At 67.3% G+C, this 56903-nt stretch carries 49 protein-coding genes and 4 tRNA genes; 20 read left to right on the forward strand and 33 right to left on the reverse strand.

Annotated elements, in window-relative coordinates; translation table 11 throughout:
- Positions 1-68 precede the first annotated feature (68 nt).
- The 7 genes from pgi to pcnB form a co-directional block, all read right to left on the reverse strand.
- A complete protein-coding gene (pgi, locus tag BLS66_RS11230) occupies positions 69-1583 on the reverse strand; it encodes a glucose-6-phosphate isomerase (RefSeq protein WP_049466329.1) in 1515 nt (504 codons plus the stop codon).
- Positions 1580-1960 carry an aspartate 1-decarboxylase gene (gene panD, locus BLS66_RS11235; RefSeq protein WP_005409061.1) on the reverse strand — a complete coding sequence of 127 codons (381 nt, stop codon included), beginning with the start codon at positions 1958-1960 and terminating at the stop codon, positions 1580-1582. Before panD ends, pgi begins: the two co-directional genes overlap by 4 nt.
- 87 nt (positions 1961-2047) lie before the next feature.
- Positions 2048-2545, reverse strand: a complete 498-nt coding sequence (locus tag BLS66_RS11240; RefSeq protein WP_057493833.1) for a hypothetical protein — start codon at positions 2543-2545, stop codon at positions 2048-2050.
- A gap of 68 nt (positions 2546-2613) precedes the next feature.
- A complete protein-coding gene (gene panC, locus BLS66_RS11245) occupies positions 2614-3453 on the reverse strand; it encodes a pantoate--beta-alanine ligase (protein WP_074725890.1) in 840 nt (279 codons plus the stop codon).
- Positions 3450-4265 (reverse strand): 3-methyl-2-oxobutanoate hydroxymethyltransferase, encoded by an 816-nt coding sequence (panB, locus tag BLS66_RS11250; protein WP_005416119.1) that lies wholly within the window; start codon positions 4263-4265, stop codon positions 3450-3452. The genes panC and panB overlap by 4 nt, the downstream gene beginning before the upstream one ends.
- Positions 4266-4299: 34 nt before the next feature.
- Positions 4300-4785 carry a 2-amino-4-hydroxy-6-hydroxymethyldihydropteridine diphosphokinase gene (gene folK / locus BLS66_RS11255; protein WP_057493835.1) on the reverse strand — a complete coding sequence of 162 codons (486 nt, stop codon included), beginning with the start codon at positions 4783-4785 and terminating at the stop codon, positions 4300-4302.
- A 3-nt stretch (positions 4786-4788) separates the two neighbouring features.
- Positions 4789-6168: a polynucleotide adenylyltransferase PcnB gene (gene pcnB, locus BLS66_RS11260; RefSeq protein WP_074725891.1), complete on the reverse strand. Its 1380-nt coding sequence runs from the start codon at positions 6166-6168 to the stop codon at positions 4789-4791.
- A 52-nt stretch (positions 6169-6220) separates the two neighbouring features.
- Here pcnB and BLS66_RS11265 point away from each other — a divergent pair.
- Positions 6221-6295: transfer RNA gene (locus BLS66_RS11265), tRNA-Glu, on the forward strand.
- A gap of 437 nt (positions 6296-6732) precedes the next feature.
- Here BLS66_RS11265 and BLS66_RS11275 read toward each other — a convergent pair.
- Positions 6733-8157 (reverse strand): sugar porter family MFS transporter, encoded by a 1425-nt coding sequence (locus BLS66_RS11275; RefSeq protein WP_057493836.1) that lies wholly within the window; start codon positions 8155-8157, stop codon positions 6733-6735.
- 189 nt (positions 8158-8346) lie between these two features.
- Here BLS66_RS11275 and fdxA point away from each other — a divergent pair, with 189 nt between their 5' ends.
- Positions 8347-8670 (forward strand): ferredoxin FdxA, encoded by a 324-nt coding sequence (gene fdxA, locus BLS66_RS11280; RefSeq protein ID WP_049411316.1) that lies wholly within the window; start codon positions 8347-8349, stop codon positions 8668-8670.
- Positions 8671-8845: 175 nt separating this feature from the next.
- On the opposite strand, the gene BLS66_RS11285 is transcribed toward fdxA, so the two are convergent.
- Both BLS66_RS11285 and dapA read right to left on the reverse strand, forming a co-directional pair.
- On the reverse strand, positions 8846-9361 hold the full coding sequence (locus BLS66_RS11285; protein WP_049466341.1) for a hypothetical protein: 516 nt from the start codon (positions 9359-9361) through the stop codon (positions 8846-8848).
- Positions 9362-9393: 32 nt separating this feature from the next.
- A complete protein-coding gene (gene dapA, locus BLS66_RS11290) occupies positions 9394-10287 on the reverse strand; it encodes a 4-hydroxy-tetrahydrodipicolinate synthase (RefSeq protein ID WP_053463400.1) in 894 nt (297 codons plus the stop codon).
- Positions 10288-10451: 164 nt separating this feature from the next.
- Here dapA and BLS66_RS11295 point away from each other — a divergent pair, with 164 nt between their 5' ends.
- From BLS66_RS11295 to BLS66_RS11335, 9 genes are all read left to right on the forward strand, one after another.
- Entirely contained in the window at positions 10452-11012 is a 561-nt protein-coding gene (locus tag BLS66_RS11295; RefSeq protein WP_005409051.1) for a glycine cleavage system transcriptional repressor, read from the forward strand.
- Between the two features lie 91 nt (positions 11013-11103).
- On the forward strand, positions 11104-11583 hold the full coding sequence (locus tag BLS66_RS11300) for a peroxiredoxin (protein ID WP_049466345.1): 480 nt from the start codon (positions 11104-11106) through the stop codon (positions 11581-11583).
- Between the two features lie 84 nt (positions 11584-11667).
- The gene (locus BLS66_RS11305; protein WP_049466347.1) at positions 11668-13068 is read left to right on the forward strand and encodes a PhoH family protein; all 1401 of its coding nucleotides are present in this window, start codon (positions 11668-11670) and stop codon (positions 13066-13068) included.
- Positions 13065-13571: a hypothetical protein gene (locus BLS66_RS11310; protein WP_049466349.1), complete on the forward strand. Its 507-nt coding sequence runs from the start codon at positions 13065-13067 to the stop codon at positions 13569-13571. The genes BLS66_RS11305 and BLS66_RS11310 overlap by 4 nt, the downstream gene beginning before the upstream one ends.
- A gap of 12 nt (positions 13572-13583) precedes the next feature.
- A complete protein-coding gene (locus BLS66_RS11315; RefSeq protein ID WP_064238151.1) occupies positions 13584-14252 on the forward strand; it encodes a YoaK family protein in 669 nt (222 codons plus the stop codon).
- 121 nt (positions 14253-14373) lie between these two features.
- Positions 14374-15183 carry a bifunctional hydroxymethylpyrimidine kinase/phosphomethylpyrimidine kinase gene (thiD, locus tag BLS66_RS11320; RefSeq protein ID WP_074725893.1) on the forward strand — a complete coding sequence of 270 codons (810 nt, stop codon included), beginning with the start codon at positions 14374-14376 and terminating at the stop codon, positions 15181-15183.
- Positions 15180-16106 (forward strand): alpha/beta hydrolase family protein, encoded by a 927-nt coding sequence (locus tag BLS66_RS11325; protein ID WP_074725894.1) that lies wholly within the window; start codon positions 15180-15182, stop codon positions 16104-16106. The genes thiD and BLS66_RS11325 overlap by 4 nt, the downstream gene beginning before the upstream one ends.
- Positions 16097-16173, forward strand: a tRNA-Arg gene (locus BLS66_RS11330). Before BLS66_RS11325 ends, BLS66_RS11330 begins: the two co-directional genes overlap by 10 nt.
- A gap of 58 nt (positions 16174-16231) precedes the next feature.
- Positions 16232-16308 (forward strand) — tRNA-Arg (locus BLS66_RS11335).
- A gap of 745 nt (positions 16309-17053) precedes the next feature.
- On the opposite strand, the gene BLS66_RS11340 is transcribed toward BLS66_RS11335, so the two are convergent.
- Positions 17054-17974 carry a LysR family transcriptional regulator gene (locus BLS66_RS11340; RefSeq protein ID WP_074725895.1) on the reverse strand — a complete coding sequence of 307 codons (921 nt, stop codon included), beginning with the start codon at positions 17972-17974 and terminating at the stop codon, positions 17054-17056.
- 140 nt (positions 17975-18114) lie between these two features.
- On the opposite strand from BLS66_RS11340, the gene BLS66_RS11345 reads away from it, so the two are divergent.
- Entirely contained in the window at positions 18115-18816 is a 702-nt protein-coding gene (locus BLS66_RS11345) for a pirin family protein (protein ID WP_049464791.1), read from the forward strand.
- 82 nt (positions 18817-18898) lie between these two features.
- Here the strand turns inward: BLS66_RS11345 and BLS66_RS11350 are convergent, their stop codons facing one another.
- Positions 18899-19594 carry an alpha/beta hydrolase gene (locus BLS66_RS11350; protein WP_074725896.1) on the reverse strand — a complete coding sequence of 232 codons (696 nt, stop codon included), beginning with the start codon at positions 19592-19594 and terminating at the stop codon, positions 18899-18901.
- Between the two features lie 184 nt (positions 19595-19778).
- Between BLS66_RS11350 and BLS66_RS11355 the strand changes: the two genes are divergently transcribed.
- Positions 19779-20918 (forward strand): MFS transporter, encoded by a 1140-nt coding sequence (locus tag BLS66_RS11355; protein ID WP_057493845.1) that lies wholly within the window; start codon positions 19779-19781, stop codon positions 20916-20918.
- Positions 20919-21001: 83 nt separating this feature from the next.
- On the opposite strand, the gene BLS66_RS11360 is transcribed toward BLS66_RS11355, so the two are convergent.
- Positions 21002-22120, reverse strand: coding sequence for an alpha/beta fold hydrolase (locus BLS66_RS11360; RefSeq protein ID WP_074725897.1), 1119 nt, complete (start codon positions 22118-22120; stop codon positions 21002-21004).
- 184 nt (positions 22121-22304) lie between these two features.
- On the opposite strand from BLS66_RS11360, the gene BLS66_RS11365 reads away from it, so the two are divergent.
- The 4 genes from BLS66_RS11365 to BLS66_RS11380 all read left to right on the forward strand — a co-directional run bounded on the left by BLS66_RS11365 (position 22305) and on the right by BLS66_RS11380 (position 29185).
- Positions 22305-23651 carry a c-type cytochrome gene (locus BLS66_RS11365; protein WP_074725898.1) on the forward strand — a complete coding sequence of 449 codons (1347 nt, stop codon included), beginning with the start codon at positions 22305-22307 and terminating at the stop codon, positions 23649-23651.
- Complete coding sequence (locus BLS66_RS11370) at positions 23648-24574, forward strand: c-type cytochrome (protein WP_074725899.1); 927 nt, start codon at positions 23648-23650, stop codon at positions 24572-24574. The genes BLS66_RS11365 and BLS66_RS11370 overlap by 4 nt, the downstream gene beginning before the upstream one ends.
- Positions 24575-24689: 115 nt before the next feature.
- The gene (locus BLS66_RS11375) at positions 24690-27068 is read left to right on the forward strand and encodes a TonB-dependent receptor domain-containing protein (protein WP_074725900.1); all 2379 of its coding nucleotides are present in this window, start codon (positions 24690-24692) and stop codon (positions 27066-27068) included.
- Between the two features lie 8 nt (positions 27069-27076).
- A complete protein-coding gene (locus BLS66_RS11380) occupies positions 27077-29185 on the forward strand; it encodes a phosphocholine-specific phospholipase C (protein ID WP_074725901.1) in 2109 nt (702 codons plus the stop codon).
- Between the two features lie 108 nt (positions 29186-29293).
- Here the strand turns inward: BLS66_RS11380 and BLS66_RS11385 are convergent, their stop codons facing one another.
- The 4 genes from BLS66_RS11385 to BLS66_RS11400 form a co-directional block, all read right to left on the reverse strand.
- Entirely contained in the window at positions 29294-30889 is a 1596-nt protein-coding gene (locus BLS66_RS11385) for an alkaline phosphatase D family protein (protein WP_074725902.1), read from the reverse strand.
- Between the two features lie 10 nt (positions 30890-30899).
- Complete coding sequence (locus tag BLS66_RS11390) at positions 30900-33833, reverse strand: TonB-dependent receptor (protein ID WP_074725903.1); 2934 nt, start codon at positions 33831-33833, stop codon at positions 30900-30902.
- Between the two features lie 141 nt (positions 33834-33974).
- Positions 33975-34988 (reverse strand): FecR family protein, encoded by a 1014-nt coding sequence (locus tag BLS66_RS11395; protein WP_074725904.1) that lies wholly within the window; start codon positions 34986-34988, stop codon positions 33975-33977.
- Positions 34985-35500 (reverse strand): RNA polymerase sigma factor, encoded by a 516-nt coding sequence (locus BLS66_RS11400; protein WP_074725905.1) that lies wholly within the window; start codon positions 35498-35500, stop codon positions 34985-34987. Before BLS66_RS11400 ends, BLS66_RS11395 begins: the two co-directional genes overlap by 4 nt.
- Before the next feature lie 135 nt (positions 35501-35635).
- Here BLS66_RS11400 and BLS66_RS11405 point away from each other — a divergent pair, with 135 nt between their 5' ends.
- Positions 35636-35935, forward strand: a complete 300-nt coding sequence (locus BLS66_RS11405; protein ID WP_057493854.1) for a hypothetical protein — start codon at positions 35636-35638, stop codon at positions 35933-35935.
- Between the two features lie 243 nt (positions 35936-36178).
- The gene (aceE, locus tag BLS66_RS11410; protein ID WP_074725906.1) at positions 36179-38851 is read left to right on the forward strand and encodes a pyruvate dehydrogenase (acetyl-transferring), homodimeric type; all 2673 of its coding nucleotides are present in this window, start codon (positions 36179-36181) and stop codon (positions 38849-38851) included.
- Between the two features lie 49 nt (positions 38852-38900).
- Here aceE and BLS66_RS11415 read toward each other — a convergent pair whose 3' ends face one another.
- The gene (locus BLS66_RS11415) at positions 38901-39383 is read right to left on the reverse strand and encodes a LuxR family transcriptional regulator (RefSeq protein ID WP_074725907.1); all 483 of its coding nucleotides are present in this window, start codon (positions 39381-39383) and stop codon (positions 38901-38903) included.
- A 176-nt stretch (positions 39384-39559) separates the two neighbouring features.
- Here BLS66_RS11415 and BLS66_RS11420 point away from each other — a divergent pair, with 176 nt between their 5' ends.
- A complete protein-coding gene (locus BLS66_RS11420) occupies positions 39560-41890 on the forward strand; it encodes a TonB-dependent receptor (protein ID WP_074725908.1) in 2331 nt (776 codons plus the stop codon).
- 59 nt (positions 41891-41949) lie between these two features.
- On the opposite strand, the gene BLS66_RS11425 is transcribed toward BLS66_RS11420, so the two are convergent.
- The 15 genes from BLS66_RS11425 to ftsH all read right to left on the reverse strand — a co-directional run bounded on the left by BLS66_RS11425 (position 41950) and on the right by ftsH (position 56851).
- Positions 41950-42042, reverse strand: a tRNA-Ser gene (locus BLS66_RS11425).
- Positions 42043-42120: 78 nt separating this feature from the next.
- Positions 42121-42324, reverse strand: a complete 204-nt coding sequence (gene csrA / locus BLS66_RS11430) for a carbon storage regulator CsrA (RefSeq protein WP_004152909.1) — start codon at positions 42322-42324, stop codon at positions 42121-42123.
- Between the two features lie 147 nt (positions 42325-42471).
- Positions 42472-45120: an alanine--tRNA ligase gene (alaS, locus tag BLS66_RS11435; protein ID WP_074725909.1), complete on the reverse strand. Its 2649-nt coding sequence runs from the start codon at positions 45118-45120 to the stop codon at positions 42472-42474.
- A gap of 109 nt (positions 45121-45229) precedes the next feature.
- Positions 45230-45721 (reverse strand): recombination regulator RecX, encoded by a 492-nt coding sequence (gene recX, locus BLS66_RS11440; RefSeq protein WP_049469023.1) that lies wholly within the window; start codon positions 45719-45721, stop codon positions 45230-45232.
- A 110-nt stretch (positions 45722-45831) separates the two neighbouring features.
- Positions 45832-46869 carry a recombinase RecA gene (gene recA, locus BLS66_RS11445; protein WP_049420399.1) on the reverse strand — a complete coding sequence of 346 codons (1038 nt, stop codon included), beginning with the start codon at positions 46867-46869 and terminating at the stop codon, positions 45832-45834.
- A 203-nt stretch (positions 46870-47072) separates the two neighbouring features.
- On the reverse strand, positions 47073-47708 hold the full coding sequence (lexA, locus tag BLS66_RS11450; protein ID WP_046429914.1) for a transcriptional repressor LexA: 636 nt from the start codon (positions 47706-47708) through the stop codon (positions 47073-47075).
- Positions 47709-47863: 155 nt separating this feature from the next.
- Entirely contained in the window at positions 47864-49546 is a 1683-nt protein-coding gene (ubiB, locus tag BLS66_RS11455; protein ID WP_074725983.1) for a 2-polyprenylphenol 6-hydroxylase, read from the reverse strand.
- Between the two features lie 34 nt (positions 49547-49580).
- Complete coding sequence (locus BLS66_RS11460; protein WP_053463576.1) at positions 49581-50075, reverse strand: CinA family protein; 495 nt, start codon at positions 50073-50075, stop codon at positions 49581-49583.
- Between the two features lie 119 nt (positions 50076-50194).
- Positions 50195-51505, reverse strand: a complete 1311-nt coding sequence (gene hflX / locus BLS66_RS11465) for a ribosome rescue GTPase HflX (RefSeq protein WP_074725910.1) — start codon at positions 51503-51505, stop codon at positions 50195-50197.
- A gap of 14 nt (positions 51506-51519) precedes the next feature.
- Complete coding sequence (gene hfq, locus BLS66_RS11470) at positions 51520-51795, reverse strand: RNA chaperone Hfq (RefSeq protein WP_004152891.1); 276 nt, start codon at positions 51793-51795, stop codon at positions 51520-51522.
- A gap of 96 nt (positions 51796-51891) precedes the next feature.
- On the reverse strand, positions 51892-52845 hold the full coding sequence (gene miaA / locus BLS66_RS11475; RefSeq protein ID WP_074725911.1) for a tRNA (adenosine(37)-N6)-dimethylallyltransferase MiaA: 954 nt from the start codon (positions 52843-52845) through the stop codon (positions 51892-51894).
- On the reverse strand, positions 52845-53741 hold the full coding sequence (gene folP, locus BLS66_RS11480; protein WP_074725912.1) for a dihydropteroate synthase: 897 nt from the start codon (positions 53739-53741) through the stop codon (positions 52845-52847). The genes miaA and folP overlap by 1 nt, the downstream gene beginning before the upstream one ends.
- Positions 53742-53933: 192 nt before the next feature.
- Positions 53934-54437 (reverse strand): hypothetical protein, encoded by a 504-nt coding sequence (locus tag BLS66_RS11485; RefSeq protein WP_074725913.1) that lies wholly within the window; start codon positions 54435-54437, stop codon positions 53934-53936.
- Positions 54438-54631: 194 nt separating this feature from the next.
- Entirely contained in the window at positions 54632-54817 is a 186-nt protein-coding gene (locus tag BLS66_RS11490; RefSeq protein WP_049469015.1) for a hypothetical protein, read from the reverse strand.
- Between the two features lie 99 nt (positions 54818-54916).
- Positions 54917-56851 carry an ATP-dependent zinc metalloprotease FtsH gene (gene ftsH / locus BLS66_RS11495; RefSeq protein WP_049469014.1) on the reverse strand — a complete coding sequence of 645 codons (1935 nt, stop codon included), beginning with the start codon at positions 56849-56851 and terminating at the stop codon, positions 54917-54919.
- Between the last annotated feature and the right edge of the window lie 52 nt (positions 56852-56903).

The following is a 56903-nucleotide window of genomic DNA, read 5'->3' on the forward strand; positions in this document are numbered from 1 at the left end:
GGCCGGCAACCTCATGAACGATTGAAGCATCACCTGGATGCCGGCCAGCGGCCGGCACTACCAGGGCATCAGCGCTTCAGCTGCGCCAGGATCTCACGGGTCATCGGATCGGCAATCGCCACCTCCTCGCCCTGCAGCGCCGGCAGCAGGCCACTGGCCAGCTGCTTGCCCAGCTCGACACCGAACTGGTCGAAGGCGTTGATGTTCCAGATCACCGACTGCACGTACACGGCGTGTTCGTACATGGCGATCAGCGCGCCCAGCGCCTGCGGGGTCAGCGCGTCGAGCAGGATCAACGTGCTCGGGCGGCCGCCCGGGTAATCCCGGTGCGGATCTTCGCTGCCCTGGCCATTGGCCAGCGCCTCGGTCTGCGCAAGCAGGTTGGCCAGCAGGGCCTGGTGATTGACCGTGTACGGATCATCGTTGTGCACGCAGCCGATGAAATCGGCCGGCACGATGCTGGTGCCTTGGTGCAGCGCCTGGAAGAAGCTGTGCTGCACATCGGTACCCGCCCCGCCCCACCACACCGGCACGGTGTCGGTGGTGACCGGCTGGCCGTCACGCTGCACGCGCTTGCCCAGGCTTTCCATCACCAGCTGCTGCAGGTAGGCCGGCAGCAGCGCCAGGCGCTGGTCGTAGGTCATCACCGCATGCGTGGCATGGCCCAGCAGGTTGCGGTTCCAGATGTCGGTCAGACCGTGCAACACCGGCAGGTTGCGCTCCAGCGGCGCATCCAGCGCGTGCGCATCCATCTGCGCCGCGCCTTCCAGCAGCTGTTCAAAGCGCTCGAAGCCGATCGCCAGCGCGATCGGGAAACCGACCGCCGACCACAGCGAATAACGGCCACCGACCCAGTCCCACATCGGCAGCACGCGATCGGCGGCGATCGCGAAGGCCTTGGCGGCGCGTTCCGGGTTGGCGCTGACCGCATACAGGCGCTCGCTGCCGCCCAGCCAGTCGTGCAGGATCTGGCCGTTGAGCAGGGTTTCCTGGGTACCGAAGGTCTTGGAAATCAGGATGCCGGCGGTCTTGGCCGGATCCAGCGTGGCCAGCGTGCGCTGCATGGCGGCGCCGTCCACGTTCGACACGAAATGCACGCGCAGGCGCGCGCCGGTGACCGGGCGCAGCGCGTCGGCAACCAGGCGCGGGCCAAGGTCGGAACCACCGATGCCGACACTGACCACATCGGTCACGCCACTGTCTTCCAGCGCGCGCACCAGCACGCCCATGCGCTGGCGGATCGCGCGCGCGGTGGCATAGGCCTCGGCCGCCACCGGTGCATCGACCACGTCGCCGCGCAGCGCGGTGTGCAGCGCCGCGCGACCTTCGGTCAGGTTGACCTGCTCGCCGCGGAACAGGCGGGTGATGGCACCGCCGACGTCACGGTCGGCCGCCAGCGCCAGCAACGCCTGCAGCGCCGCGGCATCGTATTTCTGCCGCGCAAAGTTGACGTACAACGGACCGACCCGCAGCGCCAGGTCCTGTACGCGGCCGGGTTCGGCGGCGAGCAGGCTGGGAATGCTTGCGCCCTTCAGGCGCTGGGCGTGGGAATGCAGCGAGTCGAATCCGTTGTTCGTTGTCATGCGGCCTGGGTCGGGATCGTGTCGTTGGTGTGGGTGATCTGGTTCTTGCCATCAACGTACACCAGCTTCGGCTTGAAGCTGTCGGCTTCCTGCTCGGTCATGCTGGCGAACGCGGCAATGATGATGATGTCACCGACCTGCACGTGGCGCGCGGCGCCACCGTTGAGCGAGACAACGCCGCTGCCGGCTTCGGCGCGGATGGCATAGGTCGAGAAACGCGCACCGTTGGTCACGTCCCAGATGTGCACCTGCTCGAACTCGCGGATGCCGGTGGCCGCCAGCAGGTTGTCGTCGATGGCGATCGAGCCTTCGTAGTTCAGCTCGGAATGGGTGACGGTGGCGCGGTGGATCTTGGTCTTGAGCAGGGACAGGTGCATGGGGGCGCTGCAACGGCAAAGGAAAGAGCGGATTCTAGCACCCGCTTGGCCGTCGTCAGGGGGCTGCCGCAGGACGCTGAAGGCCGTTCAGGCGCCCTCGCCCCGCGGCGCTGGCGCGGCAGGGACGGCACCGCCCTGCAGTGACAGCCGGAATACCGCATGGAAGGCCAGCCCGGCGGCCAGGCCCAGCCCCCCGGCCAACGACACCGTCAGCCCATAGCTGATCACATCGAAGGTATCCACATAGCGCAGGCGCTGCAGCAGCGGCCCCTGGACCGCACCCGGCCATTCATGGACCGCCATGGCCAGCGCGCCCAGCGCAGCCCCCACAAGCGCGAAGCTGATCCGGCGCAAGGGCCGCCGGGACTGCAGGATCAGCGCCATCGGCAGGAACACCGCGATGGCGCTGCAGACGCCCAGCCCGAACATCAGCCCACCGCCGGTGAGCGCGGGCATCGGCGTGCGCCTGAATTCGAGCGCGAACAAGAGGCCGCCAAACAGCTGCGCCGGCAGCATGCCGGCCGCCAGCACGGCGAGGAACGTCGCCCGCGCAAGGCGGCCGGCGTCAATGGCAGGGGTCTTCATGGCTCCGGTCTCCCGTCCGTGGGAAGGCGAGAGGCGCCCGGTGCGGGCGCCCCACGGTCGCATGCGGCTCAGAATTCCAGGTTGTCGATCAACCGGGTGGTGCCCAGGCGCGCGGCAATCAGCGCCACGCGGCCACCGCCGTCGAAGGTCGGCTCGGCCAGTTCCGGGGTGCGCAGCACCGCGTAGTCGACCTGGAACCCGGCCGCCTGCAGCGCGGCGGTGGCATCCGCCTCGATGCGTTCGCGCGGGTGACCGGCCACGTAGCCCTCACGCATGCCCAGCAGGGTGCGGTGGAGGGTGGTCGCAACCGGGCGTTGTTCCGCGCTCAGGTACTGGTTGCGCGAGCTCTTGGCCAGGCCATCCTCGTCACGCACGATGTCGGCGCCGACGATCTGGATCGGGAACGACAGCTCGGTCACCATCTGCCTGATGACCGCCAACTGCTGGTAATCCTTGCGGCCGAACACGGCCACATCCGGCTGGACCTGCAGGAACAGGCGCGCCACCACGGTGCAGACGCCATCGAAGTGGCCCGGCCGGCTGGCGCCTTCCAGCACTTCACTGACACCCGGCGCATGCATCTGCGTGGTCTTGTCCACGCCCAGCGGGTACATCACCTCGACGCTGGGCAGCCACACCGCGTCGCAGCCGGCCTGCTCCAGTCCGGCCACGTCGGCCTCGGGCGTTCGCGGGTAGCGGTTGAAATCCTCGTTCGGGCCGAACTGGGTCGGATTGACGAAAATGCTCGCCACCACCTTGTCGGCGTACTGGCGGGCCAGCGCCACCAGCGAATGGTGGCCGCCATGCAGGTTGCCCATGGTCGGCACCAGCGCCACGCGCAGGCCGTCCTGCTTCCACTGGGCGATCTGCGCGCGCAGTGCGCCGAGTTCGTTGAAGGTCTGGATCATTGGGCGTAGGCGTGCTGTTCGTCGGGGAAGCTGCCGTCGCGCACGGCGTCGGCGTAGGCGCGGGTGGCACCGGCCACCGAACCGCCTTCGGCAAGGAAGTCCTTGACGAACTTGGGACGGCGATGGCCGCTGTCCAGGCCCAGGAAGTCGTGCAGCACCAGCACCTGGCCGTCGCACTGCGGGCCGGCACCGATACCGATGGTCGGCACATCCACCGCGGCGGTCACTTCTGCGGCGACCGGGGTCGGCACGCATTCGAGCACCATGATGCTGGCACCGGCCGCGGCTACAGCCTTGGCATCCTCGACCAGCTGGCGGGCGGCATCGCCGCGGCCCTGGATCTTGAAGCCGCCCAGGCGCAGCACCGATTGCGGGGTCAGGCCCAGGTGCGCGCAGACCGGAATCTCGCGCTCGACCAGGTAGCGGATGATGTCGACCTTGAAACCGGCCCCTTCGATCTTGACCATCTCGGCACCGGCCTGCAGCAGCTGCAGCGAAGCATCCAGCGCGCGCTCCGGGGTGGCATCGGCGCCGAACGGCAGGTCGGCCACCAGCAGCGCACGCTGCAGCACGCGGGCCACGGCGCGGGTGTGGTAGACCATGTCGGCCACGGTCACCGGCAGGGTCGAATCATGGCCCTGCACGACCATGCCCAGCGAATCGCCGATCAGGATCAGGTCAACGCCATTTGCGTCGAAGGTGCGGGCGAAGCCGGCGTCGTAGGCGGTCAACATGACCAGCTTCTGGCCATTGCGCTTGGCCTCGGCCAGGGCGGGAACGGTCCAGGGCTTGCTGTCTGCGTGGGTGCTCATGTGCTGATAACCGGGGGAGATAACCCGGGCATTATCACCCTATCGGCGCGATCCCGCAGGCATCCACCCGCATCACTGCATCCCGCACGCGGCCATGGCCGGGAATGGCCAGATCCGGTGCGATTTCGGCCAGCGGCACCAGCACGAAGGCACGCGCGTGCAGGTAAGGGTGTGGCACCTGCAGGCCCGGCTGATCGAGTACCTGCGCGCCATACAGCAGCAGGTCCAGGTCCAGCGCACGCGGCCCCCAGTGCACCGCCGGATCGCGCACGCGGCCGAAGCGCTGCTCCAGCGCCAGCATCGCCTGCAACAACTCATCGGCCGGCAACGTGGTTTCGACCGAGGCCACCGCATTGACGAACGGCGGCTGGTCTTCCTTGCCCCAGGCCGGCGTTGCGTAAAGCCGCGAGGCCTGGCGCAGGCGGGTCCCAGGCAGGCCGCCCAGCGCGGCGATCGCCGCGCCCACGGTGGCGGCCGCGTCGCCAAGGTTGGCGCCGAGGCCGATCCAGGCAAGGGTCATTGCTTACTCGCCCGCTGCACCGGCCGTGGCGCCCGGACGACGCCGACGACGGCGGCGCTTGCGCGGCGCCCCACTCTCGTCCTCGGTCTCTTCGCTGTGCATCGCATCCAGCGACGATTCCAGCTCGCGTCCGGACTGCGCCTGCGCGTCGCGCCAGAACTCGACATCGGCAGCATGCTCGGACGATGCCACCTGGCGCAGGCTGAGGAAGTCGAACGCCGCACGGAAACGCGGGTGGGTCAGGGTGCGGAACACGCGCTTGCGCTGGCGCGAACCGAAGCGCGACTGCAGCAGCCAGATCTCCTGCATCGGCAGCGAAAAACGCCGCGGCAGCGCAATGGTGCTCAGCTGCTGCACGGTGACGCGGTCGGCGGCACGGCGCTGTGCCTCTTCCGGTGCCACGCCCTGCTTGAGCAGGGTCGCCTGGGCGCGGCAGAACGCCGGCCACAGCAGCAGTGCGAACAGGAACGCCGGCGAGACCGGCTCGTCGTTGGCCACGCGCGCATCGGTGTTGGCCAGGCCCTCGACCAGCATGCGGCGCAGCGCGCCGGTGCGGTTGGACTTCAACGCCTTGGCGCTTTCCGGGAACAGCACGTCGAGCGGGCCGTAACGCTCCAGGCCTTCGAAGCTGGCCACGCCGTGCCCGGACAGGAACAGCTTGAGCACTTCCTCGAACAGGCGCGCCGGTGCGGCTTCGTTGAGCAGGCCGGCCAGCTGCGGGATCGGCGCGGCGGTGCCCTCTTCGATCTGGAAGCCGAGCTTGGCCGCCAGGCGCACCGCACGCAGCATGCGCACCGGGTCTTCCTGGTAGCGCTGCACCGGATCGCCGATCAGCTTCATCAGACGTGCCTGCACGTCCTCGAAACCACCGGTGTAGTCACGCACCGAGAAGTCCTCGATGGCGTAGTACAGCGCGTTGCAGGTGAAGTCGCGGCGGACGGCGTCGTCTTCGATGGTGCCGTACACGTTGTCGCGCACGAGCATGCCGTTTTCCATCTCGCGGTCGCCGCTGCCGTCATCGCTGTTGGCACGGAAGGTGGCGACTTCGATGATCTCGCGGCCGAACACTACGTGGGCGAGGCGGAACCGGCGGCCGATCAGGCGGCAGTTGCGGAACAGCTGCTTGACCTGTTCGGGCGTGGCGTCGGTGGCCACGTCGAAATCCTTGGGTTGGCCATTGACCAGCAGATCGCGCACCGCGCCGCCGACAAGGTAGGCGCCGAAGCCGGCATCGCGCAGGCGATAAAGCACGCGCAGGGCGTTCGGGCTGATGTCCTTGCGGGAGATCGTGTGCTGGTCGCGCGGGATGACGCGCAGGCTGAACGGTGATGTAGCAGGGGAAATGATGTTGGCGCTTCCGGTTGAAGTTTCGGGATTGCCCAATGGCATCGAGGTGCATATACTAGCGCTCCTGCCTCGGCAGCGACACAGTTACGCTCCCTTCGTCTAGTGGTTAGGACGTGGCCCTCTCAAGGCTAAAACAGGGGTTCGAGTCCCCTAGGGAGCGCCAGTCGCCGCAGCAGGAACCGAAAAAGCCCGCCTCGTGCGGGCTTTTCTGTTTTCCGGATTTGGCGCACCCCGCCTGCTTGATCGCTGTAGCGCCACCCCTCCCGAAAGGGCTCGGGCAAGGCCATCCAGGGCAGGACACGCCGTAAACCCATCCCTGGGGGCTCGGTCGCGCCATCCATGGCGCTCACGGTCCTGCCCTGGATGGCCTTGCCCGCGCTCTTCACAGTTTCCGTACTCGCGGCAAGCTCGACCCCGACGTGCTGCGCTGCGTCCGCGCAACCCATGATCTGACCAGAGGCGGCAGGCCAGCCGATCCAGGACCGTTGGCGCCATGGATGGCGCCATCGAGCCCCCATGGATGGGTTTACGGCGTGTCCTGGATCGGCTGGCCTGCCGCCTCCCCACGAAGAAAGGAGGCGCAGAAACACAGGCCCGCCGTCAGCCTTCCATCTGCTCCAGCTCCTTGCCCTTGGTCTCGCGCACGTGGCGGACCACAAAGAAGATCGAAAGGATCGCCGCGACCGCGTAGATGCCATAGGCGCCGGCCAGGCCGATGCCGGCCAGCAGCATCGGGAAGGTCACGGTGATCGCGAAGTTCGAGGTCCATTGCGCGGCCCCCGCCACCGCCAGCGCCGGGCCACGGATCTGGTTGGGGAACATTTCGCCCAGCATTACCCACATCACCGGGCCCCAGGACATGTTGAAGAACACCACGTACACGTTGGCCGCCACCAGCGCCAGCCGACCCATGCCATCGGACAGCTGCAGGCGCCCGCCGGCCAGGCTGCCGCTGGCAAAGGCCACCACCATCAGCACCAGTGCCACCGACATGCCGACCGAGCCGACCCACAGCAGCGGCTTGCGCCCGATGCGGTCGATCAGCAGCACGGTGAGCAGGCAGGCGCCGATGCTCAGCGCGCCGGACAGCACATTGATCAGCAGTGCGTCGCTTTCCGAGAAGCCCACCGCCTGCCACAGCACCGCGCCGTAGTAGAACACCACGTTGATGCCGACCAGCTGCTGGAACATGGCCAGGCCGATGCCCACCCAGAGGATCGGGCGCAGCCTGCCGGTAGCCCTGCTGCGCAGGTCGCCGAAGCGCGGCTTGTGCTGGTCCTGTGCCAGGCTGGCCTCGATCTCGGCCTGCTTGGCCCGGGCAGCGGCCTCGCCGTACAGTCGCGACAACACCGCCCTCGCCTGCCCCTGGCGGCCCTTCAGCACCAGGAAGCGCGGGCTTTCCGGAATCACCAGCAGCAGCACCAGGAACAGCGCGGAGGGCAGCGCCTGCATCCAGAACATCCAGCGCCACGCCTCATGGCCCAGCCACAGCGGCTCGGTCGAGGCGCCGGCAGCGCGGGCCAGCAGATAATTGCTGAGGAACGCCGCAAACAATCCGCAGATGATGGCCATCTGCTGCACCGTGGCCAGTCGGCCGCGATACCGCGCCGAAGCGACCTCGGCGATGTAGGCCGGCGACATCACGCTGGCCGCGCCCACCGCAAAACCACCCAGCACGCGGGCCGCGACAAACAGCCAGGACGCATGGGCCGCGCCGGCGCCCAGCGCCGAAACCAGGAACATCAGCGCCGACACGATCAGGACGCCGCGGCGCCCCAGCCGATCACCCAGCCAGCCGGCCAGGAAGGCCCCGATCGCGCAGCCCAGCAACATCGAGGCGACCTCGAAGCCCAGCGCGGCCTCGCTGGAATTGAAGGCCTGCCGCAGGCCATCGACCGTGCCATTGATGACACCACTGTCGAAGCCGAACAGGAACCCACCGAGGGTGGCCACGCAGCTGATCAGGACGATGAAGGCCGTGTTTTCACCGCCGTGGGAGGCGACGCCGGGCTGGGCGTGAGACATGGAAGATCCTGTTGGAAAGGGAGCCCGGCCACCACGGCCGGTTGCCGCGCAGCGTCGCACAGGCCCTGCCATGCCGCCAACGGCGGCCACGGCCGCGCCTGCCAGACGCCCGTTTTCGGCTCCTCGCCGACACCGGGGGCCAACCTGTTCTAGAATTGGCGGGTTCAGGAATCGATCCACCCCCAGCCCATGCCCTTTGTCGTCACCGAAAACTGCATCAAGTGCAAACACACCGATTGCGTGGAAGTGTGCCCCGTGGATTGCTTCCACGAAGGCCCGAACTTCCTGGTGATCGACCCGGATGAGTGCATCGACTGCACCCTCTGCGAGCCGGAGTGCCCGGTCAACGCGATCTTCCCGGAGGACGATGTCCCCGCCGGCCAGGAGGGCTTTGTCGCCCTCAATGCCGAGCTGGCGAAGGCGTGGCCGGTGCTGACCGTGCGCAAGGATCCGCCTGCCGACGCCGGCGAGTGGGATGGCAAGCCGGACAAGCTGAAACTGCTGGAGCGCTGACAAGCGCCCGTTGCAGCAACGAAAAGGGCGCCCCAAGGCGCCCTTTTGCGTTTTCCGGCATACGCCAACCGCAGGATCCGGTAGGTGCCAACCTTGGTTGGCACAGAAGCGCCGACTTGGGTCGGCCTCTACCCGGGCAGCTGCGGACCTGGGCCCGCCCCCGCTCGACCGGCCCTTACGGCGCCAGCTTCGCCTTCAGCGCAGCGATCAGCTTCACCGGTGCTGCGGCCGTGGCCGGCAGGCCACGCGGATCGACCGCGGAGATGTAGGCGCCAGCATCGACGGCGACCACGCGGACCAGGAAGTTGCTGCCTTCATAGGCCACGTCGTACGAACCCAGCAGCTGCGCGCGGCTGGCGATGGTCACGCCCTCCACGCCTTCCAGCGCCGTGCCGACCTTGGCGAAGGCTTCTTCCTTGCCGCCGGCAATGGTGAAGCCCGTGGTGCCCACGGCCGGGGCAGCCGCGGCAGGTGCCGCCGGCTTGGTCGCCGAGGCCAGCGTCGGCACCTTGTTGTCACCGGTGGTGGCCGGCAGGTTCAGGTCCGGCGGCACTTCCAGCGGACGCATTTCCGGGGCCAGGGCGTAGTCGCCCTTGACGCCGCGCTTGAAGCAGCCGGTGGTGCCGGCAGCGACCGCCACAGCAAGCAGGGCATAGGACAGCACGCGGACGGTGGAAACGGATTGACGCATATGAATCTCCTGGGTCAGACCAAGACGGAAGGTCAGTGGCTGGAAAGGGCTTCGAGGGCGGCGATGTCGCCCGCAAGATGATCGGCGGCCGGGTGATGCGCTGCCGACAGCGGCAGCAGTGGCAGGCGCAGGTCGTGGCCGATGCCGATGCGGCGCAGCAGCGCCTTGACCGGGATCGGGTTCGGTTCGACGCCACAGAAATCATGGAACGGCTGCAGGCGCGCATCCCACGACTCGGTGGCTTCATGGTCGTGCGCGGCGGCCAGCTCGCACATCCGGCGGTAGGCGCCGGGAAGCACGTTGGAACCCACCGAGATCAGGCCATCGATACCGGCGCGGATGGAACGGGCCGCGGTGCCATCGTCACCACTAAGCACCGCGAACTGCGGGCTGCGCAGTGCCAGCAGCGCGTGTACCCGGCCAGTGTCACCGACCGCTTCCTTGATGCCGACGATGTTGGGGTGGCTGGCCAGCTCGGCGACGGTCTCCGGCTGCATGTCGCAGCCGGTGCGGCCAGGCACGTTGTACAGGACGACGGGCAGCCCGCCCTGGTCGGCAACCGCGCGGTAGTGCGCGATCAGGCCGGCCTGGGTCGGCCGCACGTAGGGCGGGGTGACCACCAGCGCATGGCTGGCGCCCAGTGCAGCCGCACGACGGGTCTGTTCGATGGTCTTGGCGGTGCCGGACAAGCCGGTGCCGGCCATGACGGGAATGCGGCCACCGATGCGTTCCACCGCACTGGCCAGCAGCTGGTCGTACTCGGCGTCGGTCAGGGTGGCCGCCTCGCCGGTCGAGCCGGCCACGACAACGCCATGGACGCCACCCTCCAGTTGCAGGTGCAGCAGGCGCTGCCAACCATCGGGATCGAGGGCACCGTCGGCCCGGAACGGGGTCGCCAGCGCGGTGATGAGGCCGGAAAGGGACAAGGACGTGCTGCTCTTGGCTGGGAAGGGAAAACGCCCGCCACGACAGGCCGGGGGCGACCTGAATGTTACTTGCGGCGCGAAAGCACGGGCAAGTATGCTGGACACCGGTGGATCCCCGCCTCTGGCGGGCATTCAGACTCACGCATGCATTACCCGGAATCGCCTTGACCGACACCACCCCGCGCCCCGCGCCGAGCGAAAACCACCTCCTGATCAACGCCTATACGACGCATCCGGAGTCCCCCCTGCTGTCCGTCACCCGCCGCATCGCCGACAGCGGCTGCAATCTGGTGGACGCACGCCTGGCCACGGTCGGCCGCGATGTCTCGGTCACCGCCCTGGCCACCGGCTCCTGGGACTCGGTGGCCAAGCTCGAGGCGATGCTGACCCGGCTTGAGCGCGAGGAAGGCCTGAAGCTGGTCTGGTACCGCACCGCCGCCAAGCAGGCGCAGTCCAACCTGCTGCCTTACATCGTCGAAGTGATCGCCGCCGACAAGCCGGGCATCCTGTTCCAGCTGGCCGACTTCTTCGACCGCCAGGGCATCACCATCGAGAACCTGCAGAGCACGCGCTACCGCGCCATGCAGACCGGTGCGGAGATGTTCAGCGCGCAGGTCACCATCGGCGTGCCGGCCAACATGCACATCGCCGCGCTGCGCGACGATTTCCTCGAGTTCTGCGACCACCTGAACCTGGACGCGATCATGGACCCGATGAAGTTCTGAATGAATTCCTGATTTTTCGCGCATCCCTCACGGGCGCGTGGCGTTTCATGCAATTGTCGTAGAAAGAACCCAGGCTCGACAGAAGGACCTCATGAACAACGGCGACACCCTGGACCGCACCACCCTCTCCCTGCCACTGGCGTTGTCCGGTGGCGCCCAGGCCACCCTCGGCGACTACGCCGGCCACTGGCTGGTGCTGTACTTCTATCCCAAGGACAGCACCCCGGGCTGTACCACCGAAGGCCTCGACTTCAACGCGCTGCTGCCGGAATTCAAGAAGGCCGGCGCGGTCGTGCTGGGCGTCTCGCGTGATTCGGTGAAGTCCCACGACAATTTCTGCACCAGGCAGGGCTTCGGCTTCCCGCTGGTCAGCGATGGCGACGAAGCGCTGTGCAACGCCTTCGACGTGATCAAGATGAAGAACATGTACGGCAAGCAGGTACGTGGCATCGAACGCAGCACCTTCCTGATTTCCCCCGACAGCCGCATCGTGCAGTCCTGGCGCAAGGTCAAGGTTGCCGGCCATGCCGATGCGGTTCTCGCCGAACTGAAGGCCTCCCAGTCCAAGTGAGTCCCACTGCCTACTGTGTCTGCCATCACCCTGCCCCGCAGCAGGCCGTGGTGGTTTTTCCCTGTCCGTAACCAGGAATCGACGATGACCCGAGGCAAGCGCATCTACGTGCTGGATACCAACGTGCTGATGCACGATCCCACCGCGCTGTTCAAATTCGAGGAGCACGACGTCTACCTGCCCATGCAGGTGATCGAAGAGCTGGACAACGGCAAGAAGGGCACCTCCGAGGCGAGCCGCAACGCCCGCCAGGTGAGCCGCTTCCTCAACGAGCTGGTGCAGGAATCGGGCCTGGACAACCTGGCCGACGGCATTCCGCTGCAGCGCCCCAACGGCCTGCAACTGCGCGGCAAGCAGAGCGCCGGCAAGCTGCGCTTCCAGACCAGCCATTTCGATGCGGGCAAGAGCTTCGGCCAGGTCATTCCGGACAACGCCATCCTCGGCGCGATCCTGGCCCTGAAGGAAGAAACCCCGGACCTGCCGGTGGTGTTCGTCTCCAAGGACATCAACCTGCGGATCAAGGCCGCCATCGCCGGCATCGTGTCCGAGGACTACGAGAACGACCGCGCGCTGGACGATTTCAGCCTGCTCTACACCGGCGCCACCGAACTGCCGGAAGACTTCTGGAAGCGCCACGGCGACGACCTGCGCAGCTGGAGCGACAAGGGCCGTACCCATTACGAAATCCAGGCGCAGGACGGCGAGGAGTGGTATCCGAACCAGTATGTCTACCTGCCAGGCGAGGATGAAGTCGAGCTGCGCGTCAGCCGCGTGGTCGGCGACGGCAAGGTGGTGCTGTCGCTGGTCGATGATTTCCGCCACGGCAGCCACGCCGTGTGGGGCATCAGCGCACGCAACCGCGAGCAGAACTTCGCCCTCAACGCACTGATGGACCCGGAGATCGACTTCGTCACGCTGCTGGGTACCGCCGGCACCGGCAAGACCCTGCTGGCGCTGGCCGCCGGCCTGGCGCAGACGATGGACCAGCAGCGCTACCGCGAGATCATCATGACCCGCGCCACGGTCAGCGTGGGCGAGGACATCGGCTTCCTGCCCGGTACCGAGGAAGAGAAGATGACGCCGTGGATGGGCGCGCTGACCGACAACCTGGAAGTGCTCACGCACAACCAGGAAGGCGGCACCTGGGGCCGCCAGGCCACCAACGACCTGCTGGCCAGCCGCATCAAGATCCGCTCGATGAACTTCATGCGCGGCCGCACCTTCCTGTCGCGCTACCTGATCCTGGACGAGGCGCAGAACCTCACCCCGAAGCAGATGAAGACGCTGATCACCCGTGCCGGCCCCGGTACCAAGATCGTCTGCCTGGGCAACGTCGAGCAGATCGACACGCCGTACCTGACCGAAACCACCTCGGGCCTGACCTACGCGGTGGATCGCTTCAAGAACTGGCCGCACAGCGCGCACATCACGCTGCGTCGTGGCGAGCGTTCGCGCCTGGCCGATTACGCTTCGGAGGTGTTGTGAACCGCTGCACCCGCCTGCTGCTGCCCACGGCGGCGATCGCCCTCGCCGCCGTCCTGGGTGCCTGCACCACCACGCGCGGCCCGGCCAGCGTGCCGACTGCCGCGCGCACCGGCCAGTCCTGGGTGGTCACCCGCCCGATCATCGCCGCGCAGGTGCTCGATACCTGCTCGCGGCCCAGCCCGGGCCGCGAGCCCGGGCGGGTCAGCGGCTACTGGGCACCCAGCCGCCAGCAGGTCGACCAGCTGGAAGCGAAGCTGTCGTCGCTGGAGGCCCAGGTGCCGAAGGTGCTGGACTTCGACCGCCAGTACGTCGGCATCGAAAGCGCTGGCAAGCGGTTGATCTACATCAACGCCTTCCATCTGCCCGACGACAGCGGCATCAACCCGGCGCGGGAAGCGATCCGCGTCTGCGACGGCGGCGCGCAGTTCTGGGGCGCGGTGTTCGACCCGGCCAGCAACACCTTCAGCGAGCTGCAGTTCAACGGCGGCCTCGGCGGGCCCTGAGGGGCCCCGCCGATGGGAATACGCCTGCCCACCTGGGTCTGGATCGGCGCGGTCGCGCTCTCGTGCGTGGCCGGCATGGTCAACGTGGTCGGCTTCCTCGGCTTCGAGCACCAGGCGGTCAGCCACATGACCGGCAGCACCAGCCAGCTCGGCATGGCGCTGGCGCAGGGCGACTGGCGCGCGGTCGGCCATCTGTGGGGGCTGCTGATCGCGTTCTCGCTGGGCGCGATGCTCAGCGGCCTGCTGATCCAGGACAGTACCCTGCAACTGGGCCGACGCTACGGCGTGGCGCTGGCGCTGGAGTCAGCGCTGCTGCTGGTGGCCATTCCGCTGTTCGAACGCCACCAGATCTGGGGCGCACTGGCCGCCGCGATGGCCTGCGGCCTGCAGAACGCGATGGCCACGACCTTCAGCGGCGCGGTGGTGCGCACCACCCATCTCAGCGGCATGTTCACCGACCTCGGCATCGGCCTGGGCCACCTGCTGCGTGGCCTGCCGCTGCAGGTGCGGCGACTGACCCTCAGCGGCCTGATCATCAGCGGTTTCCTCGGCGGCGGCATCCTCGGCGCCTGGCTGTTCATGCGCTGGCAGTACCACGCCCTGCTCGCCCCCGCCCTGCTGACCGGCCTGACCGGGCTGGGTTATGTGCTGTACCAGCAGTGGGCGCGTTGGCGGCACTGAGGGCCGCGCTCTGGGGGTCAGGTCCCTTTTCCTGCGAAAAAGGGCTCTGACCCCATCTACCAAGGCATCCACGCATGGCGTGGATCTACTTTCCCCCGCTGGACCACGGCACAATCGCTGGATGAGCCCGACCACGCCCGTTTCCGCCCTGACCATCGCCGGTTCCGACTCCGGCGGCGGCGCGGGCATCCAGGCCGACCTGAAGACCTTCGCTGCCCATCGCGTGCACGGTCTTTCCGCGATCGCCGCGCTGACCGCGCAGAACACCCGCGGCGTCATCGCCGTGCATGTGCCACCGGTCGGTTTCCTGCGCGCGCAGCTGGAGGCCTGCTTCGACGACTTCGACATCCACGCGGTGAAGCTGGGCATGCTGGCCAACGCCGAAGTGATCCACACCGTCGCCAATGCACTGGAGCAGCATCGGCCGCCGCACGTGGTGCTGGACCCGGTGATGGTCGCCACCAGCGGCGCACGCCTGCTGGAAGACAATGCCCTGCAGGCGATGCGCGAACGCCTGATTCCCTTGGCCACGCTGGTGACCCCGAACACACCGGAGGCGGAACTGCTGGTGGGCCGGAAGATCAGCAACGGCGATGATGCCGAACGGGCGGCCTCCGACCTGCTCGACCTCGGTGCCGGTGCCGTACTGCTCAAGGGCGGACACCTGCTGGAAGGCCATCGTGTGATCGACCGTTACTTCGACGGCGTCAGCAGCGAAGAATTCATCCACGCCCGCCTGCCGCTGGATGCACATGGCACCGGCTGCACACTGGCCTCGGCCATCGCCGCGCAGCTGTGCAACGGCCTGAGCCTGGCCAACGCCTGCGAAGCCGGCATCGACTATGTTGCGCGCGGCCTGCAGCAGGGCCATGCCCCCGGCCGCAGCGAGGTCCTGGTCCTCGATCACTTCGGCGCGGCGCCGCACGCATGAACCTGGCGCCGCGCAACCTCGCCGTGCAGTGCGACGACGGCCACCGCTACGAGGTGATTGCCTGCGTGCCTGCGCAGCCGCTCGCGCGCCTGCTGTGGCTGCCGGCGCTGGGCGTGGCTGCACGCCATTACCTGCCGCTGGCATTGGCGCTGGCAGCCAGGGGCGTGGCGGTATACCTGCATGAGTGGCGCGGCAATGGCAGCAGTTCGCTGCGCCCATCGCGCACGCAGGACTGGGGATACCGCGAAGTACTTGAACAGGATCTGCCGGGCAGCCAGGCGATCCTGGCCGCCGCCGATCACGAGGGCGGCGCCCTGCCTTGGATCATCGGCGGCCACAGCCTCGGCGGTCAGCTGGCCTGCGTGCACGCCGGGCGCAATCCGAAGCACTTCCACCGGCTGTGGCTGGCGGCCAGCGGCTCGCCGTTCTGGCGCGGTTTTCCGCCACCACGCGGCTGGCTGCTGCCGCTGGTCTACCGCTTCCTGCCGTGGATCGCACAGCGCCAGGGCGTGCTGCACGGGCGCCGACTTGGCTTTGGTGGCACCGAAGCACGCGGACTGATCGCCGACTGGGCGCGCGTGGGCCTGAACAACCACTACGCCGCGGTCGGCATGGAGGAGGATCTCGATGCGCAGATGGCGCGCGTGCACGGCAGCGCGCAGGCGGTGTTGATGGAACACGACTGGCTGGCGCCGACCGGATCGATGCAGGCGTTGCTGGCGAAGCTGCCGAACGTGGACGCACAACTGTGCGTGCTGTCGGCGCAGGAGCTGGGCACGCGCGCCGATCATTTCGCGTGGCTGAAAGCCCCGGACGCTGTGGCTGACCTCTTTTTCATTCAGTTGGATGAAAATTTTCACAAAACTGTTGACGGTCCGCGCCGACATCCGCATAATTCCGCTCCTGTCGCAGGGCGCCCGTAGCTCAGTTGGATAGAGTACCTGGCTACGAACCAGGCGGTCGGGAGTTCGAATCTCTCCGGGCGCACCACTCGACAGGTTTTCAGCATCCGCCGCTGGAAATGCTTTAAAATTTGATTGTGTACCGCGCGCCCGTAGCTCAGTTGGATAGAGTACCTGGCTACGAACCAGGCGGTCGGGAGTTCGAATCTCTCCGGGCGCACCATTACACCGAAACAGCAGGCCTCGGCCTGCTGTTTTTTTATGTGTGTTCTTCGGCAGGGCGGCGCCCTGCACCCCTGGTAGTGCCGGCCGCTGGCCGGCAACCTCAACAGCAAAAGCTGGCATTCCGTGGGTTGGCAGGGCGGCATGGACAGGCAGGACACGCCGTAAACCCATCCATGGGGGCTCGATGGCGGCATCCATGCCGCCCCACCTCTGACAGATTTCCGCGATCTGATGGATCCACGCCATGCGTGGATGAATCTCCATCGGAATCGAATATTTCGAATCGAGATCGAAGAGCATCCACGCATGGCGTGGATCTACCGTGCCGACCAAGGTCGACACCTACCAGAGCAGTACGCCGTTCCGACAGATCGCGGAAAACTGTCGAAGGCGGGGTGGGTCCGGTTGCGGGAGTGTCCGCGGCATGGGCCCGAGACATGCCTCGGGCGGGTTGGGCAGGACGCCCAACCCCGGTCTTGCCGTGTGCGCAGGAAAGCGCACACGAGCAAGCCGCGGCCAAGCCCCCAGGGGTGAGGGCGCTTTGCTTGCGAAGCACTGCTTCGCAAGCGCCCGAACGCACAGCCGCCAGCGGCTGGGCCGGTCTGGGGGTTTACGGCGTCTCCCGCACCCGGCCCCACCCCGCCATCCCTCAGGAAACCAGCTTCTGCTGTTGCTGTTGCTTCGAATGTTGCCGGCCAGCGGCCGGCACTACGGCGGGTGCAGCACGCAGCCCTGCCAAACCCCTACCCCCTGGCCATCGCCTGCCACCACTCCGACAGCAGCGCCGGCCTGCGCAGGCGCTCCCGCCACCAGCGCAGGGCAGCGCCCTCCTCACCGGTGCGCCAGGCCAGCCAGAACGTCTCCTCCGGCTTGTGTTCCTCCACCTCACGGATCACCAGCTGGCCGCGCGCCACTGCGGCGCGTGCACAGGGCTCGGGCAGGAAACCGAAGCCCACGCCTTCGCACTGCAGCTTCAGCTTGCTGGCCATGTCCGGCACCGTCAGCATCTCCTGCCCCATCAACAGTCCAACGGTGCGCGGCAGCAACCTGCGCGCGGAATCGGAAACGGCGATCGCACAGTGCTCGGCCAGCTGCTCGCGACCGAGCACGCCGGGCACCGCGGCCAAGGGATGCTCGGGTGCGACGGCGAACACGAACGCCACCGTGCCCAGGGATTCCACCACGTAACCGCCGCCACTGGGTCCCTCGCCCGGCGCGCCGACCAGCAGGTCGGCACGCCGGTCCAGCAGGGCCTCCCAGGTGCCGGACAGCGCCTCGCCGATCAGTCGCAACCGGGTCGGCGCCTCGGCCTGTCGAAATGCGGCGATATCCGGGCCGAGCAGCCAGGTCGGGAACACCGAATCCACCGCCAGGGTCAGCTCGGTCTCCCAGCCCGACGCGACCCGGCGCACCCGCAGCTCCAGCTCGCGGGCCGCACGCAGCAGGTGCCGGCCTTCGTCCAGCAGCGCGCGGCCGGCCTCGGTCGGCTCGGCGCGCGGGCCAACGCGGTCGAACAGCTGGACACCCAGGTCTTCCTCCAGCTTGGCCACGGTATAGGAGATGGTCGAAGGCACCTTGTGCAACGCCTTGCCAGCACCGGCAAACGATCCGCGGCGGTCGATGGCATCCAGTATCTGCAGGGCTTCGAGGCTGAGCTTGAGCATTCGAATTTTTCGATGATGGCTGTCAAAACTATCCGTTTTTCAAACCCGGGGCGCAAGCGGATACTTCTCTCCAACGGGGAAACACGCAGGCTTCCGGCCCACCCCGCCCCATCGAAACCATCGAACAAGGAGATTCCATCATGCTGCAGATCCGCAAGAGCGCTACCCGTGGCCTGGCCGAGCATGGCTGGCTGTCGTCGCGCCATACCTTCTCCTTCGCGAACTACTACGACCCCCGCTACGTCAGCTTCGGCCCGCTGCGTGTCATCAACGAAGACAAGGTGATCGGCGGCCAGGGCTTCGGTACCCACGGTCACAGCAACATGGAGATCATTTCCTACGTGCTGGGCGGTGCGCTGGAACACAAGGACTCGATGGGCACCGGCTCGGTGCTGCGCTACGGCGACGTGCAGCGTATGAGCGCCGGCAGCGGCGTCACCCACAGCGAGTTCAACCACTCGGCCGACGAGACGGTGCACTTCCTGCAGATCTGGATCTTCCCGGACAGCGAGAACATCACCCCGTCGTACGAGGAGACCCACTTCCCGCCGGACAGCAAGCGTGGACAACTTCGACTGATCGCTTCGCCGGACGGTGCCGACGGTTCGCTGCGCATCCACCAGGACGCCCGCATCTTCGCCACCATCCTCGATGGCGGCCAGAAGCTGCACCATGCGCTCGGCAACGGGCGTGGCGCCTATGTGCAGGTGGCGCGTGGCCAGCTGCAGGTCAACGGCATCACCCTGGAAGCCGGTGATGCGCTGCAGGTCAGCGACGAAGCCCAGCTGACCCTGGAAAACGGCAACGACGCCGAAGTGCTGGTGTTCGACCTGCCGCTGTAACCACAACGCCCGCGGTGCCTCCGTGCATCGCGGGCGCTTTCGTGCTGCGCCGGCGCTCGCTCGGCGCTGTGCAGAAGCAGCCTCAGCCAGCGATGGCAGCGCTGGCTTCCAGGATCAGCGCGGTCACTTCCTTCGGCTGCGAGGCCAGCGAGGCATGGCTGGCATCCAGCTCGAGCAGGCGCTTGGGCTGCATCCGCGCGGCCATCGCGTTCTGGTTCTGCGGTGCGATCATGCGGTCCTGGCGGGACAGCTGGTACCAGCTGGGCTTGTGCTTCCAGGCCGGATTGCTGACCGCATCCCCAAACGTGCTGGCCAGCGGCGCCTTCTGGGTCACCGCCATCACCCGGCCTTCGTCGTCACTCAGATCCTGGCAGAAGCTCTCGTGGAACCTGTCTGCACGCAGCCACAGATAGCCATCGCTGTCCGGCGCCAGGTTCTGTGCCGCCTCCGGCAGGTGCTGCTGGGTGATGCCACCCGGGCTCTCGCCGGCATCAGGCGCGAAGGCCGCGATGTAGGCCAATCCCTTGACGTTGTCCTCGTTGCCGGCCTGGCTGATCACCGCGCCACCATAGGAGTGGCCGACCAGCAGCACCGGTCCATCGACCTGCCGGATCATCTTCTGCGTGCGCCCCGCGTCGTCGGCCAGCGAAGTAAGCGGCAGTTCCACCGCCTGCACGCGGTCGTGGCCGTTCCGATGCAGTTCCAGGATCACTTTGGCCCAGTGTGCCGCCCCGCCCCAGAATCCATGGACGAGGAGGATGGTCGGTGTCGTGCTCATGTACAGGTCTCCGGCAGCGGCCGGCGGGATGCCGGCCGTGCGGCCACTGTGCGTGCGCGAGGTTAATCACCAGTGACGCTGCCGGCCCACTGCAATCGTATGCGTCGCCGGATGTCACCCATGGCACTTGCCGAGGCCATCTGAAAACGTTTTCATTGAGGCTCCCTGGAGCTTCGCACCGCGCATGACGCCTTCATCCCCACGTGCCCAGCAGCACGCCACCCGCGCCGCCTTCTTCATTCCCGGATTCGCCACCGCTGCTTGGGCGCCGATGGTGCCCTATGCCAAGGCCAAGGCCGGGCTGAGCGATGCCAGCCTGGGCGCGGTGCTGCTCTGCCTCGGCCTGGGCTCGTTGCTGGCAATGCCGCTGGCCGGTGCGCTGACCGGGCGACTGGGCTGCCGGCGCCTGCTGGTGGCCAGCTGTGCAGCGGTGCTGCTGGCACTGCCATTGCTGGCACTGGCGCCCTCGCCGCTTGCGCTGGGCGCCGCCCTGTTCCTGTTCGGCGCCGGTGTGGGCGCGATGGACTGCACGGTGAACATGCAGGCCGTGGCGGTCGAGCGCGATGCAGGGCGCGCGATGATGTCCGGTTTCCACGCCTTCTACAGCATCGGCGGATTCGTCGGCGCCGGGTGCATGACCGGCCTGCTGATCCTGGGCACGCCGCTGTGGCTGGCCGCGCTGCTTTCGGTGGCGGCGCTGTTGCTGGTCGCGGTGCTGTCGGCGCCGCACTGGCGTCCGCAACGCATCCTGCACGAGGGACCTCTGCTGGCGCTGCCGCACGGCGTGGTGTTGTTCATCGGCGTGCTGGCCTTCGTGGTGTTCCTTGCCGAGGGCTCGATGCTGGACTGGAGCGCGGTGTTCCTGGCCGAGGTACGCCAGGTGCCGCGCGATCAGGCCGGCGCTGGCTTCGCACTGTTCACCCTGGCGATGACGGCGATGCGCCTGTTCGGCGACGGCATCGTCGAACGCCTTGGCCGGACCCGCACGATGGTCTTCGGCGGCATCACGGCGGCGGCGGGGTTCACGCTGGCGACGCTGGTCCCGTCGTACGCGGTGGCGCTGGTGGGCTACGTGCTGGTCGGCCTGGGCTGTGCCAACATCGTGCCGGCCCTGTTCTCGATGGCGGGCCAGCAGCGGGTGATGCCGGAGAGCATTGCCATCACCGCAGTCACCACACTGGGTTACGCCGGCATCCTCGCCGGCCCGGCCGCAATCGGTGCCCTGGCACATGCCACCAGCCTGGGCTTCGCCTTCCTGTGCGTAGCAGCACTCCTGCTCGGCGTAGCCGCCTCCGCGCGTTCCCTGGCACACCGACTGCCCTGACAGAAAAAGGGGACGGAGGGGATTAAGTCGTTTGCAGCACACCTGTGGCAGATGCGACTTAATCCCCTCCGTCCCCTTTTTTTTTAGCTTCGCGTCAGCCACTCGGCCTGGGCCGGCAGCTGTGGGGCCGGGCAGGCACTGTGCGGAGGGTGCGCGTCGCGCGCCATCCAGTCGTCGACCACTCCGGCCAGCAGGTCCAGCCGCAGCGGCAGGGTGATGTGGTCCTCGCCGCGCATCTCGATGTAGTGCGCGCGCGGGTTGGCCTGGGCGAGCGCGCGGCCCTGGCTGACCGGAATGTGCTGGTCGCCCTGTCCATGCAGCAGCAGCACGCAGGCGCGGGTATCGGCCAGCGCACGCGCGACGTCCACGCGGTCCAGATCGACGTCGATGCGGCGGCTGGCCGCAGCAATCACCTGGTTGATGTCCTGACCGCCATAGCGCCAGCGCGCGTACGACGCCATCGCCTGCGCTTTCAGTCCGTCCGGCTGCAACCCCATCAGGTGCGGGATCATCGTGCGGATCGCCACGCCGGCATTGGCGAATGACTCCATCGCCACCACGCCGGCCACCTGGTCGCCGAGCTTGTCGGCGGTGAACACGGCCGTGGCGGCGCCGTAGGACACGCCGAACAGGTACAGCGGCCCGATCACTTCGCCGCGCCTACGCAGCGCGCCGATCACATCGACGACGTCATCCGATTCGTAGGTGCCATAGCCGGACGGTCCCGCACCGGACTGGCCGTGGTTGCGCAGGTCGAGGGTGACCACGCGATAGCCGGATTCCGCCAGCTGCAGCGACCATGGCAGCATCGAATCGCCGTTCATCATCCACCCGTGCAGCAGCACTACGGTGCCACGCGGCGCCTGCGCGCGGAAGGGCTGCGGCACGGCCAGGCTCAGCCCGGTATCCAATGGCAGGCCGTTCTCGTGGCGCTGCGGCAGGTAGTGGTAGCGCGCGCCGTAATCGCCGGGATCGAACACGCGCCAGAAGATCGGCACGCCATCACGGCCCGCTGCGAATCCGTGGCGGTTGGGCAATGCGGCGATGGCCGCAGCGATGCGCGGGCGATCAAGCAGGGTCGAGACACCACCTGGCGCAATCAGCCGATCGGCGAGCGAGGTGGACGAGGCATTGATCGAGGAGGAGCATGCAGCCAGCCACAGGCCGGCGCACGCCAGCAACAGCAGCAGCAGGCGCTTCATGGCACGTCATAGGGGGGAATCCGACAGACTCGGACAGTAACGCCCCAATACGCCCCGATCTATCGCACGCGGATGACGGCTTGATGACAGCGCAGCAATGATTCAGCTTCGCGCGCAAGCTGTACACGTTCAGTCATTGATCGGAATCAATGAGCGCGCGCACGTGCTTGCCCAGAGTGCACCCATGCGCACCTCGATCAAGCTTGCCCTCGCTCTGGCCGCGACGTTGGCCGCCGCCTATGGCATCGCCCGCAGCATGCCGCACTGGTTCGCACCGCGGCAGACCGCGCAGGTCGACATCCACGATCCGGCGCTGATCGCGCAGGGGCGGTATGTGTCGCGCGCCGCCGACTGCGCGGCGTGCCACACCGCGCCGGGGGGCAGGCCGTTCGCCGGTGGCCTCGGCATGCAGACGCCGATGGGCACGATCTACTCGACCAATATCACCCCCGATCCGGATACCGGCATCGGTGCCTACGACTACGCCGATTTCGAGCGTGCGGTTCGCCGCGGCATCCGCCACGACGGCCAGCCGCTGTATCCGGCGATGCCGTACGCCTCATACGTGATCGCCCGCGATACCGAAATCAAGGCGCTCTATGCCTATTTCATGGCCGAGGTGCAGCCCGTGAGGCAGGACAACGCCGCCAGCACGATTCCGTGGCCGGCCAACATGCGCTGGCCGCTGGCCTGGTGGCAGCTGTTGTTCGCACGCCCGCGCAGCTTCAGCCCGGATCCGGCGCTGGATGCCGGCCAGCAGCGTGGTGCCGAACTGGTGGAAGGCCTGGCCCATTGCGGCGCCTGCCACACGCCACGCGGCCTGGCCTTCCAGGAAAAGGCGATGGCCGATGATGGCAGCCGCCAGTTCCTGTCCGGTTCGGTGCTGGAAGGCTGGTACGCGAAGAACCTGCGTAACGAATCGACAGGCCTGGCCAGCTGGAGCGAGGGCGAGATCGTCGAGTTCCTGCGCACCGGCCGCACTGATCGCGCTGCGGCTTTCGGTGGCATGGCCGACGTAGTCGAGCACAGCACGCAGTACCTGTCCGATGCCGACCTGCTGGCGATGGCGCGCTACCTCAAGCAGCTGCCGGCGCGTGAGGGACGCAGTGCGCAGTGGTCGCCCGGTACCGACACCACCACCGCCGCGCTGCGCAGTGGCGACTACCGTGCTGCCGGTTCGCTGGCCTACGCCGAGCACTGCCAGGCCTGCCACCGCGCCGATGGTCGCGGCATGCCCCGCGTCTATCCGGCGCTGGCTGGCAACTCGATCGTGTTCGCCGATGATCCCAGCTCGCTGGTGCAGGTGACCCTGACCGGCGGACGCACGCCGCACACCCCGCACGATCGCATGGCCTTCAGCATGCCGGGCTTCGAGCACCTGCCGAACGCGCACCTGGCGCAGATCCTGACCTTCATCCGCAGCAGCTGGGGCAACAACGCCAGCGCGGTGAGCGAGGTCGACGTGGCGCGCATGCGCCGGGTGGTGCGCGACAAGCCGGTGCACTACGTTCCGCAGGAGGCCGCACAATGAAGCGTTCGCGCACGCGTTCCCGCCTGCTGGCCGGCACTGCGATCACCCTGGTGATGCTGGCCGGCGCCGGTACCCTCGCCTACCGTCATCTGTATCCGGACCTGGATGCTGCCGTGGCCGCCACGATCGATATCCTCGATGCGCAAGGCAGACGGGTCGGCCACTACGCCGCGCCCAGCGCCGACGAGATTGCCGGCCTGGACAATGCCGGATCGGTGATGCTCGGCCGGCGCATCCTCAACGAGACCGCGCGGCTGCTGCCGGACAACGTCGGCAACGATCTGAACTGCAACTCATGCCATATGGCCGAGGGCAAGCGGCCTTTCGGCAATCACTACTTCAATACCGGCGGCGGCGCCTATCCGCGCTACATGCCGCGTCCGGGCAAGGTGATCGGGCTGCCCGAGCGCATCAACGGCTGCCTGCAGCGTTCGATGAACGGCAAGCCGCTGCCGAAGGACGCGCCGCAGATGCGCGCGATGCTCGACTACATGGCGTGGTTGAGCAGTCCGGTGCCAGAAGGTGCAACGGTGGCCGCGCCCAGTGAGGGGCCCATCGACAGCACGCTGACCGCAGACCCGATCCGTGGCCAGGCGCTGTACGCCGTGCAGTGCGCTGCCTGCCACGGCGACAACGGCGAAGGACGGCGCGACGCCAGCGGGGACATCGCCTTCCCGCCGCTGTGGGGCGACCACAGCTTCAACATCGGCGCCGGCATGGCGCGCCTGTACAAGGCCGCCGGCTTCATCAAGCACAACATGCCACCGGCGGTGACTCGCGAGCCGCCACTGGGCCAGCAGGTGATGCCCGACCAGGATGCGGTGGACATCGCCGGCTATTTCATCAACCAGCCGCGGCCGGACTTCGCCAACAAGGGCAAGGATTGGCCACGCGACCCGAAACCCAAGGATGCGCGGTACTGAAGCAGGCCGCAGGTGCCGGCCGTCGCACAACACGATTCCTGCATCGTCACGTCATGCCGATGTCATTGGCGCTGCCGACACTCCGGGGCTTCCCTCCCCTGAAGGTCCGGTCTCGATGCGAACGTCTGCGCGCTTTCCCCGTGTCTCGCTGCTTGCCCTGCTGATCGCCCCCGCACTGGACGCCCTGGCCGAAGCACCGCAGGGCGATGCCGCTGACGCGCGCAGCAGTGAGGCCCGCACCCTCGACCAGGTGCAGGTGATCGGCCAGGCCACCAGCTACGCCAAGACTTCGGTACGTGCGGAAACGCTGAACCGGCAGACCGTGATGAGCAGCGTCAACGACGCGCTCAATGAAGTCCCCGGCGTGGTGGTCAGCGAAGCCGACGCCACCGGCTCGTCGGTGTGGGGCACGCAGATCAGCATGCGTGGCTTCGTCACCAACCGCGACACCCAGCAGATAGGCACCACCATCGACGGCCTGCCCAACGGCGGCTCGGGCTATGGCGGCGGCTCGCTGGCCAACCGCTACATCGACACCCTCGACCTGGAAACGGTGGAGGTCAGCCAGGGCACCGCCGATATCTCCTCGCGCTCGAACGAGGCCCTCGGCGGCACGCTCAACTTCCTCACCAGCGACCCGCTGCAGGACAGCCGCCTGCGCTTCGTGGTCGGTGCCGGTGACAACGAGGCGCGCAAGTACTACGTGCGCTACGACACCGGCCTGCTCGGTGGCCACACCCGCGCCTGGGTCAGCGCCTCGTCGGCGCGCGTGCAGGACTGGATCGACGGCAGCGGCAAGGCCAGCAACGACCACATTGCCGGCAAGTTCATCACCGAACTCGATCGTTGGACGCTGACCGGCTACCTGTCCTACAACGACGCCGACGAGCCGGAATACACCAGTGTGTCGCCGAACGGCTTCGCCACCAATCCGGATCGCGACAACCTGGTCGGCACCCTCACCGGCATTCCCTACCTGGACCAGAACTACCGCTCCGGCTCGCGCGCCCTGCGCGAGAACACCTTCGGCTACCTGCGCGCGGCCTTCGATGCCGGCAACGGCTTCAAGGCTTCGGTGGCGGCTTACGGACACCGCATGCAAGGTCGTGGCGACTGGCTGCCACCGTACCTGGCGCAGGTCAGCGATGACGGTGCGGGCCGTCCCGAGTCGGAGTACCTCGGTGGCAAGACCGTGTACGGCGGCAGCAACCGTGGCCAGATCTTCTTCGTCAATCCCGACGGCAGCGCCGCGCAGCGCCTGGCCAACTGCACGCCGCGGCTGGGCTTCACCGCCGAATACGATCCGGACTGCTATGCCGGCAACGTGCTGGGCGCGCAGTCCTACCGCCACACCCACTACGACAATGACCGCATGGGCGTGACCGCCGACGTCGAGTGGCGGCAGACCTTCGGTGCGATCGACAACACCCTCCGGGGTGGCCTGTGGGTCGAGAAGCTGGATCGCTCGGCACGCCGCGACTGGCACCGCCTGCTCAACGTCGGCCAGGACATCGCCTTCGACCACCAGCCGTACTGGGTGCAGTTCGAAGACAAGCACAAGGTCGACGAGCAGATGTACTACGTCGAGGACGTCGCCCGCTTCGGGCCGTTCAGCGCGCGCCTGGGCGTGAAGCAGTTCTTCGTCGACCAGTCGCGCCGCCGGGTGATCGGCGCCAGCGAACACGTGACGTCCGATTCCAGGTCCGATCCGCTGCTCTCCACCGGCTTCACCTGGGCGCCGGGCGTGGAAGGCATGGAGCTGTTCGCGGGCTTCTCGCAGAACTTCGCCGCCATTCCCTCCGGCGTGCTCGGCGAGACCGACCCGCAGCGCTTCCGCAACGTCGAGCCGGAAACCGCTGACAACATCGAAGTGGGCATGCGCATCAGCCGCTGGCCGCTGACCGCCTCGGTCACGCTGTACAACATCAAGTTCGACAACCGCATCGTCTACCTGCCGGCCGGCTTCGTCAGCGGCATCGACTACCTGGGCGAGACCGACGGCGTCTACGAGAACTTCGGCGGCGTGGAAAGCAACGGCCTGGAAGCGGCGTTCGGCTATGGCTGGGACAACGGCTGGCGCCTCAACGCCGCCTATACCTACAACCGCTCCAAGTACCTGGGCAGTGGCGATGCCGCGCGTGATACCCAGTTGGGCATCGTCGACGGCGCCAAGGTGATCGGCCAGCCCGAACAGACCCTCGTCCTGTCGGCGGACTGGCAGGGCGAGAACTGGAACTTCGGCCTGTCCGGCCGTTACCTGGGCAAGCGCTATCTCGACGCCGCCAACGTCAACACGCTGCCCTCGGCCACCGTGTTCAACGCCAACATCGGCTTCGACCTGCAGGGCCTGTCGCCGCGGCTGAAGGGCATGGGAGCCAACCTGGTGGTGAGCAATCTGACCGACAAGCGGTATCTTGCTGGGGTGGACGGCCGCGACAACGCCTTCATCGGCGCCCCGCGCACCGTCGGCATCTCCTTCCGTGTGGACCTGTGAGTGAGCCCGTGACCGATATCGGCCGACGCCGGTTGTTGCAGGCCGGCGTTGCCGCCGGCCTTTCCCCGCTGCTGCCCAGTATCGCCCGGGCCGCAGCGATCGCGCCTGCGGCGCGGACCCGCAGTCTGGAAGACCTGCAGCACATCGTGGTGTTCATGCAGGAGAACCGTTCGTTCGACCACTACTTCGGCACGCTGCCGGGGGTACGTGGTTTCGGCGATCGCTTCGTGGCCCCGGCGCCGGCACTGCAGGCCGGCGGTCGCACCCGCAGCCTGTGGCTGCAGCCCGACGCGAGCGGCACGCGCGCGATCGCACCCTTCCCGCTGGATACCGCCGCGCACTTCGGCTACATGCGGGTGGAAGGCACGCCGCACACCTGGCCCGACGCGCAGCGTGCCTGGGACCACGGCCGCATGGGGCAATGGCCGAAGGCCAAGCAGAACCACGCGATGGGCTACTTCCAGCGCGGCGACCTGCCGTTCCAGTTCGCGCTGGCCGATGCCTTCACGATCTGCGACGCCTACCACTGCGCGATGCAGGCCGGGACCAACCCGAACCGGGTGTTCCTGTGGACTGGCCACAATGACGCGCACGCGCGTGCTGGTGGCCCGGTGATCGCCAACTCGCACGACAACTTTCCCGAACAGGGTGGGCACCCGGCGTCATACCGCTGGACCAGCTATGTCGAGCGTCTGCAGAACGCCGGCGTGTCCTGGCAGATCTACCAGGACATGGCCGACAACTTCACCGACAACCCGCTGGCCGGCTTCGAGGCGTTCCGCCAGGCCCACCGCGCTGCGCCGGGGCATGACCCGCAGCTGCGCGCACGCGGGGTCAGCACGCGTGGCCTGGCGCAGCTGCGCCAGGATGTCATCGACGGGCGCCTGCCGCAGGTCAGCTTCATCATCGCCGACGCGGCCGGCAGCGAGCATCCCGGCCCCTCCAGCCCCGCCCAGGGTGCGGCCTATACCGCGCGGGTGCTGGATGCGCTGACCGCCGATCCGCAGGTGTGGAGCCGCACCGCCCTGCTGCTGATGTTCGACGAGAACGACGGCTTCTTCGACCACATGCCGCCGCCAGCCCCGCCTTCGCCGGTGGACGGTGGCTGGGCGGGTACGTCTACGGTCAGCACCGAGGGCGAGTACCACCGCCATCCGGCACCGGGAGACGAGAAGTACGATGCCGCCGAGCTGCGCGGCCGCCCGTATGGGCTGGGTCCGCGCGTGCCGCTGTACGTGATCTCGCCCTGGAGCCGCGGCGGCTGGGTCGATTCGCAGGTCTACGACCACACCTCGGTCATTCGACTGATCGAACGCCGCTTCGGTGTGGCGGCACCGGATATCTCGCCGTGGCGCCGCGCCGTCTGCGGCGACCTCAGCAACGCCTTCGACTTTGCCCAGCGCGATACCCGCCCGTTCGTCCGCGGCCTGCCGGACGTCAGCGCAGTGGCCGCGCGTGCCGCTGCTTTGCCGGGGCGTACCGTGCCCTCACTGCCGGAGGGGTTGGTGGCGGCGAAACAGGAAAGCGGTGTACGCCCGGCGCGTGCCCTGCCCTATCGCCCGCAGGCGTCGTTGGCCGCGGTCGACGCCTCGGGCGTGGATCTGACGCTGTCCTGCGACGGTGCGGCGGCCGTACTGCACGTCTACGACCGGCTGCGGCTGGAGGCGGTGCCCCGCCGCTACACGCTGGTCCCGGGCGTGCCGCTGCGCGAGCGCTGGCCGCTGGACGCCCAGGGTCGCTATGACCTGTGGCTGCTTGGGCCGAACGGCTTCCATCGTCACTTCCAGGGTGCGGCCAGGACGCCTGCCGTGCAGGCGTCGATTGATCACGCGGATGGCCAACTGCGGCTGCACCTGCGCAACCTGGAGGACAGCGCACAGCCGCTGCGCATGCAGGCTGGCGCCTATGCCGGGCACATGCCAGAGCAGATGCTGGCACTGCCGGCGCGCGCGGAAACGACGGTGGCCTGGGACGCGGCACCCACGGCAGGCTGGTACGACCTGCGCGTCAGCGCGGGTGAGAGTGTGCTGCGTTTGGCGGGCCGCGCCGAGGATGGTCGCCCCGGCACCAGTGACCCGGCGATGGGCACCGAACCGCTGCGGTTCGAGCACGATTGAGGAATCCCCTGTCGAGCCGAGCCCACGCTCGGCTGCTTTTTCGGGGCAGTGCGACCGGGGCGAAAGCAGCCGAGCGTAGGCTCGGCTCGACAGCACAGACCGGTAGATTCAGGCCTCCTGCAGCCCCGGCCGGCCGTGCGCCACCGCGTAGCGCTTCCAGCTCTGCACGGTACCGTTCGGCCGCATCACCGTATCCAGCGTCTTCATGTCGCCGATCCACGCATCACGGGTGACATCGCACAGCACATAGCCACGCTTGTCGGTGGTCGCCTTCAGATTTGGGCTGTGCGCAAGCTGGTTGCGGGCGTAAGCGTCCACGCCCTGGCCATCGGCACCGGACGTGATCGAAGTGGCAAGGAACTCGCTGGAGACCACGCCCGAATCACGATGGTCCTGCACCAGGTCGCTGGCGTAATGCCGGTGCGCGTCGCCACAGGCGGTCACCACGTTGCCGAAGCCGACCTTCTGGATGTGGTCGAGCAGGCGCCGGCGGCTGTCCAGGTAGCCCGACCACTGGTCATCGGACGACTGCACCACCCCGTCCTTCTCGCGCATGTAGTTGCCCAGCGCCACCTGGTGGGCGATGGTGTGCCAGCGCGGCGCGGCATCGGCCAGCCCATCGAACAGCCAGCGCTCCTGCTTCGCACCGACGATGCTGCGCTCCGGTGATTCCACGTCCTCACGCAGCGCCATGTTCACCTGCTTGCTGCGGTACTGGCGGGTGTCGAGCAGGTGCAGGTCCATCAGCGTGCCGTAGCGTGCGCGCCGGTACAGCTGCATGTGGCCGTCGCGCGGGAAGGCCGAACGGCGCAGCGGCATGTTCTCGTAGTACGCCTGGAACGCCTGCGCACGGCGCAGCAGGAACACCTCGCTGGGCGTATCGTCCTGGTCCTCGGCGCCGGCCCAGTTGTTGTCCACTTCATGGTCATCGAAGGTGACGAACCAGGGGGCCGACGCGTGCGCGGCCTGCAGGTCGGCGTCGCTCTTGTACTGGGCGTAGCGTCGACGGTAATCGTCGAGCGTGTAGGTCTGCGGCCCGACATGATTGCGCAGGTTGGTGAACGGCTGGCCGTTCATCTTCCGCAGGCCTGGCTGGCTTTCGCCCTCGTAGATGTAATCACCGTAGTGGAAGACGAAGTCCAGCGGTTCCTCGGCGATGCGCCGCCACGCGGTGTAGTGGCCCTCTTCGTAGTGCTGGCAGCCGGCCACCACAAAGCGCACGCGATCCACCGCCGCCGTGGCCGCAGGCAGCGTGCGGGTACAACCGACTGCACTGGCGTGGCTTCCAACGGTGAAGCGGTACCAGTAGGGCCGTCCGGGCGCCAACCCGTCCAGTTCCACGTGCACCGCGTGGCCGAGTTCGGGATGCGCGAGCGCCGAACCCTGGCGTACCACCTTGCGCATGCCTTCGTCCGCTGCCAGTTGCCATTCGACCACCATCGGCCGGGCCGGCATGCCACCGCCGAACACCAGCGGCTCGGTCGCCAGCCGCGTCCACAGCACCATGCCATCGGCGGACGGATCACCCGAGGCCACGCCCAGGGTGAACGGTGTGCTGGCAAAGCGTGGCGAGGCCAGCAGGTTGCGCGGGTTCAGCGCGGTGGCATCGGCCTGCGCGGCCAGCGCGCGTGCCGTGCCCATCCAGGCGCCGGCGGCGGACAGGCCGGCCAGGGCCAGGAATCGCCTGCGATTGATCGTGTCCACGGCTGCGCCCTCAGTTGTAGATGATGTGGAAGTAGAAGAAGCGGCCGTAGTCGTCGATCTCGGTGCGGAAGCGCCCGTTCGGACCGGTGCTGTAGGTCGGCTGGGTGTTGAACAGGTTCTTGGCTTCGTACTTCAGCGTCACGTGCCTGCTGACCTTGTGGCTGAAGGCCATGTTGAAGGTCATGTACGGGTCGTAGTACGAGTCCAGCCACTGGGTATCGCCGAAATCGACCAGCATCCGGCTGCGATAGGTTCCGGACAGGCGCAGTTGCGAGCTCTTCCACGGCATGCGCCAGATCACCGAGCCATTGAGCGACCAGTCCGGCTGGTACAGCAGGCGGTCCAGGCGCCGCTCGGTGCCATCGGTGATGCGGTAGTTGGTGCGGCCTTCCAGCCGCGTGGCGTTGAAATACATGTCGAAGCGCTGGCGGCCCCACCGCAGGTTGCGGTTGGCCACCGCGAACTCGACGCCATGCAGCGTGGACTCATCGGTGTTCATCGGCTGGGTCACCCGGTAACGGGTGTCTCCCACGTTCTCGAAGGTGGTCAGGGTGTAGATGTCGTCCTTGATCACCTTGTCGAACAGCGCCACCGAAACCAGGCCGTTGTTGCCGTTGAAGTACAGATCCCAGGCCAGGTCGAGGTTGGTGGAACGGCGCGGCTGCAGGTCCGCATTGCCCTGCTTGATGGTGCAGAAGCCCCTGCCTTCCTCGTCGTCGCCACAACTGGTGCTGGTGGCCTGGGCGATGTTGCTCGGCGTCGGCCGGCCCAGCGTGCGGCTTGCAGAGAAGCGCAGGCGCTGGTCCTCGCTCAGCTTGAAGGTCGCGTTCAACGAAGGAAGCAGGTTGTTGTAGCCGCCACTGGTCGTGCGGAACGCCGGACTGTAGGTGGTGCCACCGTCATCGCTGAACGGGCTGTACGCATCGAAGCGGGTGTGGTCGTAGCGCAGGCCGCCGATCAGCAGCAGCCGGTCCCACGCGTAGTGCGCGGACACATAGGCGTTGGTGATGTCCTCCACGTACTTGTAGTCGCTGGTGAAGTTGGCATTGGGATACGCCGCATTGTTGTTGCCCAGTTTCGGCAGCAGTTGCTCGTTCCACTTGCGGTTGTCGATCAGCGGGAAGCCCGGCACGCTGCCCAGCAGCGTCGAACCCGGATACAGGTAATCGTTGAGCGTGGCACTGCTCTTGAAGTAGTCGAAGTCGATGTCCTGCCAGATCTTCAGATGGCGGTATTCGGCGCCGGCGGCCAAGCCGAAGCCCCGCGCATCGGCGTCGATGTTGTAGCTGACGTCGGCGCGCAGGTTGTCGATGCTCTCCCTGGCGTTGCGGGGGGAGACGTAGGCCTGCGCAGGATTGAGCTTGAACGCGGAGCTGGTCAGCAGGCTGGAATCGGATACCGCCACCGCGTTGGGGAACCCGTGGCTGTCGTTCTCGTAGTCGACGAACAGATTGCTGGGGTAGGCGCGCACGCCCCAGTAGACCTGGTTGTTGTGGAAGGTCTCTTCGCTATGGCCGCCACGCAGGGTCAGCCGCGAACGCTCGCCGATGTCCCAGTTGAAGCTGGCGATCGCGCCCCGGTTGCTGCGGTCCCAACGGTCGTGGCGGTTCTTGATGTAGATGCTGTTGATCTGGGTGGTGCCGCTGTCCTCGGTCTGGTTGCGGATCGGGAACTTGGCATTGCCATACAGATCGGTCTTGTTCATCGTCGAGTTCTCGTAGAACCGGTACGAGTACAGCAGCAGCGATGCGTAGAACGGGTCATCCGAGGGCTTCCACTCAAGCTTGGCGGAGCCGCCAAAATTGGTGATGAAGTTGGTATAGGTGCCAGTGCTGAAGTTGCCAGGCGCGCGCAGCCCGTTCCAGCCCTTGGCTTCGTCCGGCCCGGTGGTGCCGTCGGTGAGGTACTTGCCAGCGTCGTTGTAGTAGTAGTTCGACTCCACCCAGCGCTTGACGCTGTTGCGCGAGCGTTGCTCGTAGCGGGCCACCGCAACGATGCCGAATTCCTGGTCGGCGCCGAACGGGCTGGAGAACACCATCTTGGCGCTCTTGCCGAAGTGACCGAGCGTCTCGTGGTTGCCGCCAGCGCTGCGCTCGACGTTGGTCTCGGCGGTCGAATAGATGCCTGCCACATCGGCAAACACGTACTTGCCGGACCGGTCGAAGGCACTGCGGCTGATGATGTCGATCACACCGCCGATCGCGTCCGGTGCCTGCTCCGCACTGAAGCTCTTGTAGATGTCGGTGCGGGTACCGATGTCGCTGGGAATCAGCTGCAGGTTGTTCATGCGCTCACCCGACCCGCTGCCCCCCACGCTCGCAATGGCGATGCCATCGATGGTGGTGTAGTTGAGATTGGCCTGCACGCCGCGCACGGTCACGTAGCGTGGCTCGCCGGCATCTTCCACCGCACTCAGGCCGGGCGCGGCCATCAGGCTTTCGGCCAGGGTTTCGTCGCCGTAGCTGTCCATCTCATCGTAGACCACCGAATCCTTGATCACCGGCGAGGTCTTCTTCTGGTCGATCACCTCATGCGCGGCAATCACCTTCACCGTGCCCAGCGTCGGCGCGACCATCGCCTCGGCTTCGCGCGGCTTCGGTACGGCTGGCTTCGGCGCGTCGTGCACGGGGGTCGGGTCGATGGCGATGACATTGCCATCCACCACGGTGTAGCCCAGTCCGCTCCCCGCCAGCAGTGCATCCAGCGCCTGCCTGACGGTGGCACCGCGCGGCACCACACCGGCCATGCGGGCATCGCCATCGGCCGAGTACAGGAACTGGACGCCGGAACTGCGCGACAGCTGCTCCAGCGCGCGCGCCAGCGGCTGTGCCGCGATCGGCGTGGACACGCGCGCCTGCAGGCCATCGGGCGCGGCAGCGACGGCCGGTGCCACGCTACAGGGAGACAGGGCGAGGATGATCGACAGGTAGAGCGTGTTGCGCATCACGGGTCCTTGCAGGAGAGAAGACAGCAGGCGCCGCTGCGTGACTCGGCAGCGGCTTCTCCCATGTAAGAGCCCGCATCCGCCGAAGTGGAGAACGCGGATTCGATGAATTTTTTCTGACAGCGCGCGCCCACACCGGGCTCAGCGGCTGCCGACCCGCACCGTATCGCCCTCGCGCCGCACCACGAAACGCGGGTCGCGCTCGAGGAAGGCCTGCAGCGCACCGATGCGATGCGCATCGAGACTGCCGGACAACCGTGCCGATGCCGCGCCTTCGTCCAGCACGCGCACCTGCACCTGGTTGTGCCGATTGAAGGCAGCAGCCACTTCGTCCAGGCGCTCGTCAAGGAAGGACACTTTGCGCTGCTGCCAGTCCAGCAGCATCGACAGTGGCATGTCCAATGACTCCACCGCATGGCTGCGCGCGTCGACCTGTACCACCCGGCCCTGCCCCAACTGGGCCAGGCGGCGGGCGCCCGCGCCCTGGCTCCAGACCTCGACCTCGCCGGAAACCACACCGATGCGCGTGCTCTGCAGCCGTCGCGACACGTCGAAGACGGTGCCGATGTCTCGGATCTCCAGGCCGTTCACTTTCACCTCGAACGGACGGCGGTCGCGGGCGATGTCGAACGTGGCCTCACCCTGCAGCAGCTCCACCTGGCGACCGAACCAGCCCATGCGCACCCGCAGGCGACTGTCCGCGTTCAGTCGCACCTGGGTCTGGTCAGGCAGCACCAGGTCGCGCAGTTCGGCGTGACCGGTGCCATGGATCTGCTCGCTCGGCATCATCCAGGGCAGCAGGCCTGCGGCCAGAACGCCGATGCAGGCCGCCGCCATCCTCCAGCGCGCGCGGCCGTAGCGTGGCGTGGCGCCCGTCGGCGCTGGTGCAGTGCCGAACAAGGGCACGACCTTCGCCGACACCGGCGATGCCACCGGCAACGCTCCGGGCACCTGCGACTGCAGCGCCTCGCCCACCTGCCGGTGCAACGCGAGAGCACGCAGGTAGGCGCGCACATGCTCGGGCGAGCGCTTCATCCATTCCAGCAACGCAGCGCGTCCCGCTGCATCCAGCGTTCCCTCGCGATTGCACAGGAACCAGTGCGCCGCCTCACGGGCGACCTCGTCGTCCAGCCACCGCGATGGATCCCGGTTCATGCGCGCTCCCTGGCGCGCAGCGCCTTCCTGCAGGCTTCCAGCCCCTTGCCGATGTGCTTGCGCACCATGTGCACCGACACCTGCAGCTGCTGGCTGATTCCGGGGCAGTCCAGCCCGTCGCGGTAGTGCAGTTCCATCACCCGCCGGGTGGTCGCCGGCAGCTGCTCGATGGTGCTGCGGATGTCGTTCCAGCGCTGTGCGCGTTCGAACTCGCCTTCGATGTCTTCTTCGCTCTTCAATACTTCGGCCAGCAGATCGACGTCTTCCAGTGGCGGCAGCGACGAGCGTGCGCGTGCATGCTCGCGCGCCAGGTTGGCGGCCACGGTGAACAGGTAGGCTTCCGGATTCTCGACGGCATCGGCGTGCTCGCCGGTGCTGCGCAGCAGGCGCAGGTAGACCTCCTTTGCCAGGTCTTCGGCATCCTCGCGGGCCGAGCCGCGGCGCAGGAAGAAGCCACGCAGCAGCCGGCGCCGCAGTTCGTAGCGCTGCTCCCAGATCCTCACGCTGTTCACGGCCGGCCAACCCTCCGCAGGCTGGAAAGCCCCGCAGGGTGACGGTCGTCGATGACAGGGGCGTTTCAGCGAGCGGCGGGCAACCGCTAGACTGCCGCCCCCGCCACCGCGGCGACCCGCACAAGGAGTGCTCCAATGAACGCACGCACCGCCATCAATACCCTCAGCAGCCTGCTGTTCCTGCTGCTGGTTGCGCACACCACGGCCTACCAGCAGCAGATGTGGCCGCCCAGCCGGGTCGTCCACGTGCATCCGGTCGTCGTCGCCCTCGCCTACGCGCTTGGGCTGCTGACGCTGCTGCTGTGGATCGCCGGCCCGCGTGCGCCGGAGACCACCCAGCGGCTGGCGCGCGGGCTGCCCATCGTTGCCTGGTGCCTGCTGGCCATCGGCGTGGCGATCATTCCGGTGTTCTTTCCCGGCCTGCTCCCGGGCTGATCGGTTGGCACGACCGGCGCACTGCCGATGATACGGCGCGCGGCGCCAACCCCGGCTTTGCAGAGACCCAAGCCCGCGCCGCCTATCGACGCCGGCCGCGCGGGCCTAGGCTGGCGCTCTCGGTGACCGCCACGGTCGCCCTTCGCGTCACGGCCCCGCCGTTGCGACCCCGCTCCAGTGCTGTGCGCCCTGCCGGTGTTGTCGCCCCGGTGGATGTCCGACCGGCGCCCTCTGGAGACAGCCATGAACCCAACCCCGATCCCCTTCGATACCGACCCGCTGGAAACACGCGAGTGGCGTGAATCGCTGGAGGCGGTGATGCAGGCCGGCGGGCAACCGCGCGCGCACTACCTCATCGACCAGCTGAGCGAGCTGGACGCCCAGCAGCACGGCGACCTGCATGCCCGTGCCTGGACCGCCTACGTCAACACTATCCCGCCCGAGCGCCAGCCGGCCTACCCCGGTGACCTGGCCATCGAGCGCCGCCTGAACGCGATGATCCGCTGGAACGCGATGGTAATGGTGCTGCGTGCCGGCAAGCACTCGAACGTCGGCGGCCACATCGCCACCTACCAGTCGGCAGCGGTGCTGTACGACGTGGGCTTCGACCACTTCTTCCGTGGCCGCACCGATACCTTCGACGGCGACCTGATCTACATCCAGGGCCATTCGGCACCCGGCATCTATGGCCGCGCCTACGTGGAAGGCCGCATCGACGCGGCAACGATGGACAATTTCCGCCGCGAAGCCGGTCGCGAGGGCCTGTCTTCATACCCACATCCGCGCCTGATGCCGGAGTTCTGGCAGTTCCCCACCGTATCGATGGGACTGGGCCCACTCACCGCCGCCTACCAGGCGCGCTACATGCGCTACCTGGAGTACCGCGGCCTGAAAGAACACCAGGGGCGCAAGGTCTGGGCCTTCCTCGGCGACGGCGAGATGGACCAGCCCGAGTCGCTTGCGGCGATCTCGCTGGCCGGCCGCGAGCGGCTGGACAACATCGTGTTCGTGGTCAACTGCAACCTGCAGCGGCTGGACGGGCCGGTGCGCGGCAATGCCAAGGTCATCCAGGAGCTGGAAGGCACCTTCCGCGCCGCCGGCTGGAACGTGATCAAGCTGATCTGGGGCGGCGGCTGGGACGCGCTCCTGGCCTGTGACCACGACGGCCTGCTGCGCCGGCGCATGATGGAATGCGTGGACGGCGACTACCAGACCTTCAAGTCGCAGAATGGCGCCTACGTGCGCGAGCATTTCTTCGGCCGCTATCCCGAGCTGCTGGAGCGGGTCGCACACATGAGCGACGACGACATCTGGGCGCTGGCACGTGGCGGCCACGATCCGCAGAAGGTGTTCGCCGCCTACCAGCAGGCAGTGGACACCCGTGGCCGCCCGACCGTGATCCTGGCCAAGACGGTCAAGGGTTTCGGCATGGGTGAAGCCGGCGAAGGCCAGAACATCAACCACCAGCTGAAGAAGATGAGCGCCGACGCGGTGCGCGCCTTCCGCGACCGCTTCAACCTGCCGGTCAGCGACGACCAGCTCGAGGAAATGCCGTACCTGCGCCCGGAGCCGGGCAGCGCCGAGGCCGCCTACTTCGCCGGGCGCCGCAGCATCCAGGGCGGCCAGCTGCCAGCGCGCCTGGCCAGGGTCGATCCGCTGCCGCTGCCGCCGCTGTCGATCTTCAACACCCAGCTGCAGGGCAGCGGCGATCGCGGCCAGTCCACCACCATGGGCTTCGTGCGCATCCTCAGCAGCCTGCTGAAGGACCCGGAACTGGGCAAGCGGGTGATTCCGATCGTGCCCGATGAATCGCGCACCTTCGGCATGGAAGGCCTGTTCCGCCAGATCGGCATTCATTCCTACCTGGGCCAGCTGTACACCCCGCAGGACGCCGGCCAGCTGAGCTACTACAAGGAAGCCAAGGACGGCCAGATCCTGCAGGAAGGCATCAACGAGTCCGGAGCGATCTGTTCGTGGATCGCCGCCGGCACCGCCTACAGCAACCATGGCCTGGCCACGATCCCGTTCTACATCTTCTATTCGATGTTCGGCCTGCAGCGCGTCGGCGACCTGGCCTGGGCCGCTGCCGACGCGCGTACGCGTGGTTTCCTGCTCGGCGCCACCTCGGGCCGTACCACGCTGATGGGCGAAGGCCTGCAGCACGACGACGGCCACAGCCACGTGCTGTCGTCGGTGGTCCCCAGCTGCGTGTCCTACGACCCGACCTACACCTACGAGCTGGCGGTGATCATCCACGACGGCCTGCGCCGCATGTATGTCGAGCAGGAAGACATCTACTACTACATCACCGTGCTCAACGAGAACTACCCGCAGCCGGCACTGCCCGAAGGCGCCGAGGCGGGCATCCTGAAGGGCCTGTACCTGCTGCATCCGGCAGCCGCCGACAACGCCTCGCAGCCGCGCGTGCAGCTGATGGGCAGCGGCGCGATCCTGCGCGAGGTGGAAGCGGCGGCCGACCTGCTGCAGCAGGACTTCGGCATCGCCAGCGATGTGTGGAGCGCGACCAGCCTGACCGAACTGCGCCGCGACGGGCTGGCCGCTGAGCGCTGGAACCTGCTGCATCCGGCCGAAGAACCGCGCGTACCCTACGTGCAGCAGTGCCTGCAGGGCCATGAAGGCCCGGTGGTGGTGGCCACCGACTACATGAAGATCGTCGGCGACCAGATCCGGCCCTTCATCAACGACCGGCGCTTCATCGCGCTCGGCACCGATGGCTTCGGCCGCTCGGATACACGGGAAGCGCTGCGCACGTTCTTCGAAGTGGATCGCCACTTCATCGTGCTGGCCGCCCTGAAGGCCCTGGCCGACGAAGGCCGCATCGAGCGCTCGCGGATGCAGGACGCCATCGACAAGTACCGCATCGACATCGGCAAGCGCGACCCGGCCGCAGTGTAAGACAGCCGTGTTCACCACGCCCGTCGCGGGCGTGGTGAACACCGCAACGCTACGGCATGCGCTTGAACAGGTTCGTCTGCAGGATCGGTGTACCGTCGTGGGCGTAGAACGCCTTGGTCTCGGTCATCGTCGCGTGGTCATCGGCCACCGTGTAGATGCGGGTGGAGGCCGGCGTGCCGTGGTCCACCAGCTGCATCACCAGCGTATTCGGCGCCGGCAGTTTCAGGTTGGCCTTGTCCGCGCCGTAGGTGCCGGACAAGGCACCCGGCGTGCCATCCAGCGCCAACGTGCCGTCGGACTTCATGGTCTTGCCGTCGTGCAGGACGATGTCCACGTGCGAGCTCCAGCGGCCCCCCCCGGCATCCCTGAACTCCAGCACCACCCGCTTCGGGCGCTGCGCTTCGGGTAATGCCGAGGTCGCTGTATCCAGCGACCAGCGCCCCAGCAGTGGCGAGGGGGATGCCTCCCCGGCCAGTGCCGACGCGATCGGCAGCGAGCACGCACACAACAACACCGCGGACAACAGCTTCATACGTTGCTCCGTTCCAGTGGAGAAGGCACTGCATTGACGGGTGGCGGGGGCAGCGCCTCGGATCGTGCACGGCATCGGCGGGCCGCGCAAGGCGCGGGCGACACGCGGCGCCCCCCCTTCTTGTCCACCCAAAGAGTTACGTTATAACATTTCACTTCACCTTCACGGATCGCATCATGCGTCGCCACCTGCTTGCCTCAGCCATTCTGTTCGCCGTCCACACCGCCCACGCTGCGGACGCGCCCACCCTCCCCACCCTCCAGGTCCAGGCCTCCCCGCCCTCGCGCATCGACAGCCGGGTCACGGTCGACAATCCGCAGGGACAGAACCGCACCCTCGGCGGCCTGCTCGAACACGTCTCCGGCGTGCAGAGCAGTGCCTTCGGGCCGAACGCGGGCGCCCCGGTCATCCGCAGCCTCAGCGGCAATCGCGTGCAGATCCTGCAGGACGGCCAGTCCATCCTCGGCATGAACGCGATCAGCGGCGACATCAACATTCCGTTCGATCCCCTGTTCGTGCGCAGCGTCACCGTCAACAAGTCCTCGGACACCGTGCGCTATGGCGGCAATGCGATCGGCGGCAGCGTGGACATCGATTCGGGCCTGATCCCGCGCAGCATGGAGGACAAGGACCAGTCGATGGAACTGGTTTTGCGCAAGGGCTTCAATGCCGCCGACGCGCAGGGCTTCCGCATGAACTTCAACAACCAGCGCAACCTCTCGACCAACCTGCAGGTCTCGCGCCAGCGCATCTCGCACTACGACATCCCCGGCAACAGCAAGGCCGCCGTCTGCAACACCCGCCTGTTCCCGCCGACCGGCGGCGTCAACTCGGCGCTGGCCGACAGCTGCCAGAAGGAGGCACGCGTCCAGCAGATCTACAACAAGGCCTCGCAGCCCTACATCGACCAGTTCATGACCGAAAACCCGGACTGGGCCGATGGTGATTTCTCGTTCTACACCAACAGCCCGACCTCGGTCTGGCAGCGCCGCACCTATATCAACCCGGTCAACCCGGCCTATGTCGCCGGCACGCCGTCGTATGTGCAGAAGCAGATCAACAACGATGTAACGCCCGATTACCATCACCGGTTGGGCAACAGCTATGCGCGCAGTTCGCAGATGGCCGCCGGCTCGACCCTGTTCTTCGATCGCGGCTACGTCGGTGTCAGCATCGATGCCAAGGACAGCGAGTACGGCGTGCCGGGCTTTTCGATGCAGAACCTGTCATTCGGTTCGAACTACGCCGACGGCCTGCCGGTGGGCGTGGTGATCAGGCAGGAGCGCTACGCGCTGGAAGCCCTGCTGCGCGATCCGCTGCCGTGGTTCGAGCGTGCGGAACTCCGGGTTTCCAGGCTGGACAACACCTCGGGCGAGCGGCTGGGCGCCACCAGGGCCAACGACTACGATTTCGAGAGCACCCAGGCCGAAATGCTGCTCAGCCATCAACGCATCGGCCCGCTCAGCGGCCTGCTCGGCTTCAGCCACCAGTCGCGTGACGTCACCGGCAGCGGCTCGCAACGCTACCTGCCCGACGTCGACACCCGCAGCAATGCGGTGTTCATGAAGGAAACGCTGGACTTCGGCTGGGTCGCGTTCGATGCCGGCGTACGCCAGGAGCGGACCGATCACACGCTTCAACCCAGCCGCTTCAGGACCGCGCGCAATGCCGCCAACACGAAACTGCAGGATCGCGCCTACCGGCTCAACAGCTACAGCCTGGGTTCCTATGTGGAGCTTGGCCCCTTGTTCGCCGCCAAGCTGCGCTACGCGTCCTCGCAGCGCGCACCGGAGATCAACGAACTGTATGCCAGCAACGCGCACTATTCGGTGATGACCCAGGAAGAAGGCAACCAGAACCTGGAGCCGGAACGCGCGAAGAACCTCGAACTGACCGGCCTGTTCCACATTGGAGGTTTCGAGCTGTCGGCCACCGCCTACCGGATGAAGTACGAGAACTATCTCTACCTTGGCTACTCCGGCCTGCAGACCGCCAACCGCCTTCCGTTGAAGTACTGGAAGCAGACCGACACCACGGTGAAGGGGTTCGAGATCGACGCATCGCAGGCACTGGATCTGGGTCGATACGGCACATTGAACGTCTCCGCCTTCGCCGACCTGGTGAAGAACAAGGCCGATCACCCTGATTCGCTGCGCGCCCACAACGATGGCGAGTACCTGCCGAACATGCCGACCAACCGCTACGGTGCCAGCCTGCAGTGGCAGCGCCAGGGCTGGAGGGCGCAGCTGTCCAGCACGTACTACGGCACGCAGAAACACCTCGGCCGCAACGTCAGCGAAGAAGTGCCGCTGGATGCATTCAACCTGGTCGACCTGCAGGTCAGCCGTGAACTTCCGGTGCGCAACAGTTACGTCGCCGGCATGGAGGTGTTCGTCAACGGCAGCAACCTGCTCAATGAGGAAGCGCGTCCACACAACTCGCCGCTGAAATACATCGCGCCGTTGCCGGGGCGTGGTTTCCAGGTCGGTGTGACGGTACGGCTCTGAAGACCGGCCATAAAGAAAAACGCCTGCAGATCGAGGATCTGCAGGCGCTTCTTTGTATCTGGCGGAGTGAGAGGGATTCGAACCCTCGATAGAGCTTTTGACCCTATACTCCCTTAGCAGGGGAGCCCCTTCGGCCACTCGGGCATCACTCCGGGGTTTTCTCCGCGTCTGGTGCGGTGCACCTCAGCGGGGCGTGAATCATAACGTTAATCGAGTGCGAAGGTAAAGCGTTATTCGGCAGAATTTTCGCTGCCGGTGCCACCGGCTTCGTCACCGCGCTGGATGCGCTGATAGATCTCTTCGCGGTGCACAGCGACGTCCTTCGGTGCAGTGATGCCGATACGCACCTGGTTACCCTTGACGCCAAGCACGGTGACGCTCACCGAGTCACCGATCATCAGGGTTTCGCCGACGCGGCGAGTCAGGATCAACATTTTTGTAAGTCTCCATGGAACCGTGTGGAAGGGTATCCCCCACCGGCTTGACGCTCCGTCAAGAAGCGCTACCACGACAAAGGGAAAAGATTCGCAATGGTACCGTCAGCCGTCCCGCTCCTACAAGGAGGGGGACGGCCGGGTTCATCACAGGCGGGGGCTGACCCATTCGACGACTGCAGCCAGCGCAGTGGCAAGGGCGGGCCCGTCCTCACCACCACCCTGGGCGAGGTCCGGGCGTCCGCCGCCCTTGCCCCCGATCTGACTGGCAATGTGGGACAACAGTTCCCCGGCCTTGACCTTGCCCATTGCGCTGCCGTTCACGCCGGCCACCAGGGCCGCCTTGCCGTCCTGGGCGCCGGCCAGCACGATCACCGCGTCGCCCAGCTGCTGCTTCAGGCGGTCCATGGCATCGCGCAGGGCCTTGGCGTCAAAGCCTTCCAGGCGGGCGGCCAGCACCTTCACACCGGCAACCTCGACCGCCTGGCCGGACAGGTCGGCCGTGGCGCCGGCGGCGACCTTGGCCTTCACCGCCTCCAGTTCCCGCTCCAACTGCTTCTGGCGCTGGCCGAGGGCACGGATCTTCTCGACCACATCGGCGGCGCTGCCACCGAGCAGTTCGGCGGCTTCGGCCAGGCGGGCCTCCTCGGCGTCCACGTAATCCAGGGCTCCCTGGCCGGTGACCGCCTCGATACGGCGCACGCCGGCCGAGACACCGCCCTCGGAGGTGATCTTGAACAGGCCGATGTCGCCGGTACGGTTGACGTGGGTACCACCGCACAGCTCGGTGGAGTAGTCACCCATCTTCAGCACGCGCACGTGCTCGCCATACTTCTCGCCGAACAGGGCCATCGCGCCGAAGTCCAGCGCTTCCTGCATGCCCATGGTGTGGACTTCGGCCGCGTTGTTGGCGCGCACCTGCTGGTTGACCTTGCGCTCGATCAGCGCCAGTTCTTCCGCGCTGATCGGCTGGAAGTGCGAGAAGTCGAAACGCAGGCGGTCCGGAGCGACCAGCGAGCCCTTCTGCTGCACGTGCGTGCCCAGCACTTCGCGCAGGGCGGCATGCAGCAGGTGCGTTGCCGAGTGGTTGAGGATGGTGGCGCCGCGGCGCTCGCCATCGACCTGGCCGGCGAGCACGTCGCCGACCTTCAGGCCGCCTTCAGACAGGGTGCCGACATGGCCATGGAACTGGCCGGCGAACTTCTGGGTGTCTTCCACTGCCAGGCGCACGCCGTTGCCGGCAAGCACGCCCGTGTCGCCGACCTGGCCGCCGGACTCGGCATAGAACGGCGTCTGGTCGGTGATCACGATGACCGCGTCCCCGGCCGCGGCCGACTGCACCGGACGGCCGTCCTTGAGCAGGGCCAGTACGGTCAGGCCATCGGCCTGCAGGCGGTCATAGCCGAGGAAGCGGGTCGGGCTGAGCGTCGCCACCAGCTCGGCAGGCAGGGTCACGCCGCCGCCGAACTTGCCGGCCGCACGGGCGGTTTCGCGCTGCTGCTCCATCGCGGCATCGAAGCCGGCGATGTCGACGGTCAGGTCGCGCTCGCGGGCGATGTCCTGGGTCAGGTCGAGCGGGAAACCGTAGGTGTCGTACAGGCGGAAGGCGTCAACGCCCGGGATCACGCCGTTGCTGGCCTTGCCGGCCACGTCCTCGAAGATCTTCATGCCGGCATCGAGGGTTTCGGCAAAACGTTCTTCCTCGGCCTGCAGCGCACGGGTGACGGTGTCCACCGCCGCCGGCAGTTCCGGATAGGCCTCGCCCATCTGCTCGACCAGGGTCGGCACCAGCTTGCTGAAGAACGGCTGGCGCACGCCCAGCATCCAGCCGTGGCGCAGGGCGCGGCGGATGATACGGCGCAGCACGTAGCCACGGCCTTCGTTGGACGGCAGCACGCCGTCGACGATCAGGAACGAGCAGGCGCGGATGTGATCGGCGATCACGCGCAGCGACTTGTTCTCCAGGTCGGCGGTGCCGGTCAGCTCGGCGGCCTTGCGGATCAGCGCCTGGAACAGGTCGATCTCGTAGTTGGTGTGCACGTGCTGCAGGATCGCCGCCAGGCGCTCCAGGCCCATGCCGGTGTCCACGCACGGCGCCGGCAGCGGCACCAGGGAGCCGTCCGGCTGGCGGTCGAACTGCATGAACACAAGGTTCCAGATCTCGATGAAGCGATCGCCGTCTTCATCCGGGGAGCCCGGAGGACCGCCGGCGATGTGGTCGCCGTGGTCGTAGAAGATCTCGGTGCACGGGCCGCACGGGCCGGTGTCGGCCATCTGCCAGAAGTTGTCCGAGGCGAACGGGGCGCCCTTGTTGTCACCGATGCGCACGATGCGCTCTTCCGGCACACCGACCATGTCGCGCCACAGCGCGTAGGCTTCGTCGTCGGTCTGGTACACGGTGACCAGCAGGCGCTCGGCCGGCAGTTTCCAGACCTGGGTCAGCAGCTCCCAGGCCCAGGCGATCGCGTCCTTCTTGAAGTAGTCGCCGAACGACCAGTTGCCCAGCATCTCGAAGAAGGTGTGGTGGCGGGCGGTGTAGCCGACCTGGTCGAGGTCGTTGTGCTTGCCGCCCGCGCGCAGGCAGCGCTGGACGTCGGCCGCACGCACGTAGCTGCGCTTTTCCGCGCCCAGGAACACGTCCTTGAACTGCACCATGCCGGAGTTGGTGAACAGCAGGGTCGGATCGTTGCCCGGCACCAGCGGCGCCGACGGCACGATGGTGTGGCCTTTGCCCTTGAAGAATTCAAGGAAGTCGCTGCGGATCTGGGAGGTCGTGAATTTGGCGGATGCGTTCATTGGGGGCTGGCAGTCTGCGGGCCGGCGGGCCCGGACCACCGGCCGCGTTGGCCAGGGTCGCGAGGGACCGCCGAAAACCTAAAGGGTATCAGGCCCGGCGCCGCCAGTCTCAGTCATCCGGGTCATAGCGGGTCGCACGGCGGATGCTGTCGCCGTCGAAGCCCCGCCGGGCCAGCAGATCAGCGGCCTTGCGCCGCTGCGCCAGGTCCTGCGGACCCGCCTCGCCGAAGCGCCGACGCACCAGGTCGCGGGCGTTTTCCTGCCAGTCGCCCTCATAGCTGTCCATCGCTGCGGCAATCGCGCCACTGTCCAGGCCGTGGGTGCCCAGCTCGGCACGGATATGGATCGGCCCATAACCGGTGTTGGCGCGCATCCTCACCAGGTTCTCGGCGAAACGGGTGTCGTCCTGCCAACCGGCTTCGGTCAGTTTGGCGACAGCGGCCTGCGCGGCTTCGTCTTCAATGCCGCGGGCGGTCAGCTTGCGGGTGAGTTCCTTGCGCGAATGCTCGCGGCGGACCAGCAGGCCCAGCGCACGTTGCACGGGCGTCTGCTCGCGCGGCCGGCGCTTGCGGCCGGTGGGAATGTCATCGGCGTCGGACATCGGTACTCCAAGGGTGGCGCCGTCCGTGGCGCCCTGCCCGTCCCTGGGCGATTCGAACCTGCGGGACAGGGCGACGTCACTGACGGCGCCGCCCTGCCCCACAGCAAGCCTTACTCGTCGTCGCCTTCGTCGTCGCCTTCCTCGCGGGCCGCTTCGGCCGGCTGGAACTTCTCGCGAAGCTCGGCCTCGAGCTTTGCGGCAACGGTCGGGTTGTCGCGCAGGTAGCCACGGGCATTATCCTTGCCCTGGCCGATGCGCTCTTCACCGTAGCTGTACCAGGCACCGGCCTTCTCGACCAGCTTGGCATCCACGCCCATGTCGATCAGCTCGCCTTCGCGGCTGATGCCTTCGCCATACAGGATCTCGGTGATGACCTGCTTGAACGGGGGCGCCAGCTTGTTCTTGACGACCTTGATCTTGGTCTGGTTGCCGATGATCTCGTCACCCTTCTTGATCGCGCCGATGCGGCGGATGTCCAGGCGGACCGAGGCGTAGAACTTCAGCGCGTTGCCGCCGGTGGTGGTTTCCGGGCTCTGGCCCGGCATCATCACACCGATCTTCATGCGCAACTGGTTGATGAAGATCACCAGCGTGTTGGAGCGCTTGATGTTGCCGGTCAGCTTGCGCAGCGCCTGGCTCATCAGACGGGCCTGAAGGCCCGGCAGCTGGTCGCCCATCTCGCCTTCGATTTCGGCCTTCGGCGTCAGCGCGGCAACCGAGTCGATCACCAGGATGTCGACCGAACCCGAACGCACCAGCATGTCAGCGATTTCCAGCGCCTGCTCACCGGTATCCGGCTGCGACAGCAGCAGGTCGTCCACGTTCACGCCCAGCTTGGCGGCGTAGATCGGGTCCAGCGCGTGCTCGGCATCGATGAAGGCCGCAGTGCCGCCCATCTTCTGGCATTCGGCGATGGCCTGCAGGGTCAGGGTGGTCTTGCCCGAGGATTCCGGCCCGTAGATTTCGACGACACGGCCCTTCGGCAGACCGCCAATGCCCAGTGCGATGTCGAGCATCAGCGAACCGGTCGGGATGGCCTCGACGGGCTCGACCACGCGGTCGCCCATGCGCATCACCGAGCCTTTGCCGAACTGCTTCTCGATCTGGCCCAGAGCAGCAGCCAAGGCGCGCTTCTTGTTCTCGTCCATCGTATTGGTCCTTGCAGAGGTCATGTCGTTGGGGGTGCTGTCTTTGGGGGTCTTCTTTGCCATGGGTTCACTTTAAGTCGGACGTATCGCACAGGCTGAGATTCTGCCCGGCGCTCTGAAAAGAATTATCGGACATCCGTACCAACCTCAGTGGAACCAGAGAATCGCCACAAAAGACCGCGGGTAATGCGCTATGGAACAGGTCAACGGTTGGGCCGAAGCAGGCCGCAATAGAGGCCCTCGATTGCGAAGTCCTGGTCGGGCAGCACCTCGATCGGCTTGTAGTCGGGGTTGCGCGGCAGCAGGCGGATGCGGTCCTTGGCGATCTTCAGCAGCTTGACGGTGATCTCGTCATCGATGCGGGCCACCACGATCTGCCCGGAATGGGCGTCGCGGGTGCGGTGCACGCCGATCAGGTCGCCGTCGAAGATGCCCTCGTCGATCATCGAATCGCCCTGCACCTTCAGCAGGTAGTCCGGCGCCGGCGAGAAGAACACCCGGTCCAGCACCACGAAATCGTCCGAACCGATATCCGCGCCGATCGGCAGGCCGGCCGCGACCCGGCCCAGCACCGGCAGGCGCAGCACACTGTCAGGCAGGCCCGGCTCGGCCAGCGTCTCCACCGGCGGTGCCTGCACCAGGCGGATGCCGCGGGCCTGGCCGGGGATGCGACGGATCGCACCGGCCTGCTCCAGGGCTTCCAGGTGGTACTGGGCCGCGCGCACGCCCTTGAAGCCGAACGCACGTGCGATTTCAGTCTGCGACGGCGGTGCGCCATCGCTCTCGATACGCTCGGCGATCAACTGCAGGATCGCCTGCTGGGTGTCGGTCAGGTCCATGGTTAGTAGTATTACTACTAACGTTCGGATCTGCAAGTGCCGGGGCATGCTCGGCGAGCGCGCGAACACCTGGCCGGGCGGCAAAAGCAAAAGCAAAGGCAGCCGGCCAGCGGTCGGCTCTACGGGAATCGCTGCGCGATTCCGCGGCAAGCACGCTAGGCGTGCTTGCCGCTTCTCCAGATCGAGAACAGGATCCATACGCCGCAGAAGCCGGCGCCGATGAATCCGCATACGCCCAGCGCCAGCAGCCAGCGGCTGGAAACCCCGCCGACGCTGTGCATCACGATCGACGAGCCGATGATCAGCGCGGCCGTGATCACGCCTACCACCAGCCGGTTTGCGGCTCGGTTCACCTGCTCGCCGAAGCCCTGCAGCGCGGTGGTCTCCACCTTCAGCTGGAGGCGACCACGGCGCGCCGCCTGGACCAGCTTGCGCAGGTCACGCGGCAGTTCACCGGCGAAGTCGACCAGTCCCAACAGGCTGCGGCGGCCGCGCTTGAGCAGCGCCCTGGGGGCATAACGCTGCAGCACGACCCGCTCCAGGAACGGACGCGCGGCGCTGGCCATGTCGAAATCCGGATCCAGCTGCCGGCCCATGCCTTCCAGGGTCAGGAAGGCCTTGATCATCAGGGCCAGGTCCGCCGGCAGGGTCAGGCTGTAGCTGCGCAGCAACTGGGTGATGTCGCCCAGCATCAGGCCGATGCGCAGGTCCTTCAGCGGCACGCCCCGGTACTGGTCGACGAACTGGCTGATGTCATGCTGCAGGCGGTTCTCGTCCACTTCAACGCCGCCGGCCCAGTCCAGCAGTAAGTCCGCCACGCCCTGCGGGTCCTGCTCGACCAGGCCGTGCAGCAGTTGCGCGACCTGGAAGCGGCGCACTTCGGACAGCGCGCCGACCATTCCGAAGTCGATCACGCCGATGCGGCCGTCCCGCAGGTAGATGATGTTGCCGGGGTGCGGATCGGCGTGGAAGCTGCCGTCCTCCAGCACCATCTTCAGCACGATGCCGGCGCCACGCCGTGCCAGTTCGCGCCGGTCCAGGCCCGCCGCATCGACGCCGGCCAGATCGCGGCCGGGAATGCCCTCGACGAAGTCCTGCACGTTCAGGCTCTCGCAGGTCCACTGCCAGTGCACCTTCGGAATCAGTATGTCGTCACGGCCGCTGAAGTTGCGCGCGATGCGTTCGGCATTACGGCATTCAGCAGCGAAATCCAGCTCGCGGCGCAGCGATACGGTGAACTGCTGCACGACCTCGGCCGGGCGATAGCGACGCAGGTCCGGCAACCGGGCCTCGACGATCTCGGCCAGCCGCGCCAGCAGCCGCAGGTCGGCCTCGACCACGTCGCGGATGCCGGGACGCCGCACCTTCAGCACCACCTCACGGCCATCATGCAGCCGGGCGCGATGGGCCTGCGCCAGCGAGGCGGCGGCCATCGGGGTTTCATCAAGGAAGGCGAATACCTCCGCCGGCGACGCGCCCAGGTCGGCTTCGAGCTGCTCGCGGATCTCGGCGTACGGCAGGGCCGGCACCGCGTTCTGCAGTTCGGACAGCTCGGCAATCCACTCCGGCGGCAACAGGTCGACGCGCGTTGCCAGCACCTGGCCAAGCTTGACGAAGGTCGGGCCAAGATCCTGCATCGCGCTGCGCACGCGCACCGGTGCGGTCATCCGCAGCAGTTCCTGGCGGTCCTCGTTCCAGTGCAGCAGGCGCCCTGCCCGCTCCAGCGTGGTGGCCAGGCCGATGCGCCGCACCACGTCGCCGAAGCCGTAGCGGATCAGGACAACGGCGATTTCCTGCAGTCGGCCCAGGTCACGGACCGTGCCCAGCGTTTCCCACATCATGCGTGCTCCGGACGGTTACCGGGGCAGCATGTCACAGCTGGGCGTCGATACCGCGCAATGCCGCCGCTACGGTTTGCCGGCGGACGGCTTCGCGGTCGCCGTCGAACTGGAACAACTCGGCGCGGGCGTAGCCGCCCCGGCGCTTCCAGCCGATCCAGACGCTGCCGACCGGCTTGTCCGGGCTGCCACCGCCAGGGCCGGCGATGCCGGTCACCGCGACGGCGATGCCGGCGCCGGAGTTGACCAGTGCGCCGGACACCATCTCCAGCACGGCTTCGCGACTGACCGCGCCGAACTGCTCCAGTGTCTGCGCGCGGACGCCCAGCAGGCGCTGCTTGGCCTCGTAGCTGTAGACCACCATGCCGCAGTCGAAGAACGCCGAAGAACCGGCGATGTCGGTCATGCACTTGGCGATCCAGCCGCCACTGCAGCTCTCGGCGGTGACCAGCTGCAGCGAAGCCTGCTGCAGGCGCTGCCCGAGCGCGGCGGACTGGGCATTGAGATCGGCGTCGGTGGGGATGGACATCGGCATGACGGTGGGGTGAAGAACCCCGTTGTACCGCAGATGACAGGCGGATGTCGCGCCCCTCCGGCACGGTTGCGTTGCCGGCCAGCGGCCGGCACTCCCCGGCATCGGCCGCTACCTCACCACTCCGGCAGTTTTTCCGGCAGCAGCGCCCGGATCGGGCCGCCATCGGCACTGGCGGCCAGCTTTTCGGCTTCGGCGACCGGCAGGTCGACCTGCAGCAGCCAGCCGTCCTCGTCGGCCTGCTCGCTGCAGATCACTTCCAGCTGATGCAGGCGCGCACGCAGGCGGCCGGCATCCGGCGGCAGGCGTAGTTCGCCGGTGACATGCTGCAGGCCCAGCCGCTTGCCCAGCACCGCCTGCAGCAGCTCCAGGCCCTGCCCGTCACGCGCGGAGATCCACACCCGTTCACGGCGCGACTCGTCCGGAATTCCGTCCTGGCCATCGTGGCGGACATCGGCACCCTCGATGCGGTCGATCTTGTTGAACACCAGCAGCTGCGGCAGATCGCCGGCACCGACCGCGGTCAGCACCTCGTCCACCTGGGCGATGCGCTCCTCGCGGTGCGGATCGGCGGCGTCGACCACGTGCAGCAGGAAATCGGCCTCGCGTGCCTCGGACAGCGTCGAGCGGAACGCGGCGACCAGATCATGCGGCAGGTCGCGGACGAAGCCGACGGTATCGGCCAGCACTACGTTGCCGCCCGGCACCGCGATGCGGCGCACGGTCGGATCCAGCGTGGCGAACAGCTGGTCGGCCGCATAGGCCTCGGCGCCGGTCATGGCGTTGAACAGGGTCGACTTGCCGGCGTTGGTGTAGCCCACCAGGGCCACGCGCGGCAGCTCGCTGCGCACACGCGCACGGCGCATCTGGGTGCGCTGCACTTCCACTTTTTCCAGGCGCTTCTGCAGCTGCTCGACCCGCTTCTGCAGCAGGCGGCGGTCGGTTTCCAGCTGGGTTTCACCCGGGCCGCGCAGGCCGATCGAACCGCCGCGCTGGCGCTCCAGGTGGGTCCAGCCGCGCACCAGCCGCGTGGCCAGGTGGCGCAGCTGCGCCAGCTCGACCTGCAGCTTGCCTTCGTGGCTGTGCGCACGCTGGGCGAAAATGTCCAGGATCAGGCCGGTACGGTCGATCACCCGGCGCTCGAGGAAGCGCTCAAGGTTGCGCTCCTGGCCCGGGCTCAACGCGTGGTTGACCAGGATCAGGTCGGCACCGCTGGCATCGGCCGCGGCCTTGATCTCGTCCAGCTTGCCGCTGCCGATCAGGGTAGACGGATTCGGACGGTCCAGGCGCGCAGTGATCGTCGCGGCGATGCTGGCCCCAGCGGAGCGGGCCAGATCACCGAATTCTTCCAGCACATCGTCTTCCAGCTTGCCGAAATGGGGCTGGATCAACAGGGCGTGCTCGCCCTTTTTCGAGCGGTCAAACATTCACCGCTCCGGTATTACTCGTCTGCTTCATCACCTGCCTGACCACCTTCACCGGACTGCACGTAACCACCACCCGGGCCGACCTTCACATTGCGTGCCGGGACCACCGTGGAAATGGCGTGCTTGTAGACCATCTGACTGACCGTGTTGCGCAGCAGGACCACGAACTGGTCGAACGACTCGATCGTGCCCTGCAGCTTGATGCCGTTCACCAGGTACACCGAAACCGGCACGCGTTCGCGCCGCAGTGCGTTCAAGAAAGGATCCTGCAGCGATTGCCCCTTGGACATTGCACACTCCTGATTATTGTTCTTATTGGGTTGCCGACGGTTGCCACGGCCCCCGAGCCGCCCGCCGACCGACGATGTTACACGGCTGGCGTCGGTTCAGCGTGCGACGAAGGTCGACACCGCGCCAGCCAGGCGCTCGTGGTCGATATGGGGGTCGAACCAGCGCGCATCAAGCTCCCCGCGCAGCCAGGTCAGCTGGCGCTTGGCCAGCTGGCGGGTGGCGAAGATCGCTTTGTCACGGAAACGGGCGGCATCGCCCTCCCCGTCCAGGTACTCCCACGCCTGGCGATAGCCGACCGCGCGCACGGCCGGCAGGTCCAGCGGCGCCTCCATTGCGGCCATTTCCGGCATGGCGCGCAACGCCCGCACCTCGTCGAGAAAGCCCTGCGCCAGCATGGCGTCGAAGCGCGCCTCGATGCGCTGGTGCAGCACCGCGCGGTCACGCGGGGCCAGGATCAGCTTGAGGGTGCGCACCGGCAGCGGCGCCACGCCAGGCCGGCGCTGCCATTCAGTGATGGGGACGCCGGTCAGGCGAAAGACCTCCAGCGCGCGCTGGATGCGTTGCGGGTCGGTGGCATGGATGCGCGCGGCCGCGGCGGGATCGACCCTGGCCAGCTCTGCATGCAGTGCCGCCCAGCCGCGCTCGGCGGCTTCGGCGGCCAGCACCGCTCGCACCCCCGGATCGGCCTCCGGCATCGGTGACAGGCCCTGCAGCAGTGCACGGAAGTACAGCCCGGTGCCACCGGCCAGGATCGGCAGCTTGCCGCGCGCCACGATGTCGGCCACGGCCCGGCCGGCATCGGCGGCGAATTCGGCCGCCGAATACGCCTGCCAGGGATCGCGCACGTCCAGCAGATGGTGCGGCGCCTGCGCGCGCTCGGCCGCATCGGGCTTGGCCGAGCCGATGTCCAGGTGGCGGTACACCAGCGCCGAATCGACGCTCACGATCTCGCCATCCAGCTGCTGCGCCAGGGCGATCGCCGTGGCGGTCTTGCCGCTGGCGGTGGGGCCCATGACGGCGATCGCCAACGGACGCCGGTCGATGGCCATCAGTCTTCGTCCGGCCAACGGATCGTCGGCGCGGCATCGGCACGCGGCGTCGGCACGGCCTCGACGGCCTGCCAGATCTTCAGCGCGTCGACGGTGGCCGCCACGTCATGCACGCGCACGATGCGCGCGCCGCGCTGGACCGCGATCAGGTGCGCGGCCACCGACGCCGCCACCCGCTCGGAGGGCATGTCGCGGCCAGTGAGTTCGCCCAGGCTGCGCTTGCGCGACAGGCCGGCCAGCACCGGCACGCCCAGTTCCAAGAAGCGCTCCGAGCGCGCCAGCAGGGTCATGTTGTGGGCGGTGGTCTTGCCGAAGCCGAAACCGAGGTCGATCAGCAGGTTCTTCTTCGCGATGCCAGCCATTTCCGCGGCGAACAGGCGCTGCACCAGGAAACCGTGCACTTCGGCGACCACGTCGTGGTAGTGCGGATCGGCCTGCATGTGGCCCGGCTCGCCCTGCATGTGCATCAACACCACCGGCACACCGGCTTCGGCGGCCGCCTCCAGCGCGCCGTCCTGGCGCAGGGCGAAGATGTCGTTGATCATGCCGGCGCCAGCGGCCACGGCCGCGCGCATCACCTCCGGCTTGAAGGTGTCGATGCTGATCGGCACCCGCGTGCGCGCAGCCAACTGCTCGATCACCGGAATCACCCGACGCAGCTCTTCCTCGATCGAGACCGGCGCGGCGCCCGGGCGGGTGGATTCGCCGCCGATATCAAGCAGGTCCGCACCCTCCTCGACCAGCTTCAGTCCATGCGCGACCGCAGCCTCGGTGGTGTCGTGCGCGCCACCATCGGAGAACGAATCGGGGGTGACGTTGACGATGCCCATGACCCGGGCACGGTCCAGGCGCAGGATGCGGCCGGCGCAATCGAGCTGGGGCGAGGTATCGAACATGGGCAATCCTGCTGGGGCAACGAGGCGTAGTTTAAGCCGCGGCCCGGACCCTCGCATGCGCGCCGTTGTTCCCGCACCCGCATTGCCGCTTGGCCGCAGGCGCTGCGGCACGCCCGTCCGGGCAATGACACACGGTGGGGATGTCCGCGCCACCGAAGCGGGCACGGACATCCGAGGGTAACGACAGCGCCCTCAGAAATCGCCGAGGCGCGCGTTGTCCGTCGGCGCCGCCAACCAGCCCGCAAGGTCTTCGCCAATGGCGCTGACGGTGCGATCGAGCACGGCACAGGACCCCTTGAAACCGCCGAACGCCCCGCCGCGGGACACGCGGCGTGCGGTCACCGTCGCGACCTGGTGGCCATCCTCGAACAGCACGCCACGCACGGCGGCGGACTTGAAGTGGCCGACGAAGGCGTTGCCTGCGCTCTGCGCTTCAATCAGCTCAAGCTTCAGTGAACGTCCGTTGCCGCTCTCCGCACCCACCGGGCCGGGTACGACGGTATTGCCGTGACGGGTGGCATGGGTGGACAGCGACTGCGCCAGCGTGGTGCCGATGCTGCACTCGTTCCTGATGGCGTCGGCGATGATCGCCGAGTCCGCGAAAGGAACCGGCTGTGCGGTGCGGATGTCTGCGGCAGCGGCGGGTACGGCGATGGTTGCCAGCCCTGCGAGGGCCAGCGGAAGCAGCAGTTTCATGGTGTTCCCCTGTAATCCCGGCCTCCCCCTATGGCGGCCGTGGCCGCGCATCGTGACGCGCGAACGGGCTGTCGTGCAAGGCCCAACCCGTGCAGGGGGCGGTCGTGTTGCGCGGTGGAGATCATGCGCACGCGGCGGGAGTCACCGCCCACCGCGCAACGGTGCTGACGGGAACGCGCCCTGCCGCGGCGCCGTCAACGCCGCCGGCGCCGGCGATCCACGTACAGGGTCCTGGCGATGCTCAGCACGACGCCGACGGCGATGCCCACCACGCAGCCCAGCAGCAGGTTGTCGGCGCCCAGCCCTACGCCCACGCCGACCACGGTGGCGATGATCATTTCGGCGGTGTGGGAAATCGGTTCGGGCTTCGGGGCGGACATGCAGGCTCCAGCATCAGTTCGGTTCGGGAGGGGCCGAAGGCCCGGAAACGACAAGGCCGGGTTGCCCCGGCCTCGTCTGGTGTTACGTGCAACGGGCCGTCAATGCGATTCGGCCGGGCCTGCGATCGGCGGCAGCGGGCGGGCGTCGCCGCCCTTGTCGTTGCCACCGTCCTTGTTCGACTTGCTCCAGCCCGCCGGCGGCGGCGGATCGCGGCCTTCCATGATGGCGTCGATCTGCGGCGCGTCGATGGTCTCGTACTGCAGCAGCAGCTGCGACATCGCATGCAGCTTGTCGATGTTCTCGGTCAGCAGCTGGGTGGTGCGGGCATAGGCCTTGTCGAGGATGTTGCGCACTTCCTCGTCGATCCGGCGCGCCGTGTCGTTGGACACGCTCTTGTGCTGGGTGACCGAACGGCCCAGGAACACCTCGTCATCCTCTTCGCCATAGGCGATCGGGCCGAGCTGCTCCGACAGGCCCCACTTGGTGACCATGTTGCGGGCCATCTTGGTGGCGCGCTCGATGTCGTTGGAGGCACCGGTGGTGACCTTGTCCTCGCCGAAGATCAGCTCTTCGGCGACACGGCCGCCGTACAGGGAGCACAGCTGCGACTGGATCGCCACGCGGTTCATCGAGTACTTGTCGCCTTCCGGCAGGTACATCGTCACGCCCAGCGCACGGCCGCGCGGAATGATGGTGACCTTGTAGACCGGATCGTGCTCGGGCACCAGGCGGCCGACGATGGCGTGACCCGCTTCGTGGTACGCGGTCAGGGTCTTCTCGTCCTCGCTCATGGCCATCGAGCGGCGCTCGGCACCCATCAGGATCTTGTCGCGGGCACGGTCGAAGTGGTCCATGCGGACTTCCTTCTCGTTGCCGCGCGCGGCGAACAGGGCCGCCTCGTTGCAGAGGTTGGCCAGGTCGGCGCCGGAGAAGCCCGGAGTACCCCGCGCGATCACCATCGGCTCGACGTCGTCGGCCAGCGGCAGCTTGCGCATGTGGACCTTCAGGATGTGCTCGCGGCCCTTCACGTCCGGCAGGCCGACCACGACCTGGCGGTCGAAACGGCCCGGGCGCAGCAGCGCCGGGTCCAGCACGTCCGGACGGTTGGTCGCGGCAATCACGATCACGCCTTCACCGCCCTCGAAACCGTCCATTTCGACCAGCAGCTGGTTCAGGGTCTGCTCGCGCTCGTCATGGCCACCGCCCAGGCCGGCGCCACGATGGCGACCGACGGCGTCGATTTCGTCGATGAAGATGATGCACGGGGCATGCTTCTTGGCCTGCTCGAACATGTCGCGCACGCGGCTGGCGCCGACGCCGACGAACATTTCCACGAAGTCCGAACCGGAGATCGAGAAGAACGGCACCTTGGCTTCGCCGGCAATGGCCTTGGCCAGCAGCGTCTTGCCGGTACCCGGCGGCCCGACCATCAGCACGCCGCGCGGAATCTTGCCGCCCAGCTTGGTGAACTTCGACGGGTCGCGCAGGAAGTCGACCAGCTCGCCCACTTCTTCCTTGGCCTCGTCGCAGCCGGCGACGTCGGCGAAGGTGACCTTGATCTGGTCCTCGCCCTGCAGCTTGGCGCGCGACTTGCCGAAGGACATCGCGCCCTTGGCACCGCCACCGCCGCCCTGCATCTGGCGCATGATGAACAACCAGAAGCCGATGATCAGGATGACCGGCAGGAAATTCATCAGGATCGCGCCGAGGGAAATGCCGCTGGACGGCTCCTCCTGCACGATTTCCACGTTCTTGGTACGCAGCACGTTGATCAGGTCCCGATCGAACGGCGCGGTGATGGTGGACGACTGCCCACCACGGGTGGTGTAGGTCAGCTGGCTGGTGCCGCCACGCATGTCGCCGCCGAAGGCGACCTTCTGCACGTTGCCACTGTCCACCTGGTCCAGGAACTGCGAGTAGGACGCACCCTGCGCGCCCGCCCCCGAGGTCTTGGGCGAGAAGCTCTGGAAGACCACCATCAGCACGACGGCGACGACCACCCATAGCAGGAGGTTCTTGGTCAAGTCGTTCATCCTCATTGGCTCCGGTGTTCCTCTCAGTGCTGGCGTTGCGTGGGGGTCGAAC

It is taken from the genome of Stenotrophomonas pavanii (assembly GCF_900101175.1).
GTDB classification, from domain to species: Bacteria; Pseudomonadota; Gammaproteobacteria; order Xanthomonadales; family Xanthomonadaceae; genus Stenotrophomonas; species Stenotrophomonas pavanii.

Excerpts from the sequence above, each read along its gene's own strand:
- BLS66_RS11355 (WP_057493845.1), top strand. The coding sequence starts at position 19,779 with ATGACGCCTTCATCCCCACGTGCCCAGCAGCACGCCACCCGCGCCGCC.
- BLS66_RS11315 (WP_064238151.1), top strand. The coding sequence starts at position 13,584 with ATGGGAATACGCCTGCCCACCTGGGTCTGGATCGGCGCGGTCGCGCTC.
- BLS66_RS11350 (WP_074725896.1), bottom strand. The coding sequence starts at position 19,594 with ATGAGCACGACACCGACCATCCTCCTCGTCCATGGATTCTGGGGCGGG.
- BLS66_RS11460 (WP_053463576.1), bottom strand. The coding sequence starts at position 50,075 with ATGTCCATCCCCACCGACGCCGATCTCAATGCCCAGTCCGCCGCGCTC.
- BLS66_RS11275 (WP_057493836.1), bottom strand. The coding sequence starts at position 8,157 with ATGTCTCACGCCCAGCCCGGCGTCGCCTCCCACGGCGGTGAAAACACG.
- pgi (WP_049466329.1), bottom strand. The coding sequence starts at position 1,583 with ATGACAACGAACAACGGATTCGACTCGCTGCATTCCCACGCCCAGCGC.
- BLS66_RS11325 (WP_074725894.1), top strand. The coding sequence starts at position 15,180 with ATGAACCTGGCGCCGCGCAACCTCGCCGTGCAGTGCGACGACGGCCAC.
- BLS66_RS11365 (WP_074725898.1), top strand. The coding sequence starts at position 22,305 with ATGCGCACCTCGATCAAGCTTGCCCTCGCTCTGGCCGCGACGTTGGCC.
- BLS66_RS11345 (WP_049464791.1), top strand. The coding sequence starts at position 18,115 with ATGCTGCAGATCCGCAAGAGCGCTACCCGTGGCCTGGCCGAGCATGGC.
- BLS66_RS11240 (WP_057493833.1), bottom strand. The coding sequence starts at position 2,545 with ATGAAGACCCCTGCCATTGACGCCGGCCGCCTTGCGCGGGCGACGTTC.
- folP (WP_074725912.1), bottom strand. The coding sequence starts at position 53,741 with ATGTTCGATACCTCGCCCCAGCTCGATTGCGCCGGCCGCATCCTGCGC.
- BLS66_RS11300 (WP_049466345.1), top strand. The coding sequence starts at position 11,104 with ATGAACAACGGCGACACCCTGGACCGCACCACCCTCTCCCTGCCACTG.
- ubiB (WP_074725983.1), bottom strand. The coding sequence starts at position 49,546 with ATGTGGGAAACGCTGGGCACGGTCCGTGACCTGGGCCGACTGCAGGAA.
- BLS66_RS11390 (WP_074725903.1), bottom strand. The coding sequence starts at position 33,833 with ATGCGCAACACGCTCTACCTGTCGATCATCCTCGCCCTGTCTCCCTGT.
- BLS66_RS11305 (WP_049466347.1), top strand. The coding sequence starts at position 11,668 with ATGACCCGAGGCAAGCGCATCTACGTGCTGGATACCAACGTGCTGATG.
- lexA (WP_046429914.1), bottom strand. The coding sequence starts at position 47,708 with ATGGACCTGACCGACACCCAGCAGGCGATCCTGCAGTTGATCGCCGAG.
- BLS66_RS11395 (WP_074725904.1), bottom strand. The coding sequence starts at position 34,988 with ATGAACCGGGATCCATCGCGGTGGCTGGACGACGAGGTCGCCCGTGAG.
- fdxA (WP_049411316.1), top strand. The coding sequence starts at position 8,347 with ATGCCCTTTGTCGTCACCGAAAACTGCATCAAGTGCAAACACACCGAT.
- panB (WP_005416119.1), bottom strand. The coding sequence starts at position 4,265 with ATGAGCACCCACGCAGACAGCAAGCCCTGGACCGTTCCCGCCCTGGCC.
- hflX (WP_074725910.1), bottom strand. The coding sequence starts at position 51,505 with ATGTTTGACCGCTCGAAAAAGGGCGAGCACGCCCTGTTGATCCAGCCC.
- BLS66_RS11420 (WP_074725908.1), top strand. The coding sequence starts at position 39,560 with ATGCGTCGCCACCTGCTTGCCTCAGCCATTCTGTTCGCCGTCCACACC.
- panD (WP_005409061.1), bottom strand. The coding sequence starts at position 1,960 with ATGCACCTGTCCCTGCTCAAGACCAAGATCCACCGCGCCACCGTCACC.
- miaA (WP_074725911.1), bottom strand. The coding sequence starts at position 52,845 with ATGGCCATCGACCGGCGTCCGTTGGCGATCGCCGTCATGGGCCCCACC.
- ftsH (WP_049469014.1), bottom strand. The coding sequence starts at position 56,851 with ATGAACGACTTGACCAAGAACCTCCTGCTATGGGTGGTCGTCGCCGTC.
- BLS66_RS11360 (WP_074725897.1), bottom strand. The coding sequence starts at position 22,120 with ATGAAGCGCCTGCTGCTGCTGTTGCTGGCGTGCGCCGGCCTGTGGCTG.
- csrA (WP_004152909.1), bottom strand. The coding sequence starts at position 42,324 with ATGTTGATCCTGACTCGCCGCGTCGGCGAAACCCTGATGATCGGTGAC.
- folK (WP_057493835.1), bottom strand. The coding sequence starts at position 4,785 with ATGACCCTTGCCTGGATCGGCCTCGGCGCCAACCTTGGCGACGCGGCC.
- recA (WP_049420399.1), bottom strand. The coding sequence starts at position 46,869 with ATGGACGAGAACAAGAAGCGCGCCTTGGCTGCTGCTCTGGGCCAGATC.
- BLS66_RS11485 (WP_074725913.1), bottom strand. The coding sequence starts at position 54,437 with ATGAAACTGCTGCTTCCGCTGGCCCTCGCAGGGCTGGCAACCATCGCC.
- BLS66_RS11405 (WP_057493854.1), top strand. The coding sequence starts at position 35,636 with ATGAACGCACGCACCGCCATCAATACCCTCAGCAGCCTGCTGTTCCTG.
- BLS66_RS11285 (WP_049466341.1), bottom strand. The coding sequence starts at position 9,361 with ATGCGTCAATCCGTTTCCACCGTCCGCGTGCTGTCCTATGCCCTGCTT.
- panC (WP_074725890.1), bottom strand. The coding sequence starts at position 3,453 with ATGATCCAGACCTTCAACGAACTCGGCGCACTGCGCGCGCAGATCGCC.
- BLS66_RS11340 (WP_074725895.1), bottom strand. The coding sequence starts at position 17,974 with ATGCTCAAGCTCAGCCTCGAAGCCCTGCAGATACTGGATGCCATCGAC.
- BLS66_RS11375 (WP_074725900.1), top strand. The coding sequence starts at position 24,690 with ATGCGAACGTCTGCGCGCTTTCCCCGTGTCTCGCTGCTTGCCCTGCTG.
- hfq (WP_004152891.1), bottom strand. The coding sequence starts at position 51,795 with ATGTCCAAGGGGCAATCGCTGCAGGATCCTTTCTTGAACGCACTGCGG.
- aceE (WP_074725906.1), top strand. The coding sequence starts at position 36,179 with ATGAACCCAACCCCGATCCCCTTCGATACCGACCCGCTGGAAACACGC.
- BLS66_RS11490 (WP_049469015.1), bottom strand. The coding sequence starts at position 54,817 with ATGTCCGCCCCGAAGCCCGAACCGATTTCCCACACCGCCGAAATGATC.
- alaS (WP_074725909.1), bottom strand. The coding sequence starts at position 45,120 with ATGAACGCATCCGCCAAATTCACGACCTCCCAGATCCGCAGCGACTTC.
- BLS66_RS11415 (WP_074725907.1), bottom strand. The coding sequence starts at position 39,383 with ATGAAGCTGTTGTCCGCGGTGTTGTTGTGTGCGTGCTCGCTGCCGATC.
- BLS66_RS11370 (WP_074725899.1), top strand. The coding sequence starts at position 23,648 with ATGAAGCGTTCGCGCACGCGTTCCCGCCTGCTGGCCGGCACTGCGATC.
- thiD (WP_074725893.1), top strand. The coding sequence starts at position 14,374 with ATGAGCCCGACCACGCCCGTTTCCGCCCTGACCATCGCCGGTTCCGAC.
- recX (WP_049469023.1), bottom strand. The coding sequence starts at position 45,721 with ATGTCCGACGCCGATGACATTCCCACCGGCCGCAAGCGCCGGCCGCGC.